The 57,671-nt window shown below is 65.0% G+C and carries 43 protein-coding genes (2 of these 43 cut by a window edge); 23 read left to right on the top strand and 20 right to left on the bottom strand.

Annotation, left to right across the window (positions count from 1 at the left end; all coding sequences use genetic code 11):
* From VT84_RS03200 to VT84_RS03140, 13 genes are all read left to right on the top strand, one after another.
* On the top strand, window positions 1-631 hold the final stretch of the coding sequence (locus VT84_RS03200; RefSeq protein WP_162271570.1) for a pilus assembly protein TadG-related protein. Its footprint begins 2,321 nt before the window's first position; 631 of the gene's 2,952 nt are visible here — the last part of the coding sequence; the start codon falls outside the window, past its left edge; the stop codon is at window positions 629-631.
* Between the two features lie 183 nt (window positions 632-814).
* Window positions 815-1,573 carry an ABC transporter ATP-binding protein gene (locus VT84_RS03195; RefSeq protein ID WP_204249708.1) on the top strand — a complete coding sequence of 253 codons (759 nt, stop codon included), beginning with the start codon at window positions 815-817 and terminating at the stop codon, window positions 1,571-1,573.
* Window positions 1,570-2,550: an ABC transporter permease gene (locus tag VT84_RS03190; protein WP_052553434.1), complete on the top strand. Its 981-nt coding sequence runs from the start codon at window positions 1,570-1,572 to the stop codon at window positions 2,548-2,550. Before VT84_RS03195 ends, VT84_RS03190 begins: the two co-directional genes overlap by 4 nt.
* A gap of 118 nt (window positions 2,551-2,668) precedes the next feature.
* Window positions 2,669-3,508, top strand: a complete 840-nt coding sequence (locus tag VT84_RS03185) for an enoyl-CoA hydratase/isomerase family protein (protein ID WP_157469139.1) — start codon at window positions 2,669-2,671, stop codon at window positions 3,506-3,508.
* A gap of 1 nt (window position 3,509) precedes the next feature.
* The gene (gene nth / locus VT84_RS03180) at window positions 3,510-4,259 is read left to right on the top strand and encodes an endonuclease III (RefSeq protein ID WP_082838473.1); all 750 of its coding nucleotides are present in this window, start codon (window positions 3,510-3,512) and stop codon (window positions 4,257-4,259) included.
* Between the two features lie 50 nt (window positions 4,260-4,309).
* Entirely contained in the window at window positions 4,310-5,548 is a 1,239-nt protein-coding gene (gene pepT / locus VT84_RS03175; RefSeq protein WP_082838472.1) for a peptidase T, read from the top strand.
* A gap of 2 nt (window positions 5,549-5,550) precedes the next feature.
* Window positions 5,551-6,027, top strand: a complete 477-nt coding sequence (locus VT84_RS03170; RefSeq protein ID WP_082838471.1) for a hypothetical protein — start codon at window positions 5,551-5,553, stop codon at window positions 6,025-6,027.
* Between the two features lie 467 nt (window positions 6,028-6,494).
* Window positions 6,495-7,124: a hypothetical protein gene (locus VT84_RS38010; RefSeq protein WP_157469137.1), complete on the top strand. Its 630-nt coding sequence runs from the start codon at window positions 6,495-6,497 to the stop codon at window positions 7,122-7,124.
* Window positions 7,125-7,531: 407 nt separating this feature from the next.
* Window positions 7,532-8,539 (top strand): DUF1963 domain-containing protein, encoded by a 1,008-nt coding sequence (locus tag VT84_RS03160; RefSeq protein WP_082838469.1) that lies wholly within the window; start codon window positions 7,532-7,534, stop codon window positions 8,537-8,539.
* 223 nt (window positions 8,540-8,762) lie between these two features.
* A complete protein-coding gene (locus VT84_RS03155; protein ID WP_082838468.1) occupies window positions 8,763-10,094 on the top strand; it encodes an MFS transporter in 1,332 nt (443 codons plus the stop codon).
* Complete coding sequence (locus tag VT84_RS03150; RefSeq protein WP_082838467.1) at window positions 10,087-12,066, top strand: pyruvate dehydrogenase complex E1 component subunit beta; 1,980 nt, start codon at window positions 10,087-10,089, stop codon at window positions 12,064-12,066. The genes VT84_RS03155 and VT84_RS03150 overlap by 8 nt, the downstream gene beginning before the upstream one ends.
* A 4-nt stretch (window positions 12,067-12,070) precedes the next feature.
* Window positions 12,071-13,282, top strand: coding sequence for a dihydrolipoamide acetyltransferase family protein (locus VT84_RS03145; protein WP_052553449.1), 1,212 nt, complete (start codon window positions 12,071-12,073; stop codon window positions 13,280-13,282).
* Window positions 13,283-13,292: 10 nt separating this feature from the next.
* The gene (locus tag VT84_RS03140; protein ID WP_052553450.1) at window positions 13,293-14,075 is read left to right on the top strand and encodes an SDR family NAD(P)-dependent oxidoreductase; all 783 of its coding nucleotides are present in this window, start codon (window positions 13,293-13,295) and stop codon (window positions 14,073-14,075) included.
* Between the two features lie 17 nt (window positions 14,076-14,092).
* Here VT84_RS03140 and VT84_RS03135 read toward each other — a convergent pair whose 3' ends face one another.
* The 4 genes from VT84_RS03135 to VT84_RS03120 form a co-directional block, all read right to left on the bottom strand.
* Window positions 14,093-16,231: a PPC domain-containing protein gene (locus VT84_RS03135; protein WP_082838466.1), complete on the bottom strand. Its 2,139-nt coding sequence runs from the start codon at window positions 16,229-16,231 to the stop codon at window positions 14,093-14,095.
* A 130-nt stretch (window positions 16,232-16,361) separates the two neighbouring features.
* A complete protein-coding gene (locus VT84_RS03130; RefSeq protein WP_052553453.1) occupies window positions 16,362-17,603 on the bottom strand; it encodes a DUF1501 domain-containing protein in 1,242 nt (413 codons plus the stop codon).
* A gap of 139 nt (window positions 17,604-17,742) precedes the next feature.
* Window positions 17,743-19,137, bottom strand: coding sequence for a DUF1800 domain-containing protein (locus VT84_RS03125; RefSeq protein WP_082838465.1), 1,395 nt, complete (start codon window positions 19,135-19,137; stop codon window positions 17,743-17,745).
* Between the two features lie 50 nt (window positions 19,138-19,187).
* Window positions 19,188-20,906, bottom strand: a complete 1,719-nt coding sequence (locus VT84_RS03120; RefSeq protein ID WP_082838464.1) for a hypothetical protein — start codon at window positions 20,904-20,906, stop codon at window positions 19,188-19,190.
* 165 nt (window positions 20,907-21,071) lie between these two features.
* On the opposite strand from VT84_RS03120, the gene VT84_RS03115 reads away from it, so the two are divergent.
* Both VT84_RS03115 and VT84_RS40445 read left to right on the top strand, forming a co-directional pair.
* On the top strand, window positions 21,072-22,022 hold the full coding sequence (locus VT84_RS03115) for a CPBP family intramembrane glutamic endopeptidase (RefSeq protein ID WP_082838463.1): 951 nt from the start codon (window positions 21,072-21,074) through the stop codon (window positions 22,020-22,022).
* Window positions 22,023-22,092: 70 nt separating this feature from the next.
* Window positions 22,093-24,744 carry a U32 family peptidase gene (locus VT84_RS40445; protein WP_082838462.1) on the top strand — a complete coding sequence of 884 codons (2,652 nt, stop codon included), beginning with the start codon at window positions 22,093-22,095 and terminating at the stop codon, window positions 24,742-24,744.
* A gap of 100 nt (window positions 24,745-24,844) precedes the next feature.
* On the opposite strand, the gene VT84_RS03105 is transcribed toward VT84_RS40445, so the two are convergent.
* Window positions 24,845-26,281, bottom strand: a complete 1,437-nt coding sequence (locus tag VT84_RS03105; RefSeq protein WP_052553503.1) for a sigma-54 interaction domain-containing protein — start codon at window positions 26,279-26,281, stop codon at window positions 24,845-24,847.
* A gap of 415 nt (window positions 26,282-26,696) precedes the next feature.
* Window positions 26,697-27,749 carry a transposase family protein gene (locus tag VT84_RS03100; RefSeq protein ID WP_239465654.1) on the bottom strand — a complete coding sequence of 351 codons (1,053 nt, stop codon included), beginning with the start codon at window positions 27,747-27,749 and terminating at the stop codon, window positions 26,697-26,699.
* Window positions 27,750-28,071: 322 nt separating this feature from the next.
* Between VT84_RS03100 and VT84_RS03095 the strand changes: the two genes are divergently transcribed.
* The gene (locus tag VT84_RS03095; RefSeq protein WP_082838461.1) at window positions 28,072-28,845 is read left to right on the top strand and encodes an IS1595 family transposase; all 774 of its coding nucleotides are present in this window, start codon (window positions 28,072-28,074) and stop codon (window positions 28,843-28,845) included.
* A 486-nt stretch (window positions 28,846-29,331) separates the two neighbouring features.
* Here VT84_RS03095 and VT84_RS03090 read toward each other — a convergent pair whose 3' ends face one another.
* The 3 genes from VT84_RS03090 to VT84_RS03080 all read right to left on the bottom strand — a co-directional run bounded on the left by VT84_RS03090 (window position 29,332) and on the right by VT84_RS03080 (window position 32,209).
* Entirely contained in the window at window positions 29,332-31,008 is a 1,677-nt protein-coding gene (locus tag VT84_RS03090; RefSeq protein WP_052553505.1) for a SulP family inorganic anion transporter, read from the bottom strand.
* A 43-nt stretch (window positions 31,009-31,051) separates the two neighbouring features.
* Window positions 31,052-31,738 (bottom strand): carbonic anhydrase, encoded by a 687-nt coding sequence (locus tag VT84_RS03085; RefSeq protein ID WP_052553507.1) that lies wholly within the window; start codon window positions 31,736-31,738, stop codon window positions 31,052-31,054.
* A 126-nt stretch (window positions 31,739-31,864) separates the two neighbouring features.
* The gene (locus VT84_RS03080) at window positions 31,865-32,209 is read right to left on the bottom strand and encodes a hypothetical protein (protein WP_082838460.1); all 345 of its coding nucleotides are present in this window, start codon (window positions 32,207-32,209) and stop codon (window positions 31,865-31,867) included.
* 225 nt (window positions 32,210-32,434) lie between these two features.
* Here VT84_RS03080 and VT84_RS03075 point away from each other — a divergent pair, with 225 nt between their 5' ends.
* Window positions 32,435-33,490: a bifunctional heptose 7-phosphate kinase/heptose 1-phosphate adenyltransferase gene (locus VT84_RS03075; protein ID WP_082838459.1), complete on the top strand. Its 1,056-nt coding sequence runs from the start codon at window positions 32,435-32,437 to the stop codon at window positions 33,488-33,490.
* Between the two features lie 87 nt (window positions 33,491-33,577).
* Here VT84_RS03075 and VT84_RS03070 read toward each other — a convergent pair whose 3' ends face one another.
* The 3 genes from VT84_RS03070 to VT84_RS03060 all read right to left on the bottom strand — a co-directional run bounded on the left by VT84_RS03070 (window position 33,578) and on the right by VT84_RS03060 (window position 37,917).
* Window positions 33,578-34,717 (bottom strand): TIGR03364 family FAD-dependent oxidoreductase, encoded by a 1,140-nt coding sequence (locus VT84_RS03070; protein WP_052553513.1) that lies wholly within the window; start codon window positions 34,715-34,717, stop codon window positions 33,578-33,580.
* A gap of 2 nt (window positions 34,718-34,719) precedes the next feature.
* Entirely contained in the window at window positions 34,720-35,868 is a 1,149-nt protein-coding gene (locus tag VT84_RS03065) for a LacI family DNA-binding transcriptional regulator (RefSeq protein WP_052553515.1), read from the bottom strand.
* 156 nt (window positions 35,869-36,024) lie between these two features.
* A complete protein-coding gene (locus VT84_RS03060; RefSeq protein ID WP_082838458.1) occupies window positions 36,025-37,917 on the bottom strand; it encodes a LamG-like jellyroll fold domain-containing protein in 1,893 nt (630 codons plus the stop codon).
* Between the two features lie 428 nt (window positions 37,918-38,345).
* Here VT84_RS03060 and pilM point away from each other — a divergent pair, with 428 nt between their 5' ends.
* The 5 genes from pilM to VT84_RS03035 all read left to right on the top strand — a co-directional run bounded on the left by pilM (window position 38,346) and on the right by VT84_RS03035 (window position 47,602).
* Window positions 38,346-40,832 carry a type IV pilus assembly protein PilM gene (gene pilM / locus VT84_RS03055; protein WP_052553518.1) on the top strand — a complete coding sequence of 829 codons (2,487 nt, stop codon included), beginning with the start codon at window positions 38,346-38,348 and terminating at the stop codon, window positions 40,830-40,832.
* A gap of 113 nt (window positions 40,833-40,945) precedes the next feature.
* Window positions 40,946-43,048 carry a hypothetical protein gene (locus VT84_RS03050; protein ID WP_082838457.1) on the top strand — a complete coding sequence of 701 codons (2,103 nt, stop codon included), beginning with the start codon at window positions 40,946-40,948 and terminating at the stop codon, window positions 43,046-43,048.
* 170 nt (window positions 43,049-43,218) lie between these two features.
* On the top strand, window positions 43,219-43,905 hold the full coding sequence (locus tag VT84_RS03045; protein WP_082838456.1) for a hypothetical protein: 687 nt from the start codon (window positions 43,219-43,221) through the stop codon (window positions 43,903-43,905).
* Between the two features lie 35 nt (window positions 43,906-43,940).
* Entirely contained in the window at window positions 43,941-45,644 is a 1,704-nt protein-coding gene (locus tag VT84_RS03040) for a hypothetical protein (RefSeq protein WP_157469135.1), read from the top strand.
* Between the two features lie 134 nt (window positions 45,645-45,778).
* A complete protein-coding gene (locus tag VT84_RS03035) occupies window positions 45,779-47,602 on the top strand; it encodes an ArnT family glycosyltransferase (protein ID WP_082838454.1) in 1,824 nt (607 codons plus the stop codon).
* Window positions 47,603-47,698: 96 nt separating this feature from the next.
* Here VT84_RS03035 and VT84_RS03030 read toward each other — a convergent pair whose 3' ends face one another.
* Window positions 47,699-48,991, bottom strand: a complete 1,293-nt coding sequence (locus tag VT84_RS03030; RefSeq protein ID WP_082838453.1) for a glucose-1-phosphate adenylyltransferase — start codon at window positions 48,989-48,991, stop codon at window positions 47,699-47,701.
* 321 nt (window positions 48,992-49,312) lie between these two features.
* Between VT84_RS03030 and VT84_RS03025 the strand changes: the two genes are divergently transcribed.
* The gene (locus VT84_RS03025; RefSeq protein WP_082838452.1) at window positions 49,313-50,335 is read left to right on the top strand and encodes a tetratricopeptide repeat protein; all 1,023 of its coding nucleotides are present in this window, start codon (window positions 49,313-49,315) and stop codon (window positions 50,333-50,335) included.
* Window positions 50,336-50,343: 8 nt separating this feature from the next.
* Here VT84_RS03025 and VT84_RS40440 read toward each other — a convergent pair whose 3' ends face one another.
* The 7 genes from VT84_RS40440 to VT84_RS02990 all read right to left on the bottom strand — a co-directional run.
* Window positions 50,344-51,081 (bottom strand): hypothetical protein, encoded by a 738-nt coding sequence (locus VT84_RS40440; RefSeq protein ID WP_239465653.1) that lies wholly within the window; start codon window positions 51,079-51,081, stop codon window positions 50,344-50,346.
* Window positions 51,082-51,102: 21 nt separating this feature from the next.
* Window positions 51,103-51,567, bottom strand: coding sequence for a Uma2 family endonuclease (locus tag VT84_RS03015; protein WP_052553538.1), 465 nt, complete (start codon window positions 51,565-51,567; stop codon window positions 51,103-51,105).
* A 595-nt stretch (window positions 51,568-52,162) separates the two neighbouring features.
* Window positions 52,163-54,397: a PAS domain S-box protein gene (locus VT84_RS03010; protein WP_162271569.1), complete on the bottom strand. Its 2,235-nt coding sequence runs from the start codon at window positions 54,395-54,397 to the stop codon at window positions 52,163-52,165.
* A gap of 48 nt (window positions 54,398-54,445) precedes the next feature.
* The gene (locus VT84_RS03005) at window positions 54,446-54,751 is read right to left on the bottom strand and encodes a hypothetical protein (protein ID WP_157469133.1); all 306 of its coding nucleotides are present in this window, start codon (window positions 54,749-54,751) and stop codon (window positions 54,446-54,448) included.
* A 35-nt stretch (window positions 54,752-54,786) separates the two neighbouring features.
* Window positions 54,787-55,329: a hypothetical protein gene (locus VT84_RS03000; protein WP_052553543.1), complete on the bottom strand. Its 543-nt coding sequence runs from the start codon at window positions 55,327-55,329 to the stop codon at window positions 54,787-54,789.
* 221 nt (window positions 55,330-55,550) lie between these two features.
* Complete coding sequence (locus tag VT84_RS02995; protein WP_082838449.1) at window positions 55,551-57,659, bottom strand: protein kinase domain-containing protein; 2,109 nt, start codon at window positions 57,657-57,659, stop codon at window positions 55,551-55,553.
* Window positions 57,656-57,671: the 3' end of an RNA polymerase sigma factor gene (locus VT84_RS02990; protein ID WP_052553550.1), read on the bottom strand. The gene runs 554 nt beyond the window's last position; 16 of the gene's 570 nt are visible here — the last part of the coding sequence; its start codon lies beyond the right edge, outside the window — the gene reads right to left on this strand; it ends in the stop codon at window positions 57,656-57,658. The genes VT84_RS02995 and VT84_RS02990 overlap by 4 nt, the downstream gene beginning before the upstream one ends.

Below are 57,671 nucleotides of genomic sequence, written 5' to 3'. Positions count from 1 at the left end.
CGGGCACGACGACGCCGACATCCCGAACGCGGGCGGCAGCACCGACCCGCAGACCGGGCTGGCTTACGCCTTCAACGTGTTGTCCCCGTCCACCATCTCGGCCGCGCAGTCGGTCGGGACCGGGAACGGGCGCCGCGGGGCGCAGAAGATCATCATCTTCGAGACGGACGGGGTGCCGAACAGTTACCGCACCCCGACGTTCGTCCAGCGCGGGTACAACTCGTACTACACGCTCAGCGGTGTTACGAGCGCCAGCAACGGTAACACGACCGGGATCAATTACGCCTACAACGTGATTAAGCAGACCGTGAAGCAGATGGCCACGACCGCGACCACCTCCGGCACCGGGGCGGACAGCGGGCTGAGCCTGCCCAACGCCCAGGCCCGCGTGTACCCGATCGCGTTCGGCGACCTGTTCGACGCCCAACTCGCCCCGAGCGCGACCTACCGCGACGACGCCCAGGCGTTCCTCGCGAAGTGCGCGGAGTACGGCGGCACGGGTACGGCCGGGGCCACCGCGCTCCCGGACGCGCAGACCATCACCGGCCCCTACGACCAGCGCATCACCCGTATGCGGGACTGCCTCGAGCGCATCTTCCAGAGCGGAGTGTCCGTGGTACTGATCGAGTAAATGTGCGGTAAATCCAGCACACGAGGCTCCCACTTCGTGCTGCGGAAGGCGGTCCCAAGGGACCGCCTTCCGCAGCACGAAGTGGGAGCCTTACTCATTATCACCCGTGCTCACTCTTCGCTCCCGATCGTAAGCTATGTTTCCAGACGGCAACACGTGTAAACCTCGCGCATGGAGTTCACCGTGACCGCAGCCGCGGTATTCGATCAAGTAGTCAAGACGTACCCCACGGGGTTACTGGGGCGCGGCGGCGTACCCGCGGTGCGCGGGGTGTCGCTCACCGTACCGGCCGGGCGCGTGTTCGGGCTGCTCGGTCCGAACCGGGCCGGCAAGACGACCCTCGTGAAACTGCTCCTCTCGCTCGTTCGCCCGACGTCCGGTGCGATCACCCGGCTCGGCGCGCCGATCTCCGACCGCGGCACCCTCGGGCGCATCGGGTACATGCACGAGAACCACGCCTTCCCGCGCTACCTCTCCGCGTCCGAGTTGCTCACGTTCTACGGCGGACTGTCCGGGCTCCCCTCCGAAGCGCTACCCGCTCGAACCACGGCGCTACTCGAACAGGTGGGACTCGCGGACCGCAAGGACGAGCCGATCGCGCGATTCAGTAAGGGCATGGTTCAGCGCTTGGGGCTGGCACAAGCCCTGCTGAACGACCCGGACCTGCTCATACTCGACGAACCCACCGAGGGCCTGGACCTGTCCGGGCGGCAGTTGCTCCGGCAAGTGGTGCGCGAGCGCAAGAGCGCGGGTAAAACCGTGCTGATGGTGTCGCACGTGCTCCCCGAAGTGCAAGAACTGTGCGACTCCGCCGCGGTGCTGGTCGCCGGGAAGATCGTGTTCGACGGGGCGCTCCCGGACCTGATGCGCGACCCGAAGTCCGGGGCGCCGCGGAACCTCGAAACCGCCCTCCAGCGCCTGTACCAGTCGGAGGCCGCATGAACGCGCTGCCCGCGACCATTCGCACCGTCCGCTGGATGGTGCGCGACACGTTCCGCCAGTCCCTCGCGTCCCGGCTGTTCTGGGTAATGTTCGGGCTGGCCGCGCTCTGCACCCTGTTCGCGGCGAGCGTGACGGTGACCGGCGCCAAAGAGCGCGAGCGCCACCCCGCCGAGCTCCCGCTGCGCATGCCGAAGGGTCAGGGAGCCGAGGGCATCGACGAACCGCACGGGACCGTGTCCGTCGGGTTCGGGATGATGGAGTACGCCATCGCGAAGAACAAAGCGGACTCGGTGCGCGAGCTCCAGTTGTGGCTCGCGGGGATTCTGGCCGACACCGCGGGCGTGTTGCTCGCGCTCCTGTGGACGGCCGGGTTCCTGCCGACGTTCCTCGAACCGCACGCGGTCACCGTGTTACTGGCGAAACCGGCGCCGCGGTGGGCGCTATTAGCTGGGAAATACTTCGGTGTGGTACTGTTCGTCGCGCTGCACGCCACGCTCTTCGTTGGTGGGACGTGGCTCGGGTTGGGGTTCGCGACCGGCGTGTGGGACGTGCGGTACTGGCTCGCGGTGCCGCTACTCGTGACGAACTTCGCGGTGTTCTATGCGTTCAGCGCGTTCCTCGCGGTGTGTACGCGGAGCACGGTCGTGAGCGTGTTCGGCACACTGCTGTTCTGGATCCTGTGCTGGGCGATGAACTTCACGTACCTGCGTCTGACCGCCTCCCCGATCCAGGGCATCACCCCGATGGCAGCGTTCCTGGTGGACGCGGGGTACTGGGTGCTGCCGAAGCCGATGGACCTGAGCGGGATCTTCTTCGATCTGATGGACGCGGGCACGTACTCGACCCCGATCCCGGAACTCGATGCGGTGAAGCAAAAAGGCGCGTTCCGACCGGAGCTGTCGGTGTTCGCATCACTCGCGTTCGCGTTCGGGGTGCTGTCGATCGCGGCCTACGAGTTCCGCAATATGGATTACTGACATTAAACGGCCGAGTGCGGTGCCCGGCGCCGCACTCGTAATTCCGTCAAACTTTCTCCAGTTCCCCGCTGCGCAGTTCGGGTTGATTTCTCGCCCCCGACTCGCGAACATCTCAGGCATGCTGTTTGAGTCCGCACACATTCGTGTAACGGCCGAGTACGGCGTTGCGACGCTCTGGCTCGGTTTCCCAGGCGACCCGGTGAACGCGCTCGACGCCGCGCGCCTGAACGAACTCGAGTCCGCGCTCACGCGGATCGAAACGAACGTCTTCATCAACACGCTGGTGGTCCGCTCGGCGAAGCCGTTCGGGTTCTGCACCGGGCTTCGCCCCGACGTCGAGCACGTCACGGACCGGGCCAGTTTCGCGGCGCGCGGGCAGCGCACGTTCGCGCGCCTGAGCGCGCTGCCGTTCACGACGGTCGCGTTCATTGATGGCCCGTGTCTCGGGGCCGGCTTCGAGTTGGCTCTTGCGTGTGATCACCGTCTGTGTGTTGCCACACCCACGACGCACCTCGGTTTCCCGGGGCGGTTCGCGTGCTTCGGCGGAAGTAACCAACTGCGCAAGGTGATGGGACGGCGCGCGGATGCGTTCATCGAATCGGGACGCACGCTCTCGGGCCGTGAAGCACGCGACCTCGGGTTGGTGGACCGCGCGTTCTGTGCCCGGCGCGCGAAGATCGAGCTGCGCACGTTCCTCGACGAACTCGAATGCGCACCGCGCGTACCGGAACGCGAAGTCGACGAAACCGGCTTCGCACAGGAGCGGCGCGCGTTCGCGGCTCTGAAATCTCTCTCTACAAACGCGACGATTAGCGTTCCCTCGGACACTGATACACTGCTCGCGCGGGGATTTATCACGCCGCTCGAAGCGGAACAGGCTCGTGCCCGAACCCCGTCGGCGCCCGCGCCCGCAACCACAACAGGAGAACCCGCACGTCCCGTTCGGCGGGCCGCGTAACATGGACGACCTCACTTCCGTGCCGAAGCTCCCGCCCGCACGCGATCGCGTCGTGCCGATCAACGACCGACTCGCTCCGCTGTACCCGGAGTTCGAGGGGCTGAATTACGAGAACCCGTTCCAGTTGCTTGTTGCAGTCATTCTCTCGGCCCAATGCACCGACAAGCGCGTGAACCAACTCACGCCCGCACTTTTCGCACGGTTCCCGAGCGCACGCGAACTCGCGGAATGTGACATCAAGGAACTAGAACAACTCGTCAAGCCGTCGGGGTTTTACAAGAACAAGGCCAAGAACATTCGTGCGTGCTGCGTGGAGATGGTGCTGCGCTTCGGCGGCGAGGTGCCCACGAACCTGGACGACCTCGTGACGCTCCCCGGGGTCGGGCGCAAGACCGCGAACGTGATCCTCGGGCACGCATTCGAGACGCCCGGTGTCACCGTGGACACGCACGTCGGGCGGCTCTCGCGCCGGCTCGGGCTGACGCGCCACCGCGATCCCGTAAAGGTCGAACTCGCGCTCGCGGAAATCGTGCCGCAATCAGAATGGCTGCACTTCAGCGGCCGGCTCATCATGCACGGCCGCAAAGTGTGCCTATCGCGCAAGCCGCGGTGCGAACAATGCGTGATCGCGGACCTGTGTCCGAAAATCGGCGTGAAGGGGCTCGCGGAGAAGCGCAAGCGGAAGAAGAACACGAAAACCGATTCACCGCAGAGAACGCAGAGGGCACCGAGAAAGTCGGCGAGTAAATAAAGCCTTTGTTCTTATCCGCGCGCTCTGCATTCTCTGCGGTGGAAACTCTTATGGCCATTGACACGCACACGCTCCTCGAACGGTTCCTGCGGTACGTTCGCATCGACACCAAAGCGGACGAGAAATCCACCACCTATCCGAGTTCGCCGGGCCAACTCGTGCTCGGCGCGATGCTCCGCGACGAACTGCTCGCACTCGGGATTACGGACGCGGTCCAGAACGAACACGGTCTCGTGTTCGCCACCGTGCCGGGTAACGTCCCCGGCGCGCCCACCATCGCGTTCAACGCGCACGTCGACACCAACCCCGAGAACTCGGGCAAGGACGTGGACCCGCAGGTGATTCGCGGGTATCGGGGCGGCGACATCACGCTGCCGAAAGACCCCACGAAGGTGATCCGCGTTACCGAGAACCCGGAACTGAACGGCCTGATCGGGAAGACGATCATCACGACGGATGGCACGACGCTACTCGGCGCCGATGATAAGGCCGGGGTTGCGGTCATCATGGAAGCCGCCCGCGTCCTGATGGCGAACCCGCAGATCCCACACGGCCCGGTCCGGATCGTTTTCACGTGCGACGAGGAGATCGGCTTCGGCGTCAAGCACTTAGAGCCGGCCCAGATCGGGGCGGTGGTCGCGTACACGCTCGACGGAATGGCGTCGGGCGAGATCGAGGACGAAACGTTCTCCGCCGATGCCGCAACGGTCACGATCACCGGCATCAACATTCATCCGTCCATCGGAAAGGGGCGCATGGTGAACGCGGTGCGGCTCGCCGCGATGTTCATCGACCGCCTTCCGCAGCGCACGATGAGTCCCGAAACGACTGACGGGCGCAACGGGTTCCTGCACCCGCTGACGATCGAGGGCGGAACAGGCCAGGTGAAAATCGGGTTCCTGCTCCGCGACTTCGACACCGCGCAGCTCGCGGTGCAAGCGGACCTCCTGCGCGAGATCGCGCGTCAGGTCGAGCGCGAGTACCCGCAAGCGAAAGTGCAGGTCGAAACGCGGAAGCAGTACCGCAACATGCGCGACGGGATCGCGAAGATGCCGAACGCGGTGAAGTTCGCGGAAGAAGCCACGCGGCGCGCGGGGCTGGAGCCGAAGTTCAAGATCATCCGCGGCGGCACCGACGGATCGCAACTCACGGAAAAGGGGCTACCGACGCCCAACATCTCAACCGGGGAACACAACCCGCACTCCCCACTCGAATGGACGTGCCTCGAAGAGATGGAGTCTGCGGTGAAGGTCGTACTGGAGTTGTGCCAGGTTTGGGCCGGGAAGTAATCATGTGGGAAATAAAGACCGTTCTGATCGTGGGCGCGTTCCTGGTCCTTATCGTTACGTTTTTTGTTTTGGTGGTGAGGCAGTTTTTGTTCGCTGCACGGCGCGCCCAAGAGTTCTTTCAAGCACCACCAGTATCCAAAGAATTCGAGCCGCCGGGAAACGCGTTCATCGAATCTCCTTTGAGCCAGCGGCTCATCGCATTACTTATGGTGGGGGCCGGTGCTTTTGGAACGATGTGGCTCCGGCACCAGGCGCTACGGGGTAACGAAGTCCGTTTTGTGCCCGCAATTCTTTTCCCATTCGCTGCTGTTCTGGGGCTGGGTGGCATTCTGTTCCCGCACGATTTTGATGCCCAACGGTGGAAGTACGGTCGCGGGAAACCCCGAACCTGGGAAGAAATGCCGACGCCGATGAAGGTGTACGTTACCCTCGCTCTGTGCGCGGGCCTCGTCAATTTGTGGGCGCTGATGTCGAGATGAGTGCCCAAGACACGGAACGGTGCCCCTGATCTTTCAGGAAGGTATTGGTCCCTGTAGGGGTGGTCCTGTTTCACGGCATCGGTCTTGTTCTCGCGCACGCGCTTTTGGCGGACCAAGAAGGCGTGCAGAAACTCGGCCGCGAGGTCGTGGAACATGAGGCGGTGCGCTGCACCGAGCGTGGAACCCGTGGGACCGAGGTCTCGCGCCTGTGTCGCTTCGTGATAATCGCCCGCGCCCGGGTCGCGTTCCGGTGGTTCGATCCCGCGCTGCGGGGCCTCTACTTGAACCGGAAAAGCACCCCGGTCGGGTTCGCGAACCCGTTCGGTTCCGCATCTCGGGCGAGACGATGGCCACGATCGCCGTGGGCGTGGCGGCGTGGCGTGCGTAACCAACGCCGTGTTGACATACCGATCGAAGGGGCAATAATGGCCCCGAACCTCTCCCACCCATTACAAGAGGTTCCGCGAATGTTGCGCTCGATCGTACTGTTGGTCGCCCTGGGCGCGCTGGGGTGCGGGAAGAAACCCAAAGACACCGACCCCGCCCCGCGGCCACCCGTTCAACCACCCCCGCCACAAGACAGTGGGGCGGACAAAGCCCCAGGATCGATTCGGCCCGGCGAGGAGAACGGTGAGGGACGCGGGTACCCGAATCGACTGCTGGCCCAGTGGTGGCGCGTCGTCCGGGACGACGTCACGGTCTCGGTTCTAGCGTCCGACAGCGCGGACCCGGCGCACCTCTCGCTCATGGTGGTGGTTCGGAACCGCAACAAGGATAAGCCGCTCCAGCTCACGGGTTGGTCCAAACCGCAGCAAATCACCCTGAAAGACGAAAAGGGTAAACGGTACCCACTGATCCCGATCCCCGACGACATCGAACAGGCCATGCGGAAAGCGGACGTGCCCAAAGACGGTGCGGCCTATGGCCCCGGCCCGGTCACTCCTGAACTCAAACGATTCATCTTGCTCAAATTCGACCGGTCGACGCTGGCCGCCGAGTACCTGGACCTGGACCTGGACGGCGCCCCCGTCGGGTTCGCGGACCCGATCCTGCTCCGCGTCTCGCGCGAGATGGTGACGCAACCGAAGAAGCCGTAACTGCGGGATCGGACGGGAGCAACTCCGCTCACACGAGCACCGGTGGACGTGGCCGTCGCCACTGTGTCGGTCGCGCCGATGCCGCACGGCTCGACCCTAGCGCCGAGCCGCCGACCCACAACGTTCATCCCGATGGCGGAAGAATAGGCGCAATCTGGTACCGGCGAACGGTCGGCGTGAGTCGGCCGTTCGCCGACTCCTGGCACTCGTGGTGGGCTGCGGCCCGCCTTGCGCGACCACGGACGAAGTGGAACTCGGCGGAAAAGCGAGTGCCACCGCGCCACCGGCGACGTCCGGATGCGGGCACCGAACCTCGGGTCCGGCGTCTCAGTGGCAGTAGCCGAGGAGTGCCTGGCGGTCGACCGGGGTAAGGCGGATACTGGGTGTGAGTCAGACCAGAGGAAGTAATGCGGAAACACGCGATTGTGCCCGACCCGGCGGCGGTGCTGCCGGGCGAGAGCGAGATACTGGCGGCGGTGGTGGCGAACCTGGCCGACCATACAGCCAAGTTGGTGTACGCGGACTGGCTGGAAGAGCACAACGACCCCCGGGGACCGGTCCTTCGGGAGTTCGTCCGGGCCGTGCAGGACGGTCACCCGTTGCCGGCCACCGACGGCCTGTTGGCCGGGTGGTGCGAGATGGTCGGCCTCCGGCTCGTCGAGCGGGTCCGGGAGTTCGACCTCGAACCGTACCGCGACCGGCTGCTGGCACTCGCGCGCCCCGTCCTCGAATTGAACGATGTAACGCTGGTCGACGAGACGCTGTTCCCACCGGGCTGCTCGAAACTCGGCGGGCGGCCGGCACTGCCACGAGGGGCGGAATGGCCCCGGTCGGACCGCGGTCCGCTCAAATTCTTCGCCCAGTTCGACCTGGCCGATCTGCACCCGACCACCGGTGGCCGGCCACTTCCCGCAGCCGGTTTGCTCTCGTTCTTCACTTACCAAAACGCACCGGAGGACCAACACGGCGGCCCGCGTGTCATCTTTACCCCACCGGGGGGAGATTTGGAACGGCTGGACCCGCCGGACGATCTGGACGAGGATCTGGGGCGCCCCGGTCCGGCCGCGACATTCACCCTCCGCGAGTCGCTCGATCTGCCCCAAGCGATGGAGCCGTGGGAAGAACGGATCGGTCTACCGGACGAGGCCGCGGCCGATCGTTGGGAGGTTTTAAACCGGTATTGGAGCCTGCTGTGGGCTCAACGGGCCGTCGCCCACGTGCTGTTCGGGTACGCCCGCCCCCGGCACATCGACTGCGACCCGATCCCCGGTCCCGAGTGGGAGCAACTGATCTCCTTCAAGTCGGACCGCGACTTGGGGTGGGGCTGGGGAGATGGTCACGAGCTGTTCTGGTACATCCGCACCGAAGACCTGAAGGCCGGGCAATTCGACCAGACCGTGGAGACGGATGGTTGAGGCGCGGCAGCGCCCGTTCGGGTTCGCGGGCGCGACCCTGTTCCGTGCCTCGCGCGAGATGGTGACGCAACCGAAGAAGCAATAGGCCCTCGTGCCACCCGCGCGCAACTTAAGAACGCCCTCGGCTCTCTAATTCGACCCGCGGCAAAAAGGGGCGATTTTTCCGCGTGCGGTCGGGCGCGGGTCGTGGTACGCTGCGACACCTCCCCGGATCACCGTGCCGATGCCCTCTCCCGAACTCACCCCCGACGCCCCCGACGCGGTCGCGCGCAGCGCCCGGTACAAGGTCGCGTGGCGCATCCTGCCGCTGCTGTTCCTGCTCTACATCATCGCGTACCTCGACCGCGCCAACGTCGGCTTCGCCAAACTCAAGATGAAGGACGATCTCGGACTGTCCGAGACCGTGTTCGGTGCCGGCGTCGCGCTGTTCTTCATCGGGTACCTGTTCCTCGAAATCCCCGGCGCGCTGCTCGTGGAACACTGGAGCGCGCGAAAATGGTTTGCGCGCATCCTCGTCTCGTGGGGCTTCTGCTCGATGGCGATGGCGCTGGTCGAAACGCCCGCGCAGTTCTACGCCGTCCGCTTTTTATTGGGCCTCGCGGAGGCCGGATTCTTCCCGGGCGTGATCGTCTACTTCACCCACTGGTTCCCGCGGAAGGACCGCGCGCGGGCGATGTCCGTGATGCTGCTGGGCGTGCCGCTCAGCCTCGCGCTCGGGGCGCGCGTGTCCGCGGTGCTGCTCGAACAGAACTGGTTCGACATCAAGGGCTGGCAGTGGGTGTTCCTGATCGAGGGCGCGCCGGCCGTGCTCCTGGGGGCGGTGGTACCCTTCCTGCTCACGGACCGCCCGCGGAACGCGAAGTGGCTCACGCCGGAAGAGCGCGATTGGCTCGAAAACACGCTGGAATCGGAGCGCGAAGCGGCCAGCGGGACCGGGACCGTTTCGCTCAAGCAGGCGCTCCGGATGCGGAACGTGTGGCTGCTGGCGCTGGCGATCCTCGCCACGAACATCGCCGGATACGTGTTCGTCTTCTGGCTCGCGACGATGGTCGAGGGGTTGCTCGCGGCGACGGGGCGCGGGTCGGGCGCGACCAACGTGCTGAACTGGACCGGGTGCGTGTACCTGTGCGGGTTCGTCGCGGTGCTGGTATCGGGTTGGTCCTCCGACCGCACCGGCGACCGCAAGTGGCACTGCGTGACGGGGCAGATCGGCGCGGGGGTGACGTTCGCGCTTGCCCTTGTTCCGGGGCAGCCCTGGGGCGCGGTATTCGCGTGGCTATGTCTGGCCGGGTTCTTCTCGATGTTCTGGTTCACGCCCTTCTGGGTGCTTCCGACGCTCACGCTGACCTCGTCGGCCGCGGCGGTGGCGATCGGCGTCATCAATATGTGTGGAAACATTGCCGGCGCGATCGGCTCGCCCCTCCTAGGCGCGCTGAGGGACGCGGGGTTCGGCGATCAGGCTTCGATGGCGTTCGTAACGGTGTGCTTTGTCCTCGGCGCGGTGTTCGTGGCACTGGTACGGGTCGCGCCGCCCGTGGAGGAACCGAATGACTGACCCGCAGACGCAGCGCCCCACCGAGGAACTGCTCCGGCTCTACCGGCAAATGCTCCTCATCCGCCGGTGCGAAGAGCAACTGGCGAAATCTCACCAGCGCGGTTTGGTTCACGGCGCGTGCCACACTTACGTCGGCCAGGAGGCGATCGCGGTCGGCGTGTGCTCGCACTTGCGGCGCGAGGACGTGGTGTTCAGTACGCACCGCGGGCACGGGCACGCGCTCGCGAAGGGCGTACCGCCGGTGCAGCTCATCGCCGAACTGTACGGGCGCGCGACGGGGTGCTCGCAGGGGCGCGGCGGGAGCATGCACCTGTTCTCGCCCGAAGTGGGCATGATGGGCACGAGCGGGATCGTTGGCCCGTGCATCCTGCAAGCGACCGGCGCCGGGTACAGCTTCCGGTTACTGAAACAGGACCACGTCGCGGTCGCGTTCTTCGGCGACGGTGCGGTGAACAACGCGGCGTTCCACGAGGGGCTGAACCTCGCCGCCATCTGGAAACTGCCCGTCCTGTTCGTGTGCGAGAACAACCAGTTCGCGACGGAAGTGCCGTTCGCCTACGCCGCGGGGAACCCGAGCGTGGCCGCACGCGGCGCGACCTACGGTATGCCCGGGATCGAACTCGACGGCAACGACGTTGTCGCGATTCGCGCGGCCGCGGGGGAAGCAGTCGCGCGGGCGCGGAGTGGCGGTGGGCCGACGCTGTTCGAGTGCAAGACCTACCGCACCCGCCCGCACGCGGAGGGCATGGGCGACTACACCTATCGCACCCGCGAGGACGTGGAGAACTGGAAGACCAAGTGCCCTATTGATCGACTCCGCAAAGCGTTCTCGGCGAATCTCGCGCCCCTCGATGCCATTGATGCCGAAGTTCAGCGTGAGATCGAAGCCGCTCAGCGCGAGGCCGAAGCGAGTGCGTGGCCCGACCCCGCAACGGCCACCACGCACATATACGCCGAAGCACGCAGACCGGCCCCACCTCCACCCGCGGATTCGGGGCGCGATATTAGCTATTCGCAAGCCACGCTCGAAGCACTCGGGGCGGAAATGGCGGCGAACCCTGCGATCTTCGTTCTGGGGGAGGGCATCGGCGTTCGGGGCGGGAACTTCAAGACGACCGCGGGGTTGTACGACAAGTTCGGCCCGGAGCGCCTGCGCGACACGCCCATTTGCGAGCGCGGGTTCGTCGGGCTGGGGGGCGGAGCGGCCATGACCGGCACGCGGCCGGTCATTGACTTCATGTTCGCCGACTTCGTGCTCGATGGTGTGGGCGAGATCGTGAACCAGATCGCGAAGATGCAGTACATGAGTAGCGGGCGGCTCAAAATGCCGATCCTGCTGCGCGGCTGCATCGGCATCGGTCACTCCGCCGCAACGCACCACTCGGGCAACTACTACCCGATGTACGCGCACTTCCCCGGTCTGCACGTGGTGATCCCATCCACGCCCTACGACGCGAAGGGACTGCTGCACCACGCGCTCCGCTGCGACGACCCGGTGATGTTCCTCGAACCGCGCGAAATTCTGTCGCTTACCGGGCCGGTACCGGAAGCGCCTTACGAGATCCCATTTGGCCAAGCCGCGGTGGTGAATACAGGGACCGACGTCACCGTGGTCGCGATCGGTCGAATGGTTCGCAAGGTATTCGACGTGATCGCCGATCTCGGCCGCGAAGGAATTTCGGTCGAGTTGATCGATCCGCGAACGGTCGCGCCACTCGATACGGAGACCATCGGCGCATCGGTCGCGAAGACCGGTCGGCTGCTCATCGTGGACGAGGCGTTCGGGCTGTACGGGATCGGCGCGGAGATCGCCGCACAGATCGCGGATCGGTTCTTCGACGAACTCGACGCCCCGATCAAGCGCCTGAACGGTCTGCACACCCCCACCCCCTACAGCCCGCCGCTCGAAGCCGCGGTGGTACCGAACGCGGACGCCATCGCGCGCGCGATTCGCGACCTACTTGCCGAGTAAACTCATGCCGATTCCCGTTTCGATCCCGCGCCTCGGCTGGAACATGGAAGAGGGCGTCTTCGTCGAGTGGCTCAAGGCCGACGGCGACGCCGTGAAGTCCGGCGACGCGGTGTTTCGTCTCGAAGGCGAAAAAGCCACCGAGGACATCGAGAGCCTTGATGTGGGCACCCTTCACATCCCCGCGACCGGCCCGAAGATGGGCGACCGGCTCCCGGTCGGTGCCGTGATCGGCTACTTGCTGCAAACTGGTGAAGCCCCTCCAACGGGAGCCTCGCCCACGAACGGCGAAATCGAACAGGCACCGCCGCCTGCAGAGGTTATTGAGAATCCGCCCGCAGTGAGCGAACTTGCCCAACCACTCATTCCACAGGCAGGTCACACCGAAGCCGTCCCCGCACTAACAGCAATCACACCCCGCGCACGCAGACTCGCTGCACGACTTGGGGCGGATGTGTCGCGTGTGCGCGGAACCGGGCGTAACGGCCGCGTGCGCGAACGCGACATCGCCGCAGTTGCTCCCCCTCCTACCCCCTCGGGGGACACGATCCCGCTGACCGGCACGCGCCGGGCGATTGCGGCCAAGATGATGGAGAGCCGGCAGACGACGGCCCCCGTCACGCTGACCGCGCAAGTGGACGCGACCAACCTCGTGAACCTCCGCGAACAGTTCAAAGCGGCCGGGAGCGAGCGAGTCCCGTCGTACACCGATTTTCTTCTGAAGTTCGCCGCGCTCGCGCTTCAGAAGCACCCCGCGCTCGCGTCACAATGGGCGGGCGCGGGAATCGTGCCCGCCACGAGCATCGACATCGGCGTCGCTGTGGATACCGAATCGGGCTTACTCGTGCCGGTCGTTCGTAACGTCCCGGCGCTCGGATTGCGGCAACTCGCGGAGCAAACGAGCCAGTTGATCGACCGCACCCGGCGCGGCAATCTTTCCACCCGCGACATGCAGGGCGGGTGCTTCACGATCACGAACCTCGGTGCGTTCGGGATCGATGCGTTCACGCCGATCATCAACGCGCCGGAGTGCGCGATTCTCGGTATGGGGCGCATCGAGCGCCGGCCGGTGATGGACGGCGACCGCGTCGTCGGGCGCGATCTGCTCGTGCTGAGCCTCACGTTCGACCACCGAATCGTCGACGGCGCTCCGGCCGCTCGTTTCCTGCAAGCACTCGCGCAGTGCGTCGAGAACCCGGCCCCGTGGGTATCGAGTTGAGGACGAATCGATGAAGTGTGACCTGAACGGGACGGTGAGCCTCGTGACCGGATCGGCGCGCGGCATCGGGCAGGGCATCGCGGACCGACTCGCGCGCAACGGCAGCGTGGTCTATTACACCGATCTCGTGCTCGCCGAAGCACAAGCCGCTGCCTCAGCGACACCCAACGGGCACGCGCTCAAACTCGATGTCACGAAGCCCGCCGAGATCGCGTCGGTGGTTCAGCAGATCACAGCCGAGTGCGGGCGGCTCGACGTCCTCGTGAACAACGCGGGCGTGAACACGATGGCGCATCGCGTCACCATCGACTCGTTCCCGCGCGAGGAGTGGGACCGCATTCTCGCGGTGGATCTGACCGGTCTTTACGAGATGAGCAAAGCGGCCGCGGCGGTGATGCGCGAGCACAAGCGCGGGCGCATTATCAACATCGCGTCCATCGCGGGGCTGGTGCCGTTGCGGTTGCAGTGCGCGTTCGTTGCGGCGAAGGCGGGCGTGGTGAACCTCACACGCGCAATGGCCCTGGAATTGGGGTCGCACGGAGTTCTGGTGAACGGAATCGCCCCCGGTTCGACGCTCACCGAGGGCACGCGGAAACTCTTCTACGGCGACGACGGGTTGTTCAAGGAGTCCGTTCAGCGGATGCTCGACCACGTCCCGCTCGGGCGTCCCGGCACCGTGGACGAGATCGCGGTCGCGGCGCTGTTCCTCGCGGACCCGGAGAACAGCTACATGAACGGTCACATCCTCACCGTGGACGGCGGGTGGACGGCCGGTTACACCCGCGACTTCTGATTTTACACGCGGCCGGGTCACTTCTTCTTCGGCGCACCCTCCACGACTATCGTGATAGGTACCGCCGCGTAGGTCGGGGCCGCGCGCGGCACGACGTTACCCGGTTGCTTCGGTTGGGGCGCTGCGCTCTGCCCGCGAAGTACCAGCGTGTGCGTGCCCGGGAGCAGGGCGGGCGGCACGTCTACACTGATTTTAATTTCGGTACTCGCGGGCTGTGCGGTGCCGACCGCCGGGAGCGGCTGGTTCCCCTGTTGGCGCGGACCGAAATTCGGCGTGGCCGCGAAGATCTGGATCGCGTCCTTGAACTTGGCGTCGCGGTTCACCTTCAGCGTTACTTCGATTTTACCGCCCTTTGGGGACACCTGCGATTCGACCGGTGTAAGAGTGAACGGTGCCTCCCCGCGAACCGCGAGCGCGAGCCCTTCGCCGCGGTCCATGCGAGAAATCATCGGGGTGTTCGGAACCTGGTTCGGTTGCAGCCCAGTCGCGGGCCACGTTACGGTGAACGGTCGAGCGGTGTAGGCGCGCGCGCCGCTCGTGGCGTGAATCGTGATGAACCCCTCCCACTCGTCCGCGTCCTTCTCGCACGTTAGCGCGAGCGTACCCCGAGTTTGCCCCGGGCCGATCACTTGCTTCGGGCACTTCACCCCTTTGGGGAGCGCACCCGCGCTCAGCTCGATCGCGTCGTTAAAGCCGTCGAAGCGGAACACGAACACCGCGAACACCGCGCCGCCGCCCTTCGTGAGCGTGCCGGCGTCCGGAAGGTGCGTCGAGAACGGCATCACCGCGATCCGGAAGTCGGGCCTCTCCTTCGCGATGCGCAGGACGTACTGGTCGCGCACCCCGAACTGCACGCCGGCCTCGCGCGTGGACACCATCACCCTATATGTGCCGTCCGCGGGCACGTTGAAGCGGTAGCGGGCGGGGTCGTCGCCCTTGGTGTAGAACTGGTTCGGGCTGAGGGTGTCCGCACCGTCGTCCTGTTCGGTAATTACCTTACCCCTGGCATCGGTGAGGAGGAAGTACGCATCGACCGGCGACCCGATGCGCTCCGCGAACACTTCGAGCGTCCACACCTCCCCTTTCTTCGCCGCGAAACTGTACCAGTGCCGCTCGTTCTTCTTCGTGATGTGCCCCGCGATGTCACACGGCGCCTTCACCTCTTGCGCGTCGGTCGCCGTGCCGTTTTTCTCGTTATCAAGAACGACCGGCGTTTGGGGCGCGAGGAGCAGGTTCCCACCGGGTGCGGAACGCGGGTGATCGACGGCGTCGATCATGGCCGCGGTCGGGGAGGTGAGCCGGCTCGATAGCAGTTTGCCTCCGAGGTCGCGCCCCTTGGTGTCGATCTTGTCTGCCGGCCCGGTTCGGGTAAACGGCATGACCGCGTCGGTTTCGAGCGGCGGGACCAGCGCGTCGACCCACCCGCCGGCGGTCACCGTCAACCGGTAGAAGTGGTCCGGGCCGCCGGTGGTGTACGCGAACTGCGACACGCGAACGAGATATTCCCCATCGGTCGGTGCCTTGAAGTCGAGAACCGCGTCGCCACCGCGGTACCCGCGGTTCGAGGCGAGCGGCCTGCCGTCCGGCCCGCTCACCATCAGATCCGCCTGCATCTTGCTATCGATGCTCGTTGTCAGGCAGTACACGACGATATTCTGCCCCGCTTTCGCCTTGAACGCGGTGTAATCGACATCGGTCGGCGCACTAATGACGCCGTTCACCGTCGTCTCGATTTCGATCTTCTGGGCCTGACTCACGTCGTTATTCGGTTCCACCTCGACCATGTCCGTCGTACCACTCACAACGAACGCGCGCGGGTTGCTCAGCCCGCTCTTGCTCACGACGCGGACGTCGTACATGCCGCTCGCGTCCTTCGGAGCGGTGACTTTGAACCTCACCGCGGCCGTGGGCTGATTGGGTTGCGGCTGTTTGGGCGCGGGCGTGGGGGCCGCACCAACTCGCTCGGCCGTGAACCCTTTCGCACTGAAGAGTAGCTTCTCGTTGCCGTCGAACCCGGTGCCCGAGAACGTGACCTCCACCGTGTCGCCGGCCTTTGCACCGGGCGGGAACACCGTGAGCAACTGCGGGCCGGATTGGGCGCTAACGTAACCCGCAAAAAGTAACACGACGAACGCAGCAACCGCGCGACGGAACATGGTGGTCCCTCAAGAGGTGATTGCAGCCTACCCGGGACGCGCACTGCGGACAAGTTGCTGCGCGACGAGACAGCAAGACAAAAGCCCCGGCACAACACCGGGGCTTCGCCGCGTTGATGTACTTCCCCCGTCACTTCGCGAACACTTCGGCCGGCTTGAACCCGTCGCCCAGAACGGGCTTGGGGTCGATTCCGAGCCACTTGTCGAGTACGGCCGCGTATACCCGTCGGAAATCGGTGCCGTGAACCAGGTTCCCCTCCTTTAGCCCTTTGAGGCTCGGGTGCTCACCGACGACACCGGCCTTGACCCCACCGCCCACCAGGATCATCGGCGCCCCGGCGCCGTGGTCGGTACCCTTGCTGCCGTTCTCGTAGGCGCGCCGGCCGAACTCGGAGAACGTCATGACGCACAACCGATCCTTGTGCCCGCGCCCGGCCAGGTCGCGGTAGAACGCGGAGATCGCGTCCGATGCCTGCGTGAGCAGGTTCGCGTGCGCGCCGGTGGTCCCGCCTTGGCCCGCGTGCGTGTCGAACCCGTCGATCGAGACGTAGAAGAGTCGCGCCCCGATGTCCGCGTCGATGAGCTGTGCGGCGAGCTTCAGCTTGTTGCCCAGTGCCGAAGTCGGGTACGGCACCTTCGGCGCGTAGTTCTTGCCGATGCTGGCGAGTTTCTCACTGCTCGCGTAGGTGCTCATCTGCGTGCGCGCCACAAAGTCTAGAAGTGATGTCCCCGAGCTTCCCCCCGCAACCGTTGCAGCCGATGTAATCACGTTCTTCTGCGCGGTGGCGTCGGCCCCCGTCACAGAAACCGTCTTGAGTTTGAAATCATCGAGCGAGGTGATGCTCGGCACACGAACGGGCGCGCCGGTGAGCGCGAGCGGTGCCGGTTCGTTCCCGCCCGCGAGGTGGAACGCGGGCACCGGGCGCTTCTTGAGCGACTGACCGAGCCACCCGGTGGTGAGCGCCTCCGCGGCGCTGGCCGCGTGCCACACGTCCATACTGCGGAAGTGCGACTGACTCGGGTTCGGATAGCCCACCCCCTGCACCACGCACACCGCGCTGTCGTCGGTGTAGAGCTTCGCGAGCGTGGTCATCGCGGGGTGAAAGCCGACGTCGTCGGTGAGCTTCTTGACCTGATCCTTCGCGATGGCGATGGTCGGTCTGAGCTTGTAGTAGTCTGCATTCGTGAAGGGCACAACGGTGTTCAGCCCGTCGTTACCGCCCGTGAGCTGCACGACGACGAGCACGGTGTCTTTGGCCCCCGCTTTGTCGGCGAGCGGGGCCGAACGCGCCGTGTGCCCCAGGAACGCCGGCACCGTGGAGCCGAACCCGATCAGCGAGGAGGTCTTGAGGAAGTCGCGTCGCGTGGTCATGGGGAACTCCTGGCGAACCCCGCCCGCAAGGGCGGTGGGTTTTCGTCAACTCATTAGACTGTTGTCTTCGATCGGGTGGCACCAGTACCCACCGCCCTTGCGGGCGGGGTTCACCGCGCCCACCGCCTTACGGGTGGTCTTAATTCAGTTGATATTCCGGCAACGTCAGGACCAGGTGCGTGACGGCCCGCGTGCGGTGGTTCGCGATGTCGTCCTCGGACCAGTACGCGGGGTACTTCACGTCTTTCGTGGCCTTCAGGTAATCGAGCAGTTTGGTACGGGCCTCGTCGGATACGTCGTTCTGAAGGAACAGGCCCAGGAGGAAATCGATCAACTGTGCGTCGGTCTTGGCGCCGTGTTTCGCCACGAGCACGGCCGGGTCGCAGCGCGTGCCGAAGCGGGCGCTGTCGGTCGCGGTGATCGCGAGCGCGAGATTGTTCCGGCCGAGGAGTGTTTGCGCGTTCAACCACGCTTCTCCGCCGTCCCAACCCTTCACCGATGGCGGCGCGAACAGTACCTGTCCCAAGCCGTCGAGCACCTCCGCGAGCGGGAGCGTGCCGACCACACCTTCAAGCGCCCGAACGCTCCCGATTGCGAACTCCACCGGCGATTTGATCTTCGCGCGGTACGCGACGGGGCTGAAAAACAGATTCGAGCGGAGGATGGTCGAAACGAGCTTGCCGGTATCGAAGCCGGACTTGCGGTACTGCTCCGCGAGCGGGTCGATGAGGTCCGCGCCGGGCGTGTCGGCATCGCTAACGAGGAACTTGTAGAGCTTGCGAACGATGAACCGTGGGCACGCTTCGTGATCGAGACACAATCCCGCGATGTCCTCCCCGGTAAACTTCCCCTTCTTGCCGAACACGTCCTTCTCGCTGGCGTCGTGCTGGCGCCGGTTCAGCGTGCCCTTACCTTCTTTGATCTCGTACCCCGTGAACGCGCGCGCCGCCTGACGGATGTCGGTTTCGGTGTAATTGCCGACGCCGAGCGAGAAAAGTTCCATCACCTCGCGGGCGTAGTTCTCGTTGGGCGCGGCCTTCGTGCTGGTGTTCGTATCGAGCCACACGAGCATCGCCGGGTCCGCGCCCATCTGCGTGAGGAGCGTGCGGAAACTGCCAAGCGCGTGCTCTTGGATCAGGCGGTACTGCGCGAGCATGAATCGCGCGTTCTGTACCTTCGCGTTGCTCGTGGCGAAGTGGTTGTGCCAGAACAGCGTCAGTTTCTCGCGTAGCGGGTGTCGCGTCTTCAGCATCCGATCGAGCCACCACGCCGAGAGCCGCCCTTGCGGTGCGCCCGGCGGCATGCTCCGCTCCGACGCCATGAACGCGGACGTGCGGGTGAAGTCTTCGGTTTCCGCCTCGCCCGCGAGCACGCGATCGAGCGCCTTGGCGTGCCCGTCCTTCACCCCGGCGTCGAGTTCGCGTTCCGTCGCGCCGAACCCCGAGCGCCGGTAGAGGTGCCCGACCTTCTTCCGGTCCCACGGGTTCTCGGCGCTCGGGGTGTACGGTTGCCAGGCGTTTTTGGAATCGAGCATGTGAGCCTCGTGAGCGAACGGTGCGGCTACTGGTCCGGGCGAGCGGTCGTTTACTTGCGCGGCGCCAGATCCCACACCAGATCGAGCTTGTACTCCGTCTCGGTGATATCGAGTTCCCCGCGCACGGTGCCGAGTGACTTCACCCACGCGACCAGGCTCGCGACCTCCTTACGGGCGTCTTCCAGACCGATGCCGCGTGCGAGTACCGCGTCCGTGATGAACGGGTCCGGGAGCGTGGCCAGCGCGTCGGACGCCGCTTTCGTGGAGAACGCGCCGCGAACCACCGCGGCACTCGGTTTTGCCTTCTGCGGGGGCTTCAGTTCCGTGATGAGCTTCTTGCACAGTTCGACGGTGGTCGCGACGACCAGTTCGTTGCCGACGACGGCGAAACACGGCTCGAAGTTAAAGCGAACGCCGTCCGGGTCGTCCGGGCGCTCCTTGTTCTCCGGGAACCGATACGCGACGATCGCGACGTCCTCGTGTTTGTGCTCCGTCATCTTCAGATCGAATTGCAGGCTCGCGAGGATCGCGGCCAAGCGCAAGATCGGGTCGATGGATTTCACGAACTTCGGGTCGCGTCCGGTCGCGACGTAGCCGAACGCCGGGAACCGCTGGCCGGGTTGTTTCTTGTAGGGAGGGGCGTCGTGGTTCGCGACCACGATCCGGTGGTACGGTCCCCACATTTCGAGTAGCTCGCCCACCCGCGTGCTTCCGGGCAGTACCTTCGACACGTCCTTTTCGGCCTTCTCCAACTGCCCGCGGATCTCGTCCCCGAGCAACTTCGTGCGGTTCTTCCAGAGGAAGCCGATATCGAGGTGGAGGCTATGCGTGTACAGCGTGCCCGGCGGTTCCAGGAGCGGGAGCGACCCGGGTTCGCCCTTCGGCGGAACGTGAAGCTGGTACTCGGGCGGGAACTCGCTGCGCCCGGCCGGAACGCGCACCGAGAGCCGAAACCCCGTCTGCTCCTTGTACAGCCCGGCCGCGACGAAGTCCGCGCGTTTCAAGCAGTCGATACTCCCACCGACGACGAGTGTTTGCAGGAAGTCCCGCCGGGTCGCGTCGAAGAAATCTTTCGTTGCTTTGGACTGCTTCACGGACGCGAAATCGAGCCACAGCCACGCGAGCGGGTCTTTGGAGAGGAGCTTGAACGTGTCCTTGCGGGACGTGTGCCCGGGCGACTTGGCGCGGGCAGTGGTCGCGAGTATTACTCCCGCTTTCAGCATTGTCTCGTTGTTGGAAATCAGCACCGTTGCACCGGCGCGAGCCACAAACAGGTCACCAACTTTGATCGTGTCTTGTCCTGCAATGTTGAACCGCTTGATGCCGTCCTTCGCTCCCTGTCGGGCGAGTTCCTCTTCGACCGTTTTGAGCGCGAGGTCCATCGCCTTCTTGACTTGCGCTTCGTCTTTCCCCTGCAAAACGAAAATAGTCGGTGCGGGATCGTTTGCGAACTGGACGCCGATCGCGATACCGTCGCCCGCGAGCTGGTCGAGCAGTTCGGGCCACTTCGCCCCGAGTTCCTTCTCGAACATCGCGAGCAATTGGAACGCGCGTTTGGCCGCAGCAGATTCGTAAACGCTACGGTATTGCGGGAGCTTCTGAGCCTTTTGAAAGGCTTCCAGCCCGGTGACGGCCTCCGCGAGTTTGCGCGGGTGGTCCGCGGCGAGTACGAGTTGCGCCGAAGCGGGAACGCAATCGAGCGGGTCCGCGGCCCGCGCCGAACTCGCAGCGAACACGAGGGCGAGTGCCGGCAGTGTGAAGCGCATCATGCCAAATCTCCGGGGTAGCTTCGTCCGGAGGTACTTCTCGTTCCGGGCGCGAGTTTCAGAAAAGTGACACATTGCCGCGCGATAACTGTTGCGTATCCCCACGACCCCTCTGCTACAATTTCTTCACGCCCCGCTGGGCGTAACGCTCAAACTGTCGCCTTCAATATGCCACCCGACGAATACAACCAACCCACCGACACCGATGCGCTGCGCCCCCGCGCGGGCGATTGGGGCGCGGCGGAACCGGAACTCGATTACGACCCGGACGCGGTGCCCGTCGTGTATCCGGTCGCGACGCAGTGGTGCTGGCGGTGCGGGGAGACCGCGGCCCCGATCGCGGGCCGGTGCCCGTGGTGCAACACCTGGACCGACGGTGAGCCCCCGCGCCGCGAACCGGAACCCGTTCTGTCGATCGACGACGACCCCGAAGACGACTGGCACACGGACGCGCCCCAACACGCGATCCCGGTGCGCAGACCGTACCTGATCCCGCCGATCGTGATCGTGGTGCTCGCTTACGCCGCGCTGCTCGGCACGCTCATCATGTGCGCGGTCATTGTTGCCGTGCGCGGGGCGAGCACACCGGACGAAATTCAAGAAGCTCAAGCGTTCGTCGAGGTCGCGAGCACGCTGCTCACGCTCGGGTCACTCGCGCTCGTGTGGTCGCGCTCGCGCCAAAAAGTGCCCGACGGAACAATGGCGCTCGCCTGGGTCACGTCCGTACCGGTGCTGTTTGCGCTCCTGTGCCTGAACCTCCTGTTCTTCACCGTCCTGCGCGAGCTGCTCAAACCGCTCGGCGTGGTTGAGCCGGAGCGGATGAAGATGACGCTGGCCACCGTTCTGCTGATCTGCGTGCAACCGGCCATTGTGGAAGAGCTTTTCTTCCGACAGATGACTTTGGGCGTGCTGCGGAAATCGATGAACGTGCATTTGGCCGTGTGGATCACGGCGGCGGCGTTCGCGGGCGCGCACTTGGGGAACATTTTGGGGATGCCGTACCTGTTTCTGGTTGGTGCGTTCCTGGGTTACGCCCGCGTGTACGGCGGACTAACGCTCGCGATGATCCTGCACTTCGTCCACAATTTCGCCGTCGTCGCTTACGACGCCTGGCGGTGATTTTGGCGCGGTCCGCGCACTCTGCGAGGGAAGGCGGACCGCGCGAAATCGGGTCTGCTACAATTCCCTCATGTCTTCATTGCACACCAAGCCCGAACTCCTTGCGCCCGCCGGTGACTGGGAGGCCATGCGCGCCGCGGTCGCGAACGGCGCCGACGCGGTCTACTTCGGCCTGTCGAACTTCAACGCGCGCGCCCGTGCCACCAATTTCGAGCTGTCCGAACTCCCGGACGTGATGACGTTCCTGCACGCGCGCAACGTGCGCGGGTTCGTCACGCTCAACACGCTGATATTTTCGGACGAACTGGAAGCGGTCGCGGAGTTCGTGAAGTCCGTCGCGGCGGCCGGTACGGACGCGGTCATCGTTCAGGATCTCGGGCTCGTGCGGCTCATCAAGCGCATCGCGCCGACGCTCCCGGTCCACGGCTCCACGCAGATGACGCTGACCGAACCGCGGGGCATCGAGTTCGTCACGAACCTCGGGGTCGAGCGGGTCGTTCTGGCACGCGAACTGTCCCTGAGTGACATTCGGAAAGTCACCGCGAACACGTCCACTCCGGTGGAGGTGTTCGTTCACGGGGCGCTGTGCGTCGCGTACAGCGGACAGTGCCTCACGAGCGAGGCGCTCGGCGGGCGTAGCGCGAACCGCGGGCAGTGCGCGCAGGCGTGCCGGTTGCCCTACGAGATGATCGTGGACGGCACGAAACGCGAACTCGGCGACCGCGCGTACCTGCTCAGCCCGCAAGACCTCGCGGCCTTCGATCTCATCGATCCGCTCATCGAAGCGGGGGTGATTTCCTTCAAGATCGAGGGCCGACTGAAGGGCGGTCCCTACGTGGCCTCGACCACGCAGACCTACCGCAAAGCCATCGACGCGAAGCTCACGCACCACGACTTCGCGCTTCCGCGGCGCGAACAACTCGATCTCGCGCAGACGTTCAGTCGCGGCCTGACACCGGGGTTCCTCGAAGGCGTGAACCACCAGATGTTGGTTCGCGGCCGGTTCCCGAAGAGTCGCGGGGTGCGCATCGGGAGAGTGTCGGGGTTCGCCAAGAGCGGTGTGCGGATCGAGTTGTGCGAGGCATTCGACGATCTGGTGAAAGCTGGCGACGGCGTGCTGTTCGACATCGGGAAGCCGCAGGAGCAAGAACCGGGCGGCCGGGTGTGGCGGGCGATCGTGCTGCGCTCCGTGGTCGAACTTTACTTTGAAGACGGCGCGATTGATTTCTCACAGGTTCCCGTGGGCTGCGACGTTTACAAGACGGACGATCCCGCGCTGCGCAAGCGCCTCGAACAAAGCTACTCGCAGGACAAGCTCGCGAGGCGCGTTCCGATCACCGGGCGCGTGTCCGGTGCGATCGGCGGCGCGCTGATGCTATCACTTTCCGACGGCGAGCGCGAGGTGAGCGCGTCGTGGAGCGGACCGCTCGAACTGGCGCGCAAACAACCCACGTCCGAGGCCGAAATACGGGATCAACTCGCTCGACTCGGTGACACGCCGTTCGAGTTGGGTACCGTCGCGGTCGAACTTCCCGCGGGCGTAATGGTCCCTCGCAGTGTGCTGAATGACCTCCGGCGCCAGGCCGCGGGCGCACTGGCAGAACAGCGAATCGACGCGCGCAAGCACGTGATCGCGAACGGTAATGCGTTGAGTGAACTGCGACGGGAGGTGGGGAGACCTACCCCCCCGTCCCCCCTCCCTGAAGGGAAGGGAGGGAAAGAACCTAACCCCCTAACCCCCTTCCCTAAGAAGGAAGGGGGAACAGAACCAAATGCAGCAGGCACGAAACAATCTGCGGTGGTTTTAAGCCCCTCTCCGTTTAGGGGAGGGGTTGGGGAGGGGTTGCAGACAAAACCTACCCGTCTCACCGTCCTCGTTCGCAACCTCGAACAGCTCGACGCGGTGCTTTCGTGGTCCCCGAATGACGGCCTTCCGAAGCCGTCCGCGATCTACGCAGACTTTGAGGATCTGCGGCGCTACAAGGACGCGGTCGCGAAGGCGCGGGCCGCAGGCGTGCCGATCGGATTGGCCCCGGTGCGCGTGTGGAAGCCCGGTGAGGACGGTTTTCAGGCGCTCGTCGCTCGCGCGGAACCCGACATCGTCCTCGTGCGGAACCTCGCGTCGATCAGTTACTTCCGGGAGCAATTGCCGAACGCGCGGCTCATCGGTGACTTCAGCCTCAACGTGGCGAACGAACTCACCGCTGGTGTCTTGATGAGTGCGGGTTTCGAGCGCCTCGTACCGAGTTACGATCTCAACTGGGATCAGTTCGCGTCAATGGTTCGGCGCGCGCACGCGGACTGGTTCGAGCCGGTAGTTCACCAGCACATGCCCATGTTCCACATGGAGCACTGCGTGTTCGCGGCGTTCCTCAGCACGGGCAAGGACCACCGCGATTGCGGGCGCCCGTGCGAGGTCCACAAGGTCGAACTCCGGGACCGCGTCGGCGCCAACTTCCCGGTGCTGCCCGATACCGGGTGCCGCAACACCGTGTTCAACAGCGTGGCCCAGAGCGCGGCCGAGTACGTGGGGCGCATGCGCGAGTTGGGACTGCGCACGTTCCGCGTCGATCTGCTGCGCGAAACGCCCGCGCAAGTCGTCTCACTTCTGGAGCGCTACGCTCGCGTGATCGCCGGGCGCGACGACGGGCACGAAACCTGGCGCCAGCTCCGCGTGTTGAATCAACTCGGTGTGACACGCGGGACGCTTCAGGTCATCTGATCTAATTGCTCACCCGCGTAACCTCTTTCTCAGGATGGTTACAAATCATGGCCATTTCAAGAGATTTCGCTAACTGGGTCAATCGCGTCAGAATAAACTCCTAAGCGTTGCCGGCGCGCTGGTTGAATTCATCGAACGGGTAAGTGATCGGGGCGTCTTTCTTCAAAAGGTTGTACGCGCGCATCTTTTTGTAGAGCGTCACACGGCTCACGCCGAGCATCTGTGCGGCCCGCGTGCGGCTCTGGTTGGCCTTTTCCAGGGCTCGCAGGATGTTCGCGCGCTCGGTCGCCTCGCGCGTCTGCTTCAGAGTGCCGTCGAACCCGGTCGGCAGGGGCATCATTACAGTCGGTGCGTCGGTACGGCTCAGCACTTGCGGCGGCAGGTGGTGGACCTTCAGTTCGCTCCCCGCGCTCGTGAGCACCGCTTGCTGAACGACGTTCTCCAGTTGGCGGATGTTGCCCGGCCAGGGGAACGCTTCCAGGGCGCGGAGCGCCTCCGGGCACACGCTGAACAGTCGCTTGCTGTACTTCGTGCCGTACTTTGCGACCATCCCGCGCACGAGCGGGCCGATGTCCTCCGGGCGGTGGCGCAGGGCCGGCAGGTGGAAGCTGAGCACGTGGAGCCGGTAGTACAAGTCGCGGCGGAACGTCCCGCGCTCGACCGCGTCCGCGAGGTTCCAGTTCGTCGCGGCCACAATGCGCGCCCGACACACGTGCGTTTCGTTGCTGCCCACGGGCTCGAACTCGCCGGTTTCGATCACCCGCAGCAGGTTCGCCTGGTGCTCTAACCCGAGGGTGTCGATCTCGTCGAGCAGGATCGTCCCCTCGCCGGCCGCGGCGAACTTGCCGACCTTCACCGCGTCGGCGCTCGTGAACGCCCCCTTCGCGTGGCCGAAGAACTCGCTGGCGATCAGGTTGCCCGAGAGCGTGCCGCACGACACCACGAGGAACCGGTTCGCGCGGCGCGCGGAGCAGTCGTGAACGAGCTTCGCGAGAAACGTCTTGCCCGTGCCGGTCTCGCCCTCGATGAGCACCGTGACGTCGTGCGCGGAGGCGATGCACAGTTGCTCGACCATCGCGGTCAGCGAGGGCGTGTGGTTGATGAGGCGCCGGCGGATCGTCTCGGCGGCGCTCTCGGTGGCGGGGTCGGCGAACGGGGTACCGGCTGCGAGCGCGCGGTGCGCCCAGGCGGTCAGCTCGCGCGGGTGGTGCGGCCACGCGAACCGCTCGGCGATGTACGGGTTTAGCGGGTCGAGCTTGCCGCTCGCGCGGACCGCGTCGGTTTCGAGAACGGACAGCCCGGCCGGGAGGTGCTGGACCTTCGTTTCGCGCACGACCGTTTCGACGGCCGATGCGTCGGCCGGGTCGGAGGCGAGCAGGAGCAGATCGCCGTCCGTTTCGGGCGTGAGCAGGTTCGGGACGTCTTCGTAGCGAACGATCGGGGCCGTAACTTGGATGGCCCGGTACAGGTGGCTTTGCACCACGGAGGCGAGGCGCTGGTCCTGTGCGACAATGACGAGCCGGCGGGAAGAACCCATAGGTGGCGAAGCTCCGCAAACGATCTGCGCGGCGCCGGGAGCGTCCACAAGGGCGCGCGGCGACCGGGGCGATGTCGGATGCGCGCGGCACGCGAGCCACGTTTCGAGCCGATGGGTCCGTGCGGAGTGCGGGCACGAACCGCGATCAACTCGAACCGGGACCGCGCGCCGCGCACGGGTCCGAATGGAGAGCCGATACAGCTTCTACCGCTCGGGTGATCGATTTCTCTCGACCGTTGCGGAAAAGTTTCGACCGCGCTTCCACACTAAATCAAAGTTTACAAACGGGATCGATGCAACCGGACCGCCCGAAGATGCTGAAAAAACCGACGATTCCGAGCTGTTCCTTGCGGCGAGAGCCGAATGTCGAGGCGCGGCAAGGGCGATTTCGCGTAGCAGAAAAAACAGGAAAAAGTTAGGCTGGCGGGCGTAATTGACTGAGTCCGTTTTCGAGTGCTTTCGGGTACAGGGTCAGAACTGCTGGTACTCGATCCGTCGTTGCTGCCGCTGGTCCGACTCCCGGCGCAGCTCCTTCTAAACACCGGACGGTCCATTCTAATAGAGTCGCTGCACAATAGCGGCTGATCGGTTCAAGTCGATGCGCTGCCCCGGGTGTTCGACCTCGTGCGTACATGAGGTTGTGGAGTCCGGCGACGTTCTTGATGATGAGGGTGTGCCGGCGGCGCGGGTTCCGGTACCGCTCGGCCGCGATGCGCCACACCTTCATCTTCCCGATCCCGTGCTCGACCACGATCCGACGGCGCGACACGCGCCGGTTCCCGGCCTTCTGCCGGGCCGTCAGCGGACCCTTCGGCGGTCGCCGGCGCGGGGTACACAGCCCGGTTCCCAGGTACGCCGTGTCGCCCGTGCGCCGCACCCCGTCCGGGCACACCACGGCGGTCGCGTCGTACACCTTCTTGTCATGCGTCTTGCCCGGGAACGCCTTCGACACGGCGGCGATCCGCACCCGGCGCCGTTGGCCGCCCCGCCCGGAGCTCTTGCGCTTGCGCACGACCACCACTTGGTGCTTGAGCGTGTGCCGCTTGTTCTTCCCCGAGTCGAACCGCTTCTGCCGCCGAGTGGGCCGGGGAATGGCCCGCTCGGTGGCGTCGAAGAAAAGCTCGCGGATCTCGTCGGGCTCCCGTTCGATGCGGCGTTCCGGGATCCGGAAGATCCCGGCCAACAGCGGTTGGAGCGGGTTGATGTTGCGGCACACGGAACGGTCGTCGATGCCGAACAAGAACCCGAGGAAGGCGTGGGTGGTGTAGGTCCGGTAGTACATCAACAGCATCAGCAATCGGTCGCTCAACGGGCGCGCGAACTTGCGCCCCGCACCCGGCTTCCGCTGACGAGAGGGCCGCTTCTTCCGCTTGGCGTCGGCCTGCGGGTAACGCGGTTCGAGTTCGGCCAACAGTTGGTCGAACGCATCGGGGGTAATCCCGGTCAGTTGACGGAACGTGTCCGGCATTCGCCTCAACCGACTCGTGTGGCTCATACACCAAACCTACGCACCCGGCCACTATTGTGCAGCGACTCTATTGTCTGTTCAAGATCCGTGTAGCACGGCGCTAGGATTTGAAATCGGGTACTCCGGAGGTATTTGATAGAGGGTGCCACGAAAGCACTATCAACGTACTTGTGGACGCGCGCGATTGAAGATTGTGGCGCGGGCTGGGGACCAAGGCCCCCGGCGGCAATGGCGAACCGACGGTGAAGAACGTCCACCGGGCAATGGACCGCTGACGTGAAGGTGATTAGCAAAATTCTAGGGCAACAGGTAGGCTGTTGCCATGACCCTCGACGAGTACGAACGGCACCTGCTCGGCCACCTCTGCTGGTGGTGCCACCACGCCACCCACCGGAGTTCGGCCCGCCAGCGGCAATGCCCGGGGTGCCGGGCTAAGTGGAGCTACCATCGGCGGAAGACCGAGTGGGAGCTGCTCCGGGCGTTCGCCTTCAGCACCACGGCTCACCACGCCGCTCGGGTGGTCCGGTGCAGCTACCCCACGGCCCACGCCGCGTACACCCGGTTCCGCCTCACGCTCCAGGCCATGACCGATGAGGAGAAGCGGCCCCTGCTCGGAGCCCTGGAGCTGGACGAGTCCTACTTCGGAGGCAAGCGGAAGGGCAAGCGGGGCCGCGGGGCGGCCGGGAAAGTGGCCGTTTTCGGGATCCTGGAGCGGGCCGGCCGGGTGTACACGGTAGCCGTCCCGAACTGCCAGAAGGAGACCCTGATGGCCAAGATCGAGGCTGCCACGGTCAAGGGGTCGGTGTTCTACACCGATGAGTTCGCCAGCTACCAGGACCTGAAGAGGCATGGGAAGCATGTTCCGATCGACCACCAGGAAACGTTCGGGATCGGGGCCGCCCACATCAACGGGATCGAGGGGTTCTGGAGCTTCGCCAAGCGGCTGTACCGGCACGTCCACGGGGTCGAGCCGGGGAACTTCCCCCTGTACTTGGCCGAGTACGAGTTCCGGTACAACCACCGGGGGGAGCACCTGATGACCCTCCTATACGACCGCCTGATCCGAGACGCCGTCCCAACCCGAAATCAGCCCTAGAATTTTGCTAATCACCGACGTGAAACCGAAGCGGGACGGGTGGAAGACGGCCCAGCCCGTTGACCCCGGACCGGTTGGTGTTCGCCGACGAATGGTGGTCGCCCATCGTCCCGTCAACAACTATCGAGGCCATCGGCCGACAGGCGCTGGTCCCAACGTGGCGGGCCGGCGATGCGGTGGTGAACAATCTGGTCGGTCACAGGCGGTGCGGTGAAACAGGCGATCGAGGGGCCGGGCGGGCGGTACCTTTCGCAGTACAGCCCCGATTTCAACCTCATCGCGTTGGTGTTCTCCAGACTCAGGGGTCCGCTCCGAGCTGTTGGGAAGCGAACCATCGGACAGATTGTGGAGCGTCCTGGGTCGGGTACGAGATGCGTTTGCGCCGGTACTCGTCCGGCGCTACCCCCGACACTACGGACACAAGAGTACCAACGCTACAACGCAGGGCGAAATGAGACTGCGATCGCACTTCAAGCCCCGAACTCGCTACGGCGCGGCACCGATTTCTTCCCGCGCCTTTTCTTCTTGGGGGCGCTCGGCGCTGTGCGTGCCGTTGAACCGCGCGTGGAGCCGGTCCCAGTCGATAAACATCTTCCCGCCGGTCGCCTCGTACTGCTTCTGGAACGTGAGGATCAGGTGCAATATGGCGTGGTCGACGAACTGCAATCGGTCGAGGTGAACGTGCAATTTCACCCCTTGTGGGACAGCTTCGAGCGCCTCCGCTAGCACGGGCAGGCGGAGGAACGTGGCCGCGCCCTCTAGGTACAAGTGAACGCGCTTGTGTTCGGATTCGTCCACGCGCCGCACCTTGAGGTGCGAGAAGCGGATGAGGAGTTTCAGCGCGGAGAGAACCACCCCCAGAACCACGCCCGCGAGCAGATCGGCCCCGACGATGGTCCCTGCGGTCGCGACGAAGATCAGCGCCTCGCTCTTGCTCTCCTTCCACAGCGCCCACAGCCCCGGTAAGTTGAGGAGTTTCCATCCGGTGTAAACCAGGATCGCCGCGAGCGCCGCGGCCGGGATGCGCGAGAGCAGCCCCGGCAGGAGCGAAACGAACAGGAGCAGCCAGAGGCCGTGGAGGATCGTTGAGAGCCGCGATTTCGCCCCCGCTTCCACGTTCGCGGCGCTGCGGACGATCACGCCCGTCATGGGCAGCGCCCCGACGAACCCGCAAATCGTGTTGCCGACGCCCTGCGCCATCAGCTCGCGGTCGAAGTTCGTGCGCGGGCCGTTGTGTTTGGTGTCCACCGCCACGGCGCACAAGAGCGTTTCCGCGCTCGCGATCAAAGCGAACGTGAGGCCCGCCTTCCAGATCAGGCCCAGCGTGAGTAGCTCCCAGCCGGGCCGCCCCATCGGTTTGAGGGAATCGACGAGGCTGGCCGAAATTTGCACCCGTTCGACGCCGATCCCGCCGTGGTTGTCTACCGCCGGGCCGATTTGCACTCCCAGCCCCTCGAAAATCGGGCGCCCGAACTCGTTCACCAGCACCGCTGCTAGCACCGCGACGACCGCGGCCGGAACGATCTTCAGGCGCTTCGGTGCGATCGGCTTCCAGACCGCCAGCACAATAACTGCGAGCAGCCCGATCACCGCGGCTTCGGTGTGATTCGCGCTCGCGCCGGTGGGCGGATCGAACGCCTTCCAGACCGCTTGCGGGATCGTCAGCAAACCGTCGAGCACCTTCTTGGGCGCGGTATCGTCCACCATCTCGTGGAACTGCTTCGCAATGATGGTGACGCCGATCCCGGCGAGCATCCCCTCGACCACCGCGGGCGAAACCGCGCGGAACCACTGGCCGATGCGGAACACCCCCGCGGTGAGCTGGATTGCTCCGGCGATGATGATCGCCAGCCCCAAGAGGACGACGGGGTTCGTGTCCGGGACTTGCGCCTTCGCGTCGTCCAGGAACTGGATGACGAGAACGATCAGCCCGGCGGCCGGGCCGGACACCTGGAGCGGGCTCCCGGCCAGGAACCCGACGACCAGCCCGCCCACGACGCCGGTGATGATCCCGGCTTCCGGGGGCAGCCCGCACGCTTGCGCGATGCCGATGCACAGCGGCAGCGCCACCATGAACACGACGAGCGATGCGAGGAAGTCGGCCACGGCCGAGCCGCTCGCGCGGCCCGACTCGGGCGCAGGTTTGAGTTCGTCCCTGACCATGAAATCGGAACTCCCGGATCGAGAGGGGCGGGGGACGAGTGGGTCACACGCCCGCGGGGACGGCGTGGTTCACCGGCCCGCGCCGGATCAGCGGGTGCGCCGGGATCGCCTCCGCTCCGAGGTTCGTGAACTGCCCGCTCTCCGGGTCGTAAACGAACACCTCGCCGGTTTCCATCTTGTACACCCAGGCGTGCAGCTTCAGTTCGCCCGCGGCGAGTGCCGTTGCAACCGCGGGGTGCGTGCGCAGGTGCTCCAGTTGGGTCAGCACATTTTCCTGGACGAGCACCTTTGCCCGCGCCTCGCCCGTCAGGTGCGAGTAGCAGGCGCAGACGATTTCCGCGCTCGCTTGCGCGTGGTCGAGCCACTGTTTCACGCGCGGCATGTTCGCGGTGCATTCCGGCTGGAGCACGGCGTGCATCGCGCCGCACCGCGTGTGCCCGCAGACGATGACGTGCCGGATGTTCAGCCCGCGGAGTGCGTACTCGATCGTCGCGGCCTCGGCGCTGGGCGCCCCGGGCGAGTACGGCGGCACGATGTTCCCCGCGTTGCGGAGCACGAACAGGTCGCCCGGGTCGGTCTGGCAGATCAGGTCCGGGACCATCCGCGAGTCGGAGCACGTGATGAACAGGGCTTGCGGGGACTGGCCGTCCGCGAGCTTGCGGAAGAACGCGCGGTTGGGTGCGAACACATCGGACTGAAACTTGTGGATGCCGCTGATGAGCTTTTCCAAGGGTACCGTCTCCCGAATCGTTGAGCGTGGTGTTAGGGACGGCGCGAGCGCAATGGCGCCCTGCGGCCGAGAACCGGTCGGTTGATTAGGAGTGCGCGAACGCGCCAGTAGTCGGACCGGGGGAGCCTAACAGCGATAGGGAGTGCCGAGACCGTTGCGGAACGGGTCTTCGGAGACGGGCGGGACCGCGCGAGCGCGCGTGAGGTGCGAGCGATTCGATGCGTGTGCTGGTGCGAAGCGTTCGACCGGTTCGCGGACCGGGGAGTAGTGCCGGGACGGGGAGGAGACGCGCTCCTTCCCATCAACCTCCCGCTCGTCGTCCTCTTCGTTCACCGGGGCAACGGGTGCGTTGCCGACGGGGACAACGGGCAAGATCGGTGCGAGAGTCCCCGCCGCTTGTTGCGCGCTGGTGAACGGCACCAGGCACGCAATCAGCATGAAGGTTCGGAAAATCGCACCGAGGCGGGGCATTGGCACCTACAAATCGGGAAACAACACGACAATTCTAGGTCGTCGGAACCGTTGCGAGCAAGCGCATTCGGTCGAAGTACACGCACAGTGAGTGCCGACTATCCTTCTTCGCGAATAAACGGCACAGATTTTGTGTTCGGCGTTGAATAGTAGCGATACGTTGAAAAAGCAATAAGAAACCGTCCCAAAATAGTCTCCGGACCGGCCGTTGAGCCGAGCCTACCCATGCTCACATCTCCACTCATCGACCACATTCTGGCCACGATCCCGAACCGCACGATCGGCGTGCTCGGCGACCTGTTCCTCGACCGGTACCTGGATATCGACCCGGCCCTGAACGAACCATCGGTGGAAACGGGATTAACCGCGTACCAGGTCGTCGGCGTGCGGAGCTACCCGGGCGCTGCGGGCACGGTCATCAACAACCTCGCGGCCCTCGGGGTGGGGCACATTTACCCCATCGCGTGCATCGGTGACGACGGCGAGGGGTACGAGCTCCGCCAAGCGCTGGGCAAAATGCCCGCGGTCGAACAGGGCGGGATCTTCCTGTCCGCGACGCGGCGCACGCCGACCTACACGAAGCCGATGCTGGGCAAGGAGGAACTCAACCGGCTCGACATCAAGAACCGTGCGCCGACCCCGGAAGACGTTCAGGACCGCGTCATCGCGCTACTGGACGAAGCGTGGCCCCGCCTGGACGCACTGCTCGTGCTCGATCAGGTGAGCGAAAAGGACTGCGGGGTCGTTACGAGGAAAGTTCGCGACCACCTGGCCCGACTCGCCGAACGCGACCCCGCGAAGTTCGTGCTGGCCGATAGCCGCGAGCAGATTGGGCTGTTCCGCAACGTGTGCGTGAAGCCGAATTGGGACGAACTCATCAAGCTCGATCCTGTCGCAGCAAACACAGTGCATAAAGCAGCGGAACTCGGGCCACGACTCGCAGCGGATGTCAAGCGGCACGTATTCCAAACGAGTGGGAAGAGCGGAATCGCACTATATGAACCGACCGTTGCTCAGCGCTGGCTAAGCGGAGCCTCAATCGCATTGCGCGACTGTTTCCAAGATATTCCAGCCTACCCCGTGTCCGGTCCCATCGACATCTGCGGGGCCGGTGACAGTTGCTCCGCGGGGATCGCGTCGGGGATGGTGAGCGGGACAACGCACGAGCAGGCCGCGGCGTTTGGGAACCTGGTCGCGTCGATCACCATTCAGCAGATCGGCGTGACCGGCACCGCTCCCCCGGAACTCGTGCGCAAGAGGTGGAGCGAAGTGAACGAGTAGGTCGTGTAATTTGATTAGCAATAATCCGTTAGCGGCCCGAACCATCTCAAATAGTTCGGGCCGAGGGTGAGCCCAAAACTGGGTTCCTCACTCGTTTGCGTTCCACCAATCCTGGGCGATCGCGAACGACATGGTCATACCCAGCCCACCGGGGGCGACGGCGATCACGCAGCCCGGTTGCGGCTCGGCCGTCACGAAGTGCTTTTCCGGGTGCTTCGCGTAGATACCGTGCCAGCGCGCCGCGATCGACCAGTCGGGCAGGTCCGCTAACACGCGCAGTTGCTTGAGGATGAGTTCGTCGATCTCGACCTTATCGAAGAGGCTGATGTCCGCGTCGTACTCGTGCGAGTCGCCGATCACCACCTCGCCGCGGTCGTTCTGCGAGGCCATAACGTGGATGCCGTACTTCACGTAGTCCGGCATCGTTTCCGCGATCCGGCGCTTCAATTGGGGTAGCGCCGAGCACATTTCAAACGCCTTGTAGTGACACAGCGTCAGCCCGCCGGCGACGTGAGTGCCGATCCGCCAACCGTTGGATTGCGGGCGCGTCTTCATCATCTGGAGTTTGCACCGGCGGATGCCGCTCGTCGCGAAGACTTCTGGGAAGAGCGTCTCGAAGTCGGCCCCAGAACAGACTAACACGCGGTCCGCGCGCCACGACTCGCCGCTCGCCGTCGTGATGCGCGGTGCTGTGATGTCAGTGACCGTCTCGCCGAGTCGGAACTGCACGCCGTGGGCTTCCGCCAGGAAGCGCGGGATACGTGCCACTGCTTCCGGTGGGTTCACGGCCAGTTCGGTCGGGCTGTACAGCCCCCCGCGCAGGCCGGCCGGGTTCGCGACCGGGAACCGGTTCAGTACCTCGGCGCGGGACAGGTATTCACACTTCACCCCGAGTGGCGCGGCCGTTTCCGCGAACTCGCGCAGCACAGCGTCTTCGTCTTCCTCGTGCGCGAGGTGCAGCGACCCGCACTCCGAAACCCATACCCCCGCTTGCGCCTTCAGTTCCAGCCACCGGGCGCGACTGCGCAGGGCGCGGTCGTAGGATTCTCCGGGCAACTGGCCGATGGGCCACACCATGCCGAAGTTGCGCACGGACGCGCCCTGCGGCTTGGTCGTGCGGTCGAACACTACCACCGAGTGCCCGCGGCGCGCGGCTTCCCACGCGAACGCGAGCCCCACGATGCCCCCGCCCACAATCGCAACGTTCGCTCGGCGCTCGGTTCCCACGCTCAACCTCCATCGGATCGCGAGGGGGTCGCACGGACCGAACTCTCGCGCACAATCAAGTGCCCCGGAACGACCACTTTCAACGGGCGGCGGTCCGGGTTCTGCCTTCGCTCCCGCATCAGCCGAATTGCCTGCTCCGCCAGCCCCTCGGACGGGTACGAATACGTCGTGATTCCGATGGCGAACTGGTCGCCCATCGGCAGGTCATCGGACCCGACGACGGCCACCTCGTCGGGCACCCGGATACCACGATTCAGAAGCTCGAAGATCAGTCCCATCGCGGTGTAATCTTGAAAACAGACTACGCCGTCGAGGTTCCGCTCCCGCACCTGGTCGGCGAGATGGGCGTAGGCCTCGCGCGACGACAAATCGTGGCTCTGGTAGAGCACAACCGGTGCCGGGGTGACGCCCAGTTCTGGGTCGAAGGTGGCCGCGTGAAGCGCGTAGAGGTAGCCCGCGACCTTGTCGTTGTGGCTGCTGGTCGGGGACGCAACAACGATCGCGATGCGCCGGCGCCCCAACTCGAGTAGGTGCCGTGTCAGGCGCGCGGACCCGTCCACATCGTCTACTGCGACGAGGTCGTGCGTCAGTTCGCGACTGTAACCGCGCAGGTTGCGCTCGACCAAAACGACCGGCAGCCCCTCCGCGCCACAAGCGCTGAGGAACCGCTCGTCCAGTTGCATTTCCTCGACGCTGTGGCGCGACGGGATGCAAAACACACCGTTCACGCCCGCGTCCTTGGCCCTGCGAACGCTGGTCCGGAGTTCGCTCTCGGACATGCGCACCGCGAGCTGGATCGCGTCGTGTTCGATGTGCATCGGCTCCCGGCGCGCGACGGCCTCGAAGCCGATCCGCGAGAGTGAGAGCGTGGCCCGCTGCCACGGCCCCGGTGTGAGGCGCAGCACGAGCGCCCACCGCTCGGCCGATGGCGGGGCGACCCGTCGGCTCCCGGACCGCTCAACGGTTTGGATCAGCCCCTTGTCACGCAGGATCTGGAGCGCCCGGGACGCGGTCACGACGCTCACCTTGTGAACCTCGGCGATGCCGCGCACGCTGGGCATGCGCCCGCCGTCCCACTTCCCCGTGCGGATTTGTAACTCCAGCGCGGTGGCGACCTCGACGTATTTGGGTAACCCGTTCAACGCGCTCATTGGGGGCAATCTCCGGCGCCTGGCAGCGTGTAGCACAGTGTCGCAGCCTGTGCTACAAAATGCGAGCCGGCATTCGCAAAATTCACACGATTGTCTCAAAATTCCCCCGTGCGAAGTGAGTAACCGCGCACGGGGACGTTGTGAACTGCTGCGTTCTCAGTCCTTCTTGATCGTGAACTGGTCGAACAGCCGCCCCTCTTGGTCGAACGCCTTGAGGTCGAACGTGCCCTGGTGGATGTTCGCGTAGCAGAAGTGGAAGTCGGAACGGAACTGTTGCTTGAAGAACGGCGGGGTCGGGGCGAAGTTCTCGAGGCCGCCGCCGCCGCCGCCGCTCGTGACGTACACGATACCGTTCTTCTGGTCCACCTTGCCCTCGCGGATCGGCCACGTGCGCTCGTAAACGTGGACGTGGCCGTTGAACACCACATCGACCTTGTACTTCTCGTACAGCGCGACGAAGTTCCGCACGCGCACGTCGCCGTAGGTGCTCGACCCCTTCCAGGTGTTGCCGTAATCGTCGTCGTCCGAGCAGTACGCCGGGTGGTGGTGGTAGCAGAATTTCCACTTCGCGGTGGACGCGGCCAGCGCCTTCTCCAGCCACTTGTACTGCTCACCGTCCGATTTCAGGTTGCGCTTCGAGTTCGTGTCGAGCACGAAGAATTCCGCATTGCCGTAGGTGTACGAGTAGTAGTACTCGGGCTTCGGCAGCGAGAAATACTTGTAGTAGTGCGGGTGGTCCTTCTCGTGGTTCCCGATGCACGGGAACACCGGAACCCGGCCGAACAGCTCGTGACACGGCTTGAACAGGTCACCGGTCCACTGGGCCTTCGACGCGCCGTCGTCCACCACGTCGCCGCAGTGGACGACGAAGTTCGGTCGGCGCTCCCACATCAGTTTCGCGACCTTCCCGGTCACGACCGGGTTGCGCTGGGTGTCGCCGATGACGGTGAAGCTGAACGCATCGTTCGACCCCGGCGCGGTCATAAAGGTCAGCGGCTTGCCTTCGAGCTTGCGCCCCTGCGCGTCCTGACACACGACGCGGTAAAAGTATTTCGTGTTCGGCTCCAGCCCGGTGAGTGCCACTTCGCCCATCGTGTCGGGTTTTTCGACCTTCACCTGCTGCTTCGCCGGGAGCGCGGTGCCGTATTCGAGAACCGCGGTGCAGGGATCTTCCGTTTCCCACATCACGGTGATGCCGGTCCGCGTGACGTACTGGAGGTACGGCTCGACCACGAACCGCGGCCCCTCGGGAACCACCGACGGCACGTCGACGAGTGCCTTGTCCGCCTGGAAGTGCGAGGTCACCTGATCCGCGGCGATCGCGTGCGGGCAGAGGAGCACTTCCTTGATCGCGCCGTGCAGCGGGTAGTCTTCGTTGTCGTCCTTGTAGCGCCCGATCACGAGCGGGGCGGACTTCGAGTACAAAACGGGGCCGGACTGTTCGGTGCTCGTCGAATCCAACTGTCCGTTCACGAACAGTTGCATCTGTTTGCCGTCGTACACGGCCGCGATGTGGTGCCACCTCCCGCGTGCGAACTCGCTCTTCGACTCCAGGTAGGTCATCTTGCCGTCCCCGTCGTCGGCGCCCTTCGTCGACAGGCCGAAGAAGAATTTCTTCTTGTTTGTGCCGACAATGAAGCCGGTTTCGGCCGGCCCGTTGTCCTGGAAGCACCCGAGAACCCCGGTCCACTCGGTCGGCTCGTCGACCCGCACCCACGCGACCACCGAGAGCGCCTCTTTCGGGAGGAACGGGGCATCGGGCGCGACGCGCGTTTTGATCATCACGCCGTCATCCGGGCCGGTAAGATGCAAATAAGCCCCCGCGTTACTTTCCGTCACGAGCGCCGGTGCCCCGAGCAGGGTGCCCGTTAACTTGCCGGCGCGGTCCGTGACCGTTTTGCCGGCCACGGCGTCGGCGTCGAACACCCAATGCGCGGACGGCTTCAGGTCCGGCTTCGGTGCTGCCGATGTTGACTGGTTGAGCAGGAACGCGAGCACGGCGACGGTACACGCGCCGGCCCCTCCCACTTTCACCCATGTTTTGGCCACGAGGCACCCGGGGTTAGGGAATGTGTGCTATACAAAAGCTGGACTGATGCCCGTTTTGTGCTACGGCGGCAGTATAGCGAGGTGCGTGTGTAGTTCGGGTGAAATTAAGGAACGTGCCCAACCGCACGACTTGCGCCAACATTTCGCCCGGCGGTCCGTTCAGTTCGTTGACAGTAGTAGTGTGAGGGTGATACCGTGAATCTCACGGGTCCTCGCGCCCTCAAAATGAAGACCTTCCGCTCGGGCGGAATCGGACGGGATACCGGCCCTGGAGCGCAGGAGTCTGAACAACGAGGGAGACCCCGCGCACGCGGGCCGTCGCACTCACTTCTGTTGTCCGGGCTTCAGCGACCGTTTATCTGATCCCGTACCGACCGCCGAACCTGGAGTCCGCAGGCGATTCCGCCCGCACCCGGAGAACCGCAATTATGGCCGTTACGAAAGGTTACTGGGGCATCGACATCGGGCAGTGCGCCCTCAAGGCGCTGCGCCTGGAGATGATCGACGGGAAGCCCACGGCGACCGCGTTCGACTACGTCGAACACGCGAAGATCCTCTCCCAGCCCGACGCGGACCAGGATCTGCTCATCCGCGAGGCGCTCGAAAAATTCCTCTCCCGCAACAGCGTCAAGACCGACGAGGTGGCGATCGGCATCGCCGGGCAGTCGGGCCTGGCCCGGTTCGTTAAACTTCCGCCGGTCGAGGAGAAGAAGATCGCCGAGATCGTGAAGTTCGAGGCGAAGCAACAGATCCCGTTCCCGCTCGACGAGGTCGAGTGGGACTTCCAGAAGATCGGCGGCGGCGAGGCCGTCGACGGGTTCGCCCTCGAGACCGAGATCGGTCTGTTTGCGATGAAGCGGGACATCATCTCTCGCTACCTCGGGTACTTCACCGGGAGCCGGATCGAGGTCCACCTCATCCAGATGTCGCCGCTGGCGCTGGTCAACTTCGCGACCTACGAGTTGCTCAAGCCGAAGGTCGACCCGCTCGAGGGCGAGCCGGAAGAGGACCCGATCCCGCGCGGCAAGAAGCGCTGCACCGTCGTGATGGACGTGGGCACCGACGCCTCGAACCTCATCATCACCGACGGCGCGAAGATCATCTGGCAGCGCCCGATCCCGTTGGGCGGGATGAACTTCACCCGCGCTCTCACCAAAGAACTGAAACTCACGCTCGCGAAGGCCGAGCACCTGAAGCGGAACGCGGCCAAGAGCCCGGACATGGCCAGCATCCTCAAGGCCATCAAGCCGGTCCTCACCGACTTCGTGGGCGAGGTCCAGCGGTCCCTGGGGTACTTCACCAACACGCACCGCGACGCGCACGTCGCGCACATGGTGGGGCTGGGCAGCGCGTTCAAGCTCCCCGGGCTCCAGAAGTACCTCGCGGACAAGCTCTCGCTCGAGGTGAAGAAGCCCACGAAGTTCGACCGGCTGAGCGGCGACGCGGTGCTGAACGACCCGCTGTTCCAGGAAAATCTGCTCACGTTCCCGATCGCCTACGGGCTGGCGCTCCAGGGCCTGGGGCAGGCCCGGCTCACCACGAACCTGCTCCCGCAGGGCATCCGCGTGGACCGAATCATCCGGTCCAAGAAGCCCTACGCGGCGGCGGCAGCAGCGGCCCTTCTCGTCGGTCTGGGGGGGATGGCGATGGGATTCTCCGGTCCCTACGCCGCGATCACCGACAAGAACATCGACAAGGGCATCGAGATGACCAAGTCCGCGGGTTCCGCGTACTCGAGCCAGGAGAGCAAGTACAACCAGGGGGTGGGCAATTCCAAGAAAAAACAGGACGAAACCAAGCTCATCATCGCCGGCGCGGAGGAGCGCCTGAACTGGCCCCGGTTGACAGAAGTGTTCACCGCGAGCCTCCCGCGCCCGGGCGAAAACGGCAACCTGAACGAGGAAAAGGCGAAGGTGAACACCGACCTCCCGGAGTTCGACCAGAACAAGTTGTGGAGGGGCGAGGGGAACGCCGGACAGAGCGCATACGACTGGTTCCTCCGCCGGATGAGTGAGGGCGTGCCGATCGAGAACGCCCTCGCGGACGCTAACTCGGACTACCCCAAAGCCCTTGCATACGTGAACGTCGAAACCGTTCACACCCGCTGGATCACCAACGCGAGCGCGTTTCTCACGGCTGCCGACGAACAGATTCAGGCCCGGTTCAACATTCCGATCGCGAACTGGATGAAGGACGACGAGCGTGAGAAGGACGAAACTAAAACGCCGCCCCGGTCGAAGCCCAAAGCGGCCGAGGGCGGGGCGTGGGTCGTCGAGATCCGTGGGTACACCGACCACAAGGGCGGGCGCCGGTTCATCGAACAGTCGCTCATCCGCAACCTTCAGCGGACCGACGTGTTCGCCAAGGACGAAAACAAGGTCGCACGGTACATCGTCGGCGTACCGGACCCGGTGAAAGGGAAGGTGAGCCACGCATTCGTTTACAACGTGTGGCCCGTTTATGACCCACAACCGAATCTTCAGTACGCCGCCACATCGTACCTCGACGGCCTGATCGGGGGCAGCGGAAGTGGCACCGGCATCGGAGGGCCGGGGGGGGACGGTAAAGAGGGCGGGCCGCCCAGCGGCCTTATCCCGGGCGGGGGTTCCGGGGGGCCGCCAGGTCTTTCGGGTTCGGGTTCAGGTTCGGGTTCGGGCACCGAGGTCGCGGCGCTCGCCCCCACGTGGCAGGGATTGGGGACCACGGGTACCGCCGGCGCTGCTCGTGGTAACGCGGGTTTAGGCTCGGCGGGCTTCGCCGGCCCCGGTATGCCCGGTATGCCCGGTGGTTCGACGGTGGGTAGCGGGGGAGGGAAAAAGGTCGAGGACACCGGCCGGACGCGGTACGAGTTCGTCGTCATGTTCCTCTGGCGCGAACCGACCCCGTCCACCCCGCCCGCGGGGTCCACGCCCTGAGCCGACGCGCTCACCGTCCGGACCCGTTTCGAGCGGGTCAGCCCAGCGTACACCGTCGCGCCGCGGGGGACCGCGGCCCTTTGCCGACCGCACACCCGAACAGGGTTTAAGCTATGAAGACCGAAAGCCCCGCGAAGAAGCACCATTTTTGGATACTCCTCGGCCTCGTTCCCCTGCTCACGCTGATCGGCGTGCTCATGGTGAGTTCCAAGGTCGGGGGCACGATCGACGCGCGCCAGGCCGATATTGACAAAGCGAATAAAGACATCGACTCTAAAAAGAACGCAAAGTCGAACGAGTTACTCGCCAAGTTGGACAAGAGTCTGGCCGTCGTGGAAAAAAAGCAGACCGATTTGCACAAGGAAAATTGGGAGCGCCAGAAGGCCCTCTTCACGTGGCCCCGCACGACCAACTCCCCGGTGTTTAAGGCGCTCGAAGACAAGGGGCTGAAATTCGGCGACCCGATCCCGGACCTCACGGCGGTCCACGGCGAGTTCCAACAGGCCGACAGATACCTGTACGAATACTCATCAATCCGTCGGGATGGAAGCGGCACCGGCACCGGTATGGCCGACCTCATGGCCCCGACCCAGTTCAAGGACGGGTGGCAGCGGGTGCTCCGCTACGTCGACAACTTCGGCCAAGTGATCGTAAACAAGGACCAGGTCTGGTTGATCCTCGAAGACATGTGGGTCCAGCGGTCACTCCTGAGTGGGCTCCGCACGGTCAACACGGACCTCGCGACCTTCGAGCGGGTCCGGTACGAGCGGGACGGCAAGGTGATCGACGATCCCACGAAGGGGTCGACGGTCCAGAACAAGACGAAGCGCCTGTTCCGGAGTCGCAACTGGGAGGTGACCCTGGAGATCGTACCCGAGGGCAACACGTACCAGATCACCGGCACCCTCACGAACATTTCCGATCGCTTACAGATCATGGGCGCCAACGGCCGGATGACGCTCAACGTGTGGCTCTCGACGGCCCCGAACGCCCAACCGCTGACGTTCCCGATCATGCAGGAGTTACTGCCCGGGAGGGGGGCGATGAAACCCCTTAAAGACAAAGACGGAAAGACCGTGCAGATGGTGCCCGCGAACGTGCTCCCCATTCACCCGCTCCCGAGCCACACGCTCCCCACGGGGACCGAATTGGAGAAGCTGGAAATCGCGCGCGTCGAGCAGGTGTTCGATATCCGGACCGTGCCGCTCAAGCGGATCGAGGCCCTCGTTATGGGCCAACTCGACAGCCGCAACGCCGCCCAGCCGACCCTGGTGCCCCCACGCACGCCCCCGTTCAGCAAGGAGTTCGTGGGCGACCCGGCAGCCGAAAGTTCGACCGACGGATCGAGTGGCGGGCCGGGGGCGGCATACGGGGGGGGCAAAGGCTCCCCGCTTCCCGGCGGATCGGCGGGCGGCCCCCCGATGCCGGGAAGTGCCGAAGGCCCGGGGGGGGCTCCGGGCGGGCCTCTCGGTGGACCGGGCGGGCTCTTCGGTGGCGCAGGGGTTACCGGACAACGATTCGGCGGCGGGACACTCACAGCGGTAGTCGACGGGAACAAGAAGCGGTACATCGCCGCCACCGAGCAGGTGCGCCGGATGCCGGTCGGTCTCGTGGTCATCGTCGACCAGTCGTACATCCAGGACGTGTTGCTCGCGCTGTCGAACTCGCCCTTGCGCTTCCAGATCACCCAGGTCACGTGGAACCGCTTCCGCGGGTCGCTCGACGGGCTCAGTAGCTCCAGCTTGGCCACCGGCCCCGGGGGTGGCATCGACTCGGGGTACGGTCGGGAAGGGAAGCTCAATTTCGGCGGCGGAGACCCCGACGAGCGCGGGGGGCGGTTCCCGGGCAGCGGGTCGAGCATGGGGGGGCCGCCGCGCCCCGGTCCCGGCGGTATCGGCCCGATCCCGGGCTCCTCGAGTGGCATGCCCGGTCCCGGTGGTTACCCCGGGGGGTACCCGGGAAGCGGGTCCCCGGGCGGCAGTTCGTCAGTCTCGTCCGAGTCCCAAGTGACCTCGGGACTCGTCGAATTGAGCGTGTACGGGATCGTCTCGCTCTACGAAAAGTACGAGGCGCCGAAGCCGGCGGACGGTGCCGCCGCCACGACGACTACACCGACCAACGCGCCGGAACCGGCGGCCCCCGCGCCGAACACCCCGGCCCCCGCGCCGAACACGACTACGCCTCCGAAGATGCGCCGCCGGTACGCTCGAGTTTGATCTCCGGTCCTGAATCGGGGCGGTTCGGACCGATCGAACCGCCCCTCGCGACCGTGAACGAGTCCGGGCGCGTAACGGCCCTTAACCAAATACCAACACCGCGAGCCGTGAACCGTTTCTTCTGGTAGCGGCGGACGGCCCCAACGAAGACCCGAACCGAGGGACGTACAGTGGCAAAAGCCAAAGCCAAATTCGACGCAAAGGACTTCCTACTTCGCAAGGGGGAGATCCTGGTGATGGGGGTAGCCGGTGTGTGTTTGGTTGCGCTGCTCTTCTGGGGCGTGACCAAATGGGCCAGCGCCGAAGATCCGGCCACAATCGCTCGCACCCTCGCGCAGAAGTCCGAACAGGTCAAAACGAATATCGCCACGGGCAAGCCGAGTCCAGAAGACCTGAAAGCCATTCAGCCGGCCGAGTTCATCATCAAGCCCCAAGACAATACGCCGGCCCGGACCACCGACTTCCCGGTCAGCGGTCCGATCTTCGACCCGACCGCGCAGCCGAGCACCAAGCGAGACAACCCGCTCGTACTCAACGTGGGGGACTTCCAGATCGACCTCGTGAGCGGCGCAATGCCCGGTTACGACATCATCTACGACGGCGACGATCCGATGATCGCGGTTCTCACCAACGTGGTCAAAGGTGATCTCGATAGGGAAAAGATGAAAGCGGCCCTCGCCACGCTCCGGGCCACTACCCGGCGCGGCCAGGAAAACCTGAACAAGATCAAAAGCTCGCTGCCCAAAAACAATCAACCCCCGGGCGGCCCGGGGTTCCCTCCAGGCGGTCCCGGGTTCCCCCCGGTGGTCCGGGCGCCCCCACGATGCCGGGGGGCGGTAAGGCCGGCGGCAGCATGAGTGGCCCATACGGAATGCCAGGGTCCGGGTACAACATGAATGCCCGGCGCATGGACGAGGGTAAGGTCATCAAATACGTCTCGCTCAAAGATATTGATGCCGCCATTGAGAAGGGGAATCACCCCGCGCTCACCGTGATCCCGGTCCGTATGGTCACCATCCACGCGGTTGTTCCGTACAAGGCCCAACTCGAAGAAATCCGTAAGGCGCTGCGCCTTACGAGCGATGCGGAGGCCCGCGCGTGGGGGCCGTTCTACGACGGGTTCGAGATCCAGCGCCGCGAATCGCGAATACTCGCCAACGGGAAAGAGGAAGTGATCCAGGAGTGGGTCGAGCTCCCGAAAGACGTGACGAGCACCGAGGGGAACTACAAGTTCGAGGAGAAGTACATCGACATGATCGACACCCGTAAAGTCGCGGATCACATCGACGAAGGGTACTTCCCGTACTTCCTCAAGCCCGACATGATGCTCTCGATGCCGCTGCCGATGTTGGCCAAAGATCTCAACGCCAAGTACCCGGAGATCACGCTCAAGCCGATTCTCGACAACATCAAGAAACTCGAAGAGAAGAACACCCAGAAGATCGGCGCCTCGGAATTCGCTCTCAAGGTCTCTGGTAAGAAATCACGGGACAGCATTTACGGAACGAAGATCAACGCCGCCGCTGGTTTCGGTTACGAGCGCGAGAACTTCGGGGGCGGGCCGCGGCTCCAACCCCCGGGCGGTGGTAAGCCCGGGGCGCCCGGCCCGATGGGGGGGCCGCTTCCCGGTCCGGGGGGGGCGAAGCCGGGGTCGGGGGTCGGCTCCAAAGCGCGGTTGCCGGACGGGTACGATCCATACGGGAGCAGTGAAGCATCGGACGACGTCGAGAACTACCTGCTCCGGTTCGTGGACTGCGACGTGAAGCCCGGTCACACGTATGCGTACCGGATTCGCCTGCGCATGATTAACCCGAACTACGGTCAGGACGCCAAGGCCGTGATCAATCCGGAGTTCGTCAAGGAGAAGTACAAGACGCTCTACAGCAAGTGGATGTACCTGCCGACGTCGATCCCCGTGCCGAACGAGTCGTTCCTCTACGCTTACGACACGAAGACGTACCGTGACCAAACCGCTGCGGCCTACGAGGGGCAGCGCGAGTTGCTGAACCGGATGCAGCTCAAGGACAACCAGGCTGTCGTACAACTGTCCAGTTGGATGGAGCAGGTACGGGCCGACACCGGTAGCAAGCACGAACCGGTCGGGTCGTGGGTGGTTACCGAGATCCCGGTCGGGCGCGGCGAGTACATCGGGCGCAAGCAGTACATCAAACTCCCGCTGTGGTCCTCGGAGAGCCACCAGTACCAGTTCCGTGAAGTGGCCGATAAGGTCATCCCGCCGAAAAACGGGAAGGAGCAACCGCAACCCAAGGGGTGGCTCGTGGACTTCTCCACCAAGTCGATTCTGGTGGACTTCGAGGGCGGGCGGATTAAGGGCCGGTCCCCGGTAGCCTTCGACGAAAAGGGAAACGTGGTTGCGCGGACCCGGACGTTTGAAGAAGAGGTCGCGACCGAAATGCTCATCGTCCGCCAGGACGGTAAGCTCGTGGTGCGCAGCAGCCAGGTGGACGAGGGCGACGAAAAGCGCAAGGACATTGCGGCGAAGTGGTCCGACTGGCTGAAGGCCGTTGAAGCCCACAAGGGCGCGGCCGGTACCCCCGGCGCCCCGGGCGAGTTCAACCCGTTCGACAAGAAGTAAGCGTTTGATCCGAAACGCGCGCACCGCCGGGGACATTTCCCGGCGGTGTTCTTTTTTGCCCCCTGCCACCGTTCCGGATTGGCCTCCCGCGATCGGCCCGATCGGGCTACTATCCCGCCCTGGGAGGAGAACCGATGTCCGGGCGATACCGAGATTACGCCGTTCTTGTGGCCGTGGCCGCAGCGCTGACGCTGCCGAACCTCGGCGCGACGAGCTTGTGGGACGTGGACGAGGGGGTGAACGCCGAAGCCGCCCGCGAGATGCGCGAGAACGACACGTGGGTGATCCCGACGTTCAACTACCAGCTGCGCACCGCGAAACCGGTGATGCTGTACTGGCTCCAGCGCGCCAGCTACTCCGTGTTCGGCGTGAGCGAGTGGTCCGCGCGGCTGCCGTCGGTTCTGGCGGTGTGGCTCACCGCGCTGCTCGTGTACGAGCTGGCGCGCCGGATGTTCGACCGGGCCACGGGGGTGCTCGCGGGGATCGTGCTGGTTTCCGCACTGGAAGTCTGCGTCCTCGCGCACGCCGCCACACCCGACGCGACACTGCTCCTGTTCACCGTTCTCACCTACTACCTGTTCTGGACGCGACACGAAGGCGACTCGCGCCGGTGGTGGACCGCGACGGCCGCCGCGTGCGGGCTGGCGGTGCTCACGAAGGGGCCGGTCGGGGTCGCGCTGCCGGGACTGGTGATTCTTCTCTACTTCGCGTGGAACCGCGAACTCGGCCGGTTGCTGGACCGCAAGTTCTTTTGGGCCGCACTGGTATTCTTACTCGTCGCCGGGCCGTGGTACGGACTCGTCACGGCCGAAACGCGGGGGGCGTGGGCACAGGCGTTCTTCGGGCGCGAGAACCTTCAGCGCTTCGCGACCCCGATGGAGAACCACCGCGGGCCGTTCTTCTACCACGCGGCCGCACTGCTGGTGCTGTTCGCTCCGTGGAGCGTGTTCCTGCTCGGCGTCCTGTGGTACAGCGTAAAGGCGGCTAGACCTACCCCCCCGTCCCCCCTCGCTTCTTGTGAGAGGGAACCCCCTGCGGGTTCCCCCTGCAACCCCCTCCTGACAGGGAAGGGGGAGTTGGCGCGTGAGCCCGCTGGGTTTGAAACTGCGTCAGTCGACAGTTCATTCTCCCCCTTCCCTTCAGGGAGGGGGGACGGGGGAGTAGGTTGTCTTGCTTCCCATCGCCCCTTCCGCTTTTTGATCTGCTGGTTCGCGGCGTACCTCGTGTTCTTCTCGGCCGCGGCGACCAAGTTGCCGAACTACGTGCTACCGGTGTACCCGGCGCTCGCGATCCTCACGGCCCGGTTCCTGACGCGCTGGCAGACCGGCGAACTCACCCTTCCCAAGTGGCTGATGCCGTTGGCGGTTGGAGCGCTCGTGTTCACGGCGATTGTGGTCGGCGGTGGGATGCTCGTTGCGGGAGACGCGGTGAAGGTGCTCCCGGCGGGGGGGCGGGTGTTTCCCGGCCTGGGACCGTGGGCCGTCGTCGGGCTGGTTCCCCTGATTGCCGCGGGCGCGATGGCGTGGGCGCTGCGGGCAAACGATCGTGCGCGGTTCGTGCGTGTGATGGCCTTCGGTGCGATCGCATTCACCGGACTGACCGCCGCGTTTCCGGCGCAGAAGGTAGACGTTTACAAGGCACCGCGCGAGTTGGTGCGGGCAAGCGGCGTCGATGACCCCACTCGCGAGATGCGCCTCGCGCACATCGACTGGTTCCAACCGAGTGTGGTGTTCTACGCGCACCGCGAAGTGGCCGATTTGAAGTCGGTGGAACAGGCCGCGGAGTTCCTCGCGGTACCGACGCCGGGGTACCTGTTCGTTCCCGTGAAGACGTGGGAGCAGTTCGTGGAGCCGAAGGTCGCGGTGCCCACACGGATCGTTGCCCGGCGCTACGACTTCTACCGGAATAGCGAGATCATCGTTGTCACCAATGAGGTGACTGTGACCGCGGGTCGGTGAGATGTCGAGCCCCGAGTCATAAGGTCGAAAGTCGTAAAGTCATCAACGCCTTTGGCTTTACGACTTTCGACCTCACGACGAGGGACTACTGAGAGATCAGATCACCGCCCCTTCGGGAATGACCGCGCCGCGTGGGACGCAGATGATGCCGTCGCGAATGTGGTACGACCCGTTCGGGCCGTCCGCTTCGAGCTTGTTCTCCCGGTTGCAGAGCCGCGCACCGCGCCCGATGCGGCAGTCCTTGTCGAGAATGGCGCTCTCGATCACCACGTTGTCACCGATGTTCAGGTCCGGGCGCCCGACCTTGCGGTTCGCCGCGCGCTGGGCGTCGGTCTCGAACTTGTCCGACCCAATAATGATCGTGTCGCGGATCGTGCAGCCCGTCCCGATGCGGCTCCGGACCCCGATCAGGCTCCGCTCGATGCGCGAGTCCGCGCCGATCACGCACCCGTCGGCCACCACGCTCTGTTCCAGCGTGGCCCCGTTGATCCGGCTGGCCGGAAGGTTCCGCATGCGGGTGTAGATGACACCGTCGGCCGAGAAGAAGTCGAACGGCGGGGTCGAGCTGGCGAGCGCCAGACTCGCTTCGTGGTAGCTCTTGATGGTGCCGAGGTCTTCCCAGTACCCGTCGAACAGGTGCGCGCTGATGTTCTTGGTCTTGTAGTTCCGCGGGAACACTTCTTTGCCGAAGTCGGTCGCGAGCGGCTTGGCGGTCAACAGTTCGAGGAGCACGCTCGTCTTGAACAGGTAAATGCCCATGTTCGCGAGATAGTGGCGGCCCCGGCACTCGATCCCGCGCCGCTCGATCCAGTCGGCCGAGGTGTAGTACGGCTGCCGCTCCTCGGGCGTTTTGGGCTTCTCCACGAACCCCGTCACGCGGCTCTGCGCGTCCATGCTGAGGAGGCCGAACCCGGCCGTGTCCTTTTCCGGCACGGGGATCGCGGCGATCGTGATGTCGGCCCGGGTAGAGCGGTGCGTCTCGAACAGGTGGCGGAAGTCCATGCGGTAGAGTTGGTCGCCGGAGAGGATCAGCACCTCGTCCGGGTCTTCGCGCTCGATGTACGAGATGTTCTGCCGCACCGCGTCGGCGGTTCCTTGGTACCAGTCGGCACTCTCGTTCGTCTGCTGGGCGGCCAGAACCTCGACGAACCCCTTGCTGAACATGTCGAACTTGTACGTATTGGCGATGTGCCGGTGCAAGCTGACGCTGAGGAACTGCGTGAGGACGTAGATACTGTGGAGCTCGCTGTTAATGCAGTTGGAGATCGGGATATCGATGAGCCGGTACTTGCCCGCGACCGGGACCGCGGGTTTGGAGCGGGCTTTTGTGAGCGGGAACAGCCGGGTGCCGCGGCCCCCGCCCAGAATGAGCGCCAGGACGGATCGCATGGAAGAGCCTCGAAACGGGCCTAAAACGAGACGGGCCGGGGCGAACTGGAGAGCCGGCCGCATGTCAGGATGCTAACAGGGTGCCAGCGCACGGGAAAGCTGCCAGACTTAAGAAACATTGACGAAATGGCGGCAGCACCAACACAACCCGGACAACGCGGGAATCGCGAAGTGACGCGGGCCAGGCGCCGGGAGCAGAGAACAGAGAACGCTGCGACCCAACGAAACCTCGTGCCGCTCGTTTCAACCTACGGTTGCGGTGGTGGCAGTTGTAACGGATAATTGCCCCGTCGATCCACCAGAACGCGACGGAGGCGAGCCATGATGCGGTTCTTCGTTGTCGCTTGCGCGGTGTTGGGGCTGTCCGAACTGGCACCGGTTCGAGCGCAGTTCGTGGTCGGGTCAATGCCCGGCCCGGGTTACGGCTTCGGCGGCGGGTACTCGTATCGGGGCGGGTTCGGGTTCTCGTTCGGCGGACCGCACGTTCGCGTGAGCGGCTTCGGCGGCGGATTCGTGTCGCGTGCAGTATTTTACCCGCCACTCGCCCCAGTTGTGCCTCTCGGTCCCGTCGGGTTCAGTGGCCCGGCGTACTGGAACAGGTGGGGCTACGCGCCACCGATAATAATCGTCGCCCCGCCACCCATTATCGTCGGCGGGAACTTCGACGCACCCGATCCGGACGCGGCAGCCAATAACGTCCCTCCGCCGCGCAACGACGCGGTCGTGTTTCCGCGCGGGGCGAAAGAAACCGACTTCATCGTGATCTCGCCCAAAAAGGGAACCACGGTTCCCGAAGTCACCCGCGTCGCTCCTCCCCCGTTGCCACCGCCGCCAATGGGCGCGTTCGACCCGTTCAAGCCGGTCACGAAAGTGGCCGCGGAGTACCCCGAAGCGGACCCGAAAAAGGAAGCGGCCCGGCTCGTGAAACTCGCGCGGACGGCATTCGCTCTGGGCGACTACGGGCGCGCTGCGGAACACTTCGAGCGCGCGATCACGGCGGACCCGGCTGACGCACGGGCGTACTTCCTGCAAGCCCAGGCGCGATTCGCGACCGGCCAGTTCGCAGAAGCCGTGGCCCGAATTCGCGACGGGCTGGCGCGCGACGCGAAGTGGCCGACCGCCGCGTTCGACCCGGCGGAAATGTACGACGGGCGCGCGGACCGCTTCACGACGCACCTCGCTGCGTTGAAGAAAGCGGTCGCGGACAATCCCGGTCAGGCGGCGCTCGAGTTTCTGCTCGGTTACGAATTGTGGTTCAGCGGGGAAAAGGCGGAAGCGGAGAAGTTGTTCCGCGCGGCCGAGAAGCGCCTCGCCGCACCGGGACCGATTTCGCTGTTCAAGTGAGTGCGGCCTCAGTCTTTGCCCAGCACGAGATCCAAGACCCAACAGCCGCGAGTGTGCCGCCCTTCGCCCCGACAGTGGGCGAGGACGTGTTCGTCATCGCAGCCGGCGTCTTGAAGCGCGTCCGCGAGGATCGGCATCGCACTGAAATCGCGCGACTCGTACATCTGCGCCGCGAGCGCCACCGCCGTTGCGGTCTGCCAGTCGCGATAGAATAGCGGGGGGCGGAACGGGTTGCCCGTAACCTCGCGCACGACCGCGACCGCACTCGCGTGCTGTTCCGCGTCCGCGGCTTCCAGCGCCGTCGAGGGGAACGGCATCGTTTGAACGACCCCGGCCCGGACCTGGGCCGCGGCCCAGATCACGCGCCGGCCAACGTCTTCAATTGGAAGTGGGGTCGTGGCGGCGTATGCGAGCGCCCAGGCGAACTCGGATCGAACCGACTCGCGCAGCGCGCCCCCGTTTTCGCCCCTATCATCGATCCGACGAACGTAAGTATCGTAAGCTTGTTGGGCGATTTCGCGGCACACCTTCCGGGCGCGTTCGACTTCGGCGGTCGGAACCCGTCCGTCGGCGAACTGCTCGACCACATCGAGTGATTTGATTAAATCGGGGTCATCAAAGAGGTCGAGTGCCGAGCGGCAGAACCCGGCCGCCAACAAGCGCTGGCGGCGCGCGGAGAGGCGATCGAGCGCGAACCGCACGTGGGCGGTGAGGTCGGTCCCGGTCAGCCACTCGTCTTCGCTCATAGTGCCGACCGGGGAAGAACGTTACGGCAACAGGTCGATCAGTTGCACGAGGTGCAGTTCGGCCATGAGCGGCGCGACCAGCGCGTTCGGCGAGCAGACCCGTGTCTGTTTGTAGGAGAACCCGTGCGGCGCGTCCGGGTCCGGTTGGGGAACGCGGAAGATCGTGAGCTTGCGGGCCACCACATCGAGCACCCAGTAGTCGGTTACCCCCGCGGCCGCGTTCCGACCCGCTTGGTCCGCGATGTCGTAAGCGGTATCGGCGTCCTCGAACTCGACCACGAGAATCGGGTCGCGTTCGGCATCGGTCTTCGGGTGGGCACGAACCACCGCGATGTCGGGCGTGTGATCCTCGGGCGCGCCCGCTTTCGTCTCGCGCCCGAGGACGGTGTACAGGTCGGGCGAGAAAACGTTACGGAGCCAGTTTTCGGTCAGGAGTTGTGACTTGGTTGCGAGCGAGCGGTGCGCGGGCAAAACGGTCGCGGACATGATCGGCCCTCCTGTGAGGTTCCCGCCCGGTGCGAGGGGACTTGAAGGCCCGCACCACCCGTTGCAAGGAACCGGACCGACGGACCGCAATAAAGCAAATGCGGACGCGCGCCGATTCGACGGGATTCGGACGAGAGCGGCACCCCGTGCGGGATACCGGTGTAGTAAACGACTCACGGCTTGAAGAGACCGCGAACCGCTTCGGGAGAAGAACACTAGCGGGGGATTTTAACAGGAACCGGCCGGCACCGCACGAGCAGAAATGCAGAAACGGTCGAACACGCAAGCAAGTGCAATAGATCACACAGCTTGTGTCGACAAGAAAATGTTAAAAACGGCCCAAACCGGACCGAGATTTCGGTTTGTTGCAGAGCACCCAAACACGCGGACGCGCCCGCTTGTAATGAAAGACGCGAGGGCCACAAAAAGTTAACGACTTTACAGCATGGGTCGTGCCGAGGATCGGTGCTACCGCCGCTGCGAGGATGGTTTTGACAGGACTCACAGGAGCACGATCAAAATCGCGTCGGAGCTTCGTTTTTAGCCACACGAGCGAAGTGCGGGCCAGTTCGTTCACCGGCCCTTCGTATTGAACTCAAGCCGTGCTGCCGAGAACGGTCCGCACCTTGTGCGCCAGGGAAAGTGGAGTGAACGGTTTCTGGAGCGTCGCGCCCGCTCCGATCGCGTTGCGCCGGGCCGCCGGGTCGTCCGCGGGGCCGGCGACGTACAGCACCTTGATAGCGGGGTGCCGGCCGCGCAGGACGTCGGCCAGCGCGGGGCCGCTCATTTCTTGTAGCCCCACGTCCGTTATCAGGAGCTCGATCGGTCCGGCGTGTTCCTGCGCGATCCTCAGTGCGTCCGCTCCGCCCGCGGCCTCGAGTACCCGGTACCCCTGTCCGTCCAGAACGAGTCGGGCGAGTTCCCGCGTCTCGCTCTCGTTCTCCACGAGCAGAACCGCCCCCGTCGGGCGCGACACGAGTCGAACGGAACCCGTTACGGGCGCCACGGCCGGGAGCAGGATTTTGAACGCGGTCCCGACGCCCAACTCGCTCTCCACGCCCACCCACCCGCCGCACTGGTTGACGACCTCGTGAACGACCGAGAGCCCCAACCCGGTCCCCTTGCCGACTTCCTTGGTGGTGAAGAACGGCTCGAACGCTCGGGCCTTGACCTCGTCCGTCATTCCCGCGCCGGTATCGGACACCGTCAACTGCACGTACTCGCCCGGCGCGAGATCGGGGCGGGCGCCGCGGTCCTCGTCGCGCACCCGGACGCAGCGCGTCTCGATGGCCAGTTGCCCGCCCCGGGGCATCGCGTCTTTCGCGTTGATGGCCAGGTTCAGGATCAGTTGCTCCACCTGGGCCGGGTCCGCCTTCACGCTGCTCGGGTGGCCGGCCAAATTGGTGCTCACTTCCACGCCCGGTCCGACGAGGTGGCGCAGGACTTGGGTGGAATGGAGCACCGCTTCGTTCAGATCGAGGAACTTCGGCGCGACGGCCGCCCGGCGGCTGGACGCCAGGAGCTGCCGCGTCAGGTTCGCGGCGCGCTGGCACGCGGACGCGGCCCCCTGTGCGAGCTGATAGGTGGCGTCGGTGCTCGGTATCCGGTCGGCGAGCATTTCGGCGTACCCGTTGATGACCGTCAACAGGTTGTTGAGGTCGTGCGCGAGGCCGCCGACGCGCTGTTCCGCCGACTCCGCTTTTGGGGAAGGGGGAACCGGTTCGCCGACGTCTTTTCGCTCCGCCTCGATAACCACGACGGCGACCCGCGCCGGCCCTCCGGCGCCCGTCTGTGCGATGACGCTGACCCGCGCCCGGAGCGCCGAGCCGTCCTTCCGCCGGTACCGCCGGTCGGCCTCGTAGGAGCGCACCCGCTCCGCCGCGACCTCACCGTACTGGGCCAAGATCCCGGCGCGGTCCTCGGGAAAAAACACCTCGGTTCCGGGCATCTCGTTCAGTTCCGGCAGCGAATAGCCGATCATGTGACAGAACGCATCGTTGGCCCAAAGGACGCGGGCGTCGGCGGCCACTTCGACCATTCCCACCGCGGCCGCCGAGAAGAACGCGCGGGACCGCGCGGCACTGAGCCGGGCCTCTTCTTCGATCAGTTTTTGAGCGGTGACGTCCTGGACCTGGTTCAGGTACACGGGGGCGCGCCCGCCTGGCCCGCGCACGAGCGAAACACTTGTCAGCCCCCAAACGACGTGCCCGTTACGGTGCCGGTAGCGCGTCTCCGTTTGGATCTGCTGGCGCCCGCCCGCGAGCAGGATTTTGCCCGTCGTGAGGGTCTCGTGGAGGTCGTCCGGGTGGATCAGTTCGGCCGCCGGCATCCCGACCATATCGGACGGGAAATACCCGAACGTCCGGGCGAACGCGGCGTTCACCCGGACGAAGCGGTTCTCGGTGTCGGTGAGTGCGGTGGGAACCCCGGCGTGCTCGAACACGCCCCGGAACAGTTCTTCACCGCCGTGTAATGCGGGTTCCGCACTCGCGCGGACCGAGACGTCGGTAACCACCGCGAACACGAACCGCCCGTCGAGCCGGACCGGGCCGCGGTTCACGCGCACCGGGAACTCGGTCCCGTCCTTTCGGCGCCCGAGAAGGGGGGGCGGACCCTTGGGACCGAAATCGGCGCGGTCCTCGATCTGGGACCACTCGGGAACGAGAACCTCGGCCGGCCGACCCAGTAGTTCGGCGCGCGCGTACCCGAACTGCCGTTCGGTGCGCGCGTTCACGAACGCGATCCCGCCCGCCTCGTCCGCAATGACAATTGGGTCGGAGGTGGCGTCGAGCAATCGGCAGAACTCGTCCGGAACAGTGTTGGGCGTCATGGTGGGCGTCATAATAAGTCCGACGCGGGTCTCGGCCTCTCTCGTGCACTATGCGTCGTCGAGTGTGTCGTCCGGCGCGCCGAGCGGGGCGCCCAGGGCACGCACCAGGTCTTCGGTCAGAACCTGCACGGTCGGCTCCGCCTGCCAATCTTCGCGCGCGGCGCGCCGGCGGAGCCAGCCGACGAGCGCGCTCGGCCCGCGCTCGGTGCGCACGGCCCGCCTCACCATCGGGAGGAGAAGGGCCGCGAGTTTCTCGGGCGGGAGCTGACTCCCGCCCAGGGTCCGCTCCGCCCACCGGCGGAGCACGACCCCGTCGCCCGGGCGGGCCACTAGTGTTGAACCAGCCGGTTCCACGGTCACCTCCGATTTTGAGCCAACGGGCCGAACACTTACGCCGGGCGGATGCCGTACATGGCCAAGTTCGAGGCCAACCCGTTCGCGACCGTCTGTGCGGTCGCGAGCCCGTTATCGCTCCCGTCCCTCTTCATCAGATAGGTCTTGTCGAAGTGGCCGTTGGTGTCGGTTGTTGTGCTCTTGTCCTGAAGGGTGTTGGGCTCCCCACCGAACGAGATGGTGAGTCCCCCGGGGGCGGTACTGACGACGTCACCCGTGAACCGCCACACGCCCCCCATAACCTCAACGCCCCGGAAATTGACGATACACGGGACAACGTTTGCGGTCGGAGCCGGCGCGGGAATCAGTTGTGTTTCGCCCCCGTCGAGTGCAACAACCGTCGGGTCGTCGGACCGGGGGACGCTGGGAAGCGCGATCAGGTCCGGCGTATCAACCGGGACCGGCGCGGGGGATAGACCGAGGTTGTTGTCGAGTACGGGGCTGAACAAAGACGACGGCGACAACCGCGCGTCGAGAGCCTCCAACGTCAACCGGACCCGGGTGCCCCCCCCAACGGGCGCTTGGCGCAAACTCCGCATGACCTGATCCCGATGAGCGCTAGGAGGCGAGTGGTACTTGCCACTCGGTACCGCTGAGGGCGGGACACTCAGGGAGTTGCGATTCGGTTGCGGTACTGGACATGAATTTCGGCAAACGGCCCCTCGTCCCAATAGTTTGTTGGGGCGAATTGACTGAATGCGATCGATCGTGATACGGGCAAAAGGGTTACGTCCGGCGCCTGTGTGAACTGGCGTTGAGCTTACTCAGGAAGTGGGAGCACCAATCGCAGATTTTTGGTAGGTGCGGCAACGGGATTGGGGGAAGTAGCCAGCACGTCCTCGTAAGCGGGGTGCCCCTTAAGTACTCGCAATATCGGATTCCGCCGGGTCGCCTTGGGGTCTCTACCACGAGAAATGGCTTTTCGTACCTCCTCAATCGCGGTGCCGTGTACCGCGGGGCCGCCTTTTCCGTCAACTGCGAGAAGGTGAATCTGCGCGGCGACGATCCAAGTGTCTGGGAGGTCCAGAAGATCCGAAGCGCCTGAAATCACCTGATCGATGTCCGTAACCGCTTCGGGTGATATGGCCGCTCTCCTGCCGGTATTCGCCAGATCAAGGTACATCTGAAGATAAACTTCGGCGCGAGTGAGTCGGACCGCGAGCAGATTCGGATCGCGCTTGAGCGCGGCGTCGCAGTCGGCCTTCGCTCGTTCTAGCCTACCCGTTTGTAAATGATTGTAAGACCGGTTCGCGTACACCGGGGCCTCGCAGTAACCCAACTGGGTCGCCTTATCCGCGGCATCAATCGCACCACTAGGAACCTGTAGTGCAGACATGCAGTGGGACCAGTAACCGTAGGCCCGCCCGTCATTTTCCGTCTGAGCGATCTTCCCGAAGCCCGCCGCTGCCAAGTCGTATTTCTCTTCCCGATACCACTCCATTGCTTGTTCAAAGGGACTAAGTGACCGAGGAGGCGCGACAACACCAGATGGGCTCGCAGGAGCGACTAACGGCCGAAGTAATGCGCAGCTCAAAACCAGCGCCAAGCCCCCCGCACCGACGAGAACAGGAACAAGGAACCGGCGACGCGGGGGAGCGCTGGCCCGCGTGAATAGCTCGACCAATTCGGCCGCCGTCGGGCGCGCCTGCGGGTCAAAAGCCAAACAGCGTTCGATCGCGGTACGGACCGCGCGCTGCGCCCGCGGGTTGAGGGCGGCCAGGTTCGGGCGCCCCGTTCGCTGTGCGTCGAGCAAAACCGCGGCCGCTTGTTCGCGCCCGAGTTTGGTGGGAAGGTCATCCGGATCACGGAACGGGTGCCGCCCGGTCAACAACTCGAAGAGGAGCACCCCGCACGCGAACACGTCGCCGGGGCGCCCGTCCGGGAGTTGGTCCGCGTGCCCGCCGCTCATCAGCGCGAGCTGTTCTGGGGCCATGTACGGGAGCGTGCCTACCAGCCGCCACGGATCGGCGGTGTGGGACGCGAGGTTGAAGTCCAACAGGTACGGGAATCCGTTCGGGCCGAGCAACACGTTCGACGGCTTGAGGTCGCGGTGCGCAATGCCTCGGTCGTGGAGGTACGCGACCCCGGCGAACATCCCGGCCGCAACGGTCGCGATTGCCTTTTCGTAGGTCGTTCCCGAATTAAGCGAGAACGCGGGGCAGGAGAAAAACGGTAGATCGTCTGGTTGCCGACCGCACGCGGCGGCTTCGAGCAGAACCTCGGCCCCCCGCGGCCCGGTCCGGTTCCCGTGCCACGCGGTTGATAGCACGTCTTCCAGCGTCGCCGTCCCAACGAACGGCATGGCAACGACGTTCCACTCGTCCAGCAAATGGGAGGACAGTACCGGGGTGAGGTGCGGGTGGGACAGCGGCCCGAGCGTAGCGGCTTCTTGACTACTGGCCACCGAAACTTTCAGAGCGACCGGTCGCCCCCCGGCCGTCGTCTCAGCGGCCAGGTAGACGCGCGCGAAGCTCCCGCGCCCCAGTTCGCGGAGCACGTAGAAGGGGCCTACATCGCTCCCGATCTCGGGCCAGTGCTTGGGAGCACCGCCGTCGAGCATGTCGGGGTGATCGTCGAGGAGCCGGTGGATCGCGAGGAGCCGGCGCAACGACGCGCGAATCGCGGGGAAACGGTCACAAAACGCGCTGTCGTCGACGGTTTTACCCGCCCCTTCACGGGTGCAGAACTCCTCATACGCGAGGTCCATCGCGACCGCACGGTCCGCGGCGAGGTCCGGATTGTCCTCCAGCGCGGCCGCGGCATCGGGGCACCCCGTGACCAGCCACGCCTCCTTGATCCCCTCGGCCCGATCAGCTCGGAACCGGGCGGATTCGGCGACGACGAGCGACGCTTGAGCGGGTCGCGTCATGGGGGCGTCCCG

The sequence above is a fragment of the Gemmata sp. SH-PL17 genome, assembly GCF_001610855.1.
Taxonomy (GTDB): Bacteria; Planctomycetota; Planctomycetia; order Gemmatales; family Gemmataceae; genus Gemmata; species Gemmata massiliana.
This window is presented reverse-complemented; position numbering and strand designations above follow the sequence as displayed.

Coding starts and splice junctions, on each gene's coding strand:
- VT84_RS03100 (WP_239465654.1), bottom strand. CDS start 27,749: ATGCCGGACACGTTCCGTCAACTGACCGGGATTACCCCCGATGCGTTC.
- VT84_RS03140 (WP_052553450.1), top strand. CDS start 13,293: ATGAAGTGTGACCTGAACGGGACGGTGAGCCTCGTGACCGGATCGGCG.
- VT84_RS03030 (WP_082838453.1), bottom strand. CDS start 48,991: ATGCGATCCGTCCTGGCGCTCATTCTGGGCGGGGGCCGCGGCACCCGG.
- VT84_RS38010 (WP_157469137.1), top strand. CDS start 6,495: ATGTTGCGCTCGATCGTACTGTTGGTCGCCCTGGGCGCGCTGGGGTGC.
- VT84_RS03000 (WP_052553543.1), bottom strand. CDS start 55,329: ATGCGGAGTTTGCGCCAAGCGCCCGTTGGGGGGGGCACCCGGGTCCGG.
- VT84_RS03080 (WP_082838460.1), bottom strand. CDS start 32,209: ATGCCCCGCCTCGGTGCGATTTTCCGAACCTTCATGCTGATTGCGTGC.
- VT84_RS03160 (WP_082838469.1), top strand. CDS start 7,532: ATGCGGAAACACGCGATTGTGCCCGACCCGGCGGCGGTGCTGCCGGGC.
- VT84_RS03125 (WP_082838465.1), bottom strand. CDS start 19,137: ATGCTCGATTCCAAAAACGCCTGGCAACCGTACACCCCGAGCGCCGAG.
- VT84_RS03035 (WP_082838454.1), top strand. CDS start 45,779: ATGTCCGGGCGATACCGAGATTACGCCGTTCTTGTGGCCGTGGCCGCA.
- nth (WP_082838473.1), top strand. CDS start 3,510: ATGGACGACCTCACTTCCGTGCCGAAGCTCCCGCCCGCACGCGATCGC.
- VT84_RS03025 (WP_082838452.1), top strand. CDS start 49,313: ATGATGCGGTTCTTCGTTGTCGCTTGCGCGGTGTTGGGGCTGTCCGAA.
- VT84_RS03065 (WP_052553515.1), bottom strand. CDS start 35,868: ATGAGCGCGTTGAACGGGTTACCCAAATACGTCGAGGTCGCCACCGCG.
- pepT (WP_082838472.1), top strand. CDS start 4,310: ATGGCCATTGACACGCACACGCTCCTCGAACGGTTCCTGCGGTACGTT.
- VT84_RS03090 (WP_052553505.1), bottom strand. CDS start 31,008: ATGGTCAGGGACGAACTCAAACCTGCGCCCGAGTCGGGCCGCGCGAGC.
- VT84_RS03130 (WP_052553453.1), bottom strand. CDS start 17,603: ATGACCACGCGACGCGACTTCCTCAAGACCTCCTCGCTGATCGGGTTC.
- VT84_RS03105 (WP_052553503.1), bottom strand. CDS start 26,281: ATGGGTTCTTCCCGCCGGCTCGTCATTGTCGCACAGGACCAGCGCCTC.
- VT84_RS03190 (WP_052553434.1), top strand. CDS start 1,570: ATGAACGCGCTGCCCGCGACCATTCGCACCGTCCGCTGGATGGTGCGC.
- VT84_RS03050 (WP_082838457.1), top strand. CDS start 40,946: ATGAAGACCGAAAGCCCCGCGAAGAAGCACCATTTTTGGATACTCCTC.
- VT84_RS03015 (WP_052553538.1), bottom strand. CDS start 51,567: ATGTCCGCGACCGTTTTGCCCGCGCACCGCTCGCTCGCAACCAAGTCA.
- VT84_RS03135 (WP_082838466.1), bottom strand. CDS start 16,231: ATGTTCCGTCGCGCGGTTGCTGCGTTCGTCGTGTTACTTTTTGCGGGT.
- VT84_RS40440 (WP_239465653.1), bottom strand. CDS start 51,081: ATGAGCGAAGACGAGTGGCTGACCGGGACCGACCTCACCGCCCACGTG.
- VT84_RS03185 (WP_157469139.1), top strand. CDS start 2,669: ATGCTGTTTGAGTCCGCACACATTCGTGTAACGGCCGAGTACGGCGTT.
- VT84_RS03095 (WP_082838461.1), top strand. CDS start 28,072: ATGACCCTCGACGAGTACGAACGGCACCTGCTCGGCCACCTCTGCTGG.
- VT84_RS40445 (WP_082838462.1), top strand. CDS start 22,093: ATGTCTTCATTGCACACCAAGCCCGAACTCCTTGCGCCCGCCGGTGAC.
- VT84_RS02995 (WP_082838449.1), bottom strand. CDS start 57,659: ATGACGCGACCCGCTCAAGCGTCGCTCGTCGTCGCCGAATCCGCCCGG.
- pilM (WP_052553518.1), top strand. CDS start 38,346: ATGGCCGTTACGAAAGGTTACTGGGGCATCGACATCGGGCAGTGCGCC.
- VT84_RS03145 (WP_052553449.1), top strand. CDS start 12,071: ATGCCGATTCCCGTTTCGATCCCGCGCCTCGGCTGGAACATGGAAGAG.
- VT84_RS03150 (WP_082838467.1), top strand. CDS start 10,087: ATGACTGACCCGCAGACGCAGCGCCCCACCGAGGAACTGCTCCGGCTC.
- VT84_RS03120 (WP_082838464.1), bottom strand. CDS start 20,906: ATGATGCGCTTCACACTGCCGGCACTCGCCCTCGTGTTCGCTGCGAGT.
- VT84_RS03155 (WP_082838468.1), top strand. CDS start 8,763: ATGCCCTCTCCCGAACTCACCCCCGACGCCCCCGACGCGGTCGCGCGC.
- VT84_RS03115 (WP_082838463.1), top strand. CDS start 21,072: ATGCCACCCGACGAATACAACCAACCCACCGACACCGATGCGCTGCGC.
- VT84_RS03170 (WP_082838471.1), top strand. CDS start 5,551: ATGTGGGAAATAAAGACCGTTCTGATCGTGGGCGCGTTCCTGGTCCTT.
- VT84_RS03040 (WP_157469135.1), top strand. CDS start 43,941: ATGAATGCCCGGCGCATGGACGAGGGTAAGGTCATCAAATACGTCTCG.
- VT84_RS03075 (WP_082838459.1), top strand. CDS start 32,435: ATGCTCACATCTCCACTCATCGACCACATTCTGGCCACGATCCCGAAC.
- VT84_RS03010 (WP_162271569.1), bottom strand. CDS start 54,397: ATGACGCCCAACACTGTTCCGGACGAGTTCTGCCGATTGCTCGACGCC.